The organism is Corynebacterium sp. Marseille-P4321 (genome assembly GCF_903645305.1).
Classification (GTDB): domain Bacteria; phylum Actinomycetota; class Actinomycetes; order Mycobacteriales; family Mycobacteriaceae; genus Corynebacterium.
The window spans coordinates 339,332-396,403 of the sequence record NZ_CAHJXO010000003.1 but is presented as its reverse complement, the minus strand read 5'-3'; the positions used below and the strand labels follow the sequence as shown (position 1 = coordinate 396,403).

At 65.8% G+C, this 57,072-nt stretch carries 49 protein-coding genes, 1 tRNA gene and 1 pseudogene (1 of these 51 running past the window's edge); 25 read left to right on the top strand and 26 right to left on the bottom strand.

What is annotated here, in order from left to right; all coding sequences use genetic code 11:
• Nucleotides 1–5 precede the first annotated feature (5 nt).
• The 8 genes from HWX32_RS10275 to HWX32_RS10240 all read right to left on the bottom strand — a co-directional run bounded on the left by HWX32_RS10275 (nt 6) and on the right by HWX32_RS10240 (nt 8,587).
• Nucleotides 6–743 carry a type 1 glutamine amidotransferase gene (locus tag HWX32_RS10275; protein WP_175935774.1) on the bottom strand — a complete coding sequence of 246 codons (738 nt, stop codon included), beginning with the start codon at nt 741–743 and terminating at the stop codon, nt 6–8.
• Nucleotides 736–2,076 (bottom strand): MurT ligase domain-containing protein, encoded by a 1,341-nt coding sequence (locus tag HWX32_RS10270; protein WP_175935773.1) that lies wholly within the window; start codon nt 2,074–2,076, stop codon nt 736–738. Before HWX32_RS10270 ends, HWX32_RS10275 begins: the two co-directional genes overlap by 8 nt.
• Before the next feature lie 11 nt (nt 2,077–2,087).
• Nucleotides 2,088–3,086 carry a DNA polymerase III subunit epsilon gene (locus tag HWX32_RS10265; RefSeq protein ID WP_175935772.1) on the bottom strand — a complete coding sequence of 333 codons (999 nt, stop codon included), beginning with the start codon at nt 3,084–3,086 and terminating at the stop codon, nt 2,088–2,090.
• Nucleotides 3,087–3,147: 61 nt separating this feature from the next.
• Entirely contained in the window at nt 3,148–4,521 is a 1,374-nt protein-coding gene (locus tag HWX32_RS11150; protein WP_217702906.1) for a hypothetical protein, read from the bottom strand.
• Between the two features lie 106 nt (nt 4,522–4,627).
• Nucleotides 4,628–6,451: a 2-isopropylmalate synthase gene (gene leuA, locus HWX32_RS10255; protein ID WP_175935771.1), complete on the bottom strand. Its 1,824-nt coding sequence runs from the start codon at nt 6,449–6,451 to the stop codon at nt 4,628–4,630.
• Nucleotides 6,452–6,885: 434 nt separating this feature from the next.
• Nucleotides 6,886–7,737 (bottom strand): DMT family transporter, encoded by an 852-nt coding sequence (locus HWX32_RS10250; RefSeq protein WP_175935770.1) that lies wholly within the window; start codon nt 7,735–7,737, stop codon nt 6,886–6,888.
• Nucleotides 7,738–7,748: 11 nt separating this feature from the next.
• A complete protein-coding gene (locus HWX32_RS10245) occupies nt 7,749–7,907 on the bottom strand; it encodes a hypothetical protein (RefSeq protein WP_175935769.1) in 159 nt (52 codons plus the stop codon).
• The gene (locus tag HWX32_RS10240) at nt 7,904–8,587 is read right to left on the bottom strand and encodes a DMT family transporter (RefSeq protein ID WP_175935768.1); all 684 of its coding nucleotides are present in this window, start codon (nt 8,585–8,587) and stop codon (nt 7,904–7,906) included. Before HWX32_RS10240 ends, HWX32_RS10245 begins: the two co-directional genes overlap by 4 nt.
• Before the next feature lie 91 nt (nt 8,588–8,678).
• Between HWX32_RS10240 and HWX32_RS10235 the strand changes: the two genes are divergently transcribed.
• Nucleotides 8,679–9,944: an aspartate kinase gene (locus HWX32_RS10235; RefSeq protein ID WP_075465930.1), complete on the top strand. Its 1,266-nt coding sequence runs from the start codon at nt 8,679–8,681 to the stop codon at nt 9,942–9,944.
• Between the two features lie 5 nt (nt 9,945–9,949).
• A complete protein-coding gene (locus HWX32_RS10230; protein WP_175935767.1) occupies nt 9,950–10,981 on the top strand; it encodes an aspartate-semialdehyde dehydrogenase in 1,032 nt (343 codons plus the stop codon).
• Nucleotides 10,982–11,072: 91 nt separating this feature from the next.
• On the opposite strand, the gene HWX32_RS10225 is transcribed toward HWX32_RS10230, so the two are convergent.
• The 3 genes from HWX32_RS10225 to HWX32_RS10215 all read right to left on the bottom strand — a co-directional run bounded on the left by HWX32_RS10225 (nt 11,073) and on the right by HWX32_RS10215 (nt 14,028).
• Nucleotides 11,073–12,593 (bottom strand): hypothetical protein, encoded by a 1,521-nt coding sequence (locus tag HWX32_RS10225; RefSeq protein WP_175935766.1) that lies wholly within the window; start codon nt 12,591–12,593, stop codon nt 11,073–11,075.
• A gap of 80 nt (nt 12,594–12,673) precedes the next feature.
• Entirely contained in the window at nt 12,674–13,276 is a 603-nt protein-coding gene (locus tag HWX32_RS10220) for a YdhK family protein (RefSeq protein WP_175935765.1), read from the bottom strand.
• Between the two features lie 209 nt (nt 13,277–13,485).
• Nucleotides 13,486–14,028, bottom strand: coding sequence for an RNA polymerase sigma factor (locus HWX32_RS10215; RefSeq protein ID WP_075465922.1), 543 nt, complete (start codon nt 14,026–14,028; stop codon nt 13,486–13,488).
• A 115-nt stretch (nt 14,029–14,143) separates the two neighbouring features.
• Here HWX32_RS10215 and HWX32_RS10210 point away from each other — a divergent pair, with 115 nt between their 5' ends.
• Nucleotides 14,144–15,766 (top strand): catalase, encoded by a 1,623-nt coding sequence (locus HWX32_RS10210; protein ID WP_175935764.1) that lies wholly within the window; start codon nt 14,144–14,146, stop codon nt 15,764–15,766.
• 157 nt (nt 15,767–15,923) lie between these two features.
• On the opposite strand, the gene HWX32_RS10205 is transcribed toward HWX32_RS10210, so the two are convergent.
• Genes HWX32_RS10205 through HWX32_RS10180 form a run of 6 tightly spaced genes read right to left on the bottom strand, consistent with a single transcriptional unit; the run spans nt 15,924 to nt 21,905 of the window.
• Nucleotides 15,924–16,250: a Na+/H+ antiporter subunit G gene (locus tag HWX32_RS10205; RefSeq protein ID WP_175935763.1), complete on the bottom strand. Its 327-nt coding sequence runs from the start codon at nt 16,248–16,250 to the stop codon at nt 15,924–15,926.
• Nucleotides 16,250–16,516 (bottom strand): cation:proton antiporter, encoded by a 267-nt coding sequence (locus HWX32_RS10200; RefSeq protein ID WP_175935762.1) that lies wholly within the window; start codon nt 16,514–16,516, stop codon nt 16,250–16,252. Before HWX32_RS10200 ends, HWX32_RS10205 begins: the two co-directional genes overlap by 1 nt.
• 3 nt (nt 16,517–16,519) lie before the next feature.
• A complete protein-coding gene (locus tag HWX32_RS10195) occupies nt 16,520–16,957 on the bottom strand; it encodes a monovalent cation/H+ antiporter subunit E (RefSeq protein WP_175935761.1) in 438 nt (145 codons plus the stop codon).
• Nucleotides 16,957–18,528, bottom strand: coding sequence for a monovalent cation/H+ antiporter subunit D family protein (locus HWX32_RS10190; protein ID WP_175935760.1), 1,572 nt, complete (start codon nt 18,526–18,528; stop codon nt 16,957–16,959). Before HWX32_RS10190 ends, HWX32_RS10195 begins: the two co-directional genes overlap by 1 nt.
• Nucleotides 18,528–18,959, bottom strand: coding sequence for a cation:proton antiporter subunit C (locus HWX32_RS10185; RefSeq protein ID WP_075465912.1), 432 nt, complete (start codon nt 18,957–18,959; stop codon nt 18,528–18,530). The genes HWX32_RS10190 and HWX32_RS10185 overlap by 1 nt, the downstream gene beginning before the upstream one ends.
• Before the next feature lie 6 nt (nt 18,960–18,965).
• The gene (locus HWX32_RS10180) at nt 18,966–21,905 is read right to left on the bottom strand and encodes a DUF4040 family protein (RefSeq protein WP_175935759.1); all 2,940 of its coding nucleotides are present in this window, start codon (nt 21,903–21,905) and stop codon (nt 18,966–18,968) included.
• Nucleotides 21,906–22,042: 137 nt separating this feature from the next.
• Between HWX32_RS10180 and HWX32_RS10175 the strand changes: the two genes are divergently transcribed.
• The 4 genes from HWX32_RS10175 to HWX32_RS10160 all read left to right on the top strand — a co-directional run bounded on the left by HWX32_RS10175 (nt 22,043) and on the right by HWX32_RS10160 (nt 34,947).
• Complete coding sequence (locus HWX32_RS10175) at nt 22,043–23,431, top strand: hypothetical protein (RefSeq protein ID WP_175935758.1); 1,389 nt, start codon at nt 22,043–22,045, stop codon at nt 23,429–23,431.
• Between the two features lie 257 nt (nt 23,432–23,688).
• Complete coding sequence (locus tag HWX32_RS10170) at nt 23,689–29,976, top strand: G5 domain-containing protein (protein ID WP_175935757.1); 6,288 nt, start codon at nt 23,689–23,691, stop codon at nt 29,974–29,976.
• Nucleotides 29,977–30,082: 106 nt separating this feature from the next.
• Nucleotides 30,083–31,465, top strand: a complete 1,383-nt coding sequence (locus HWX32_RS10165; protein ID WP_175935756.1) for a CAP domain-containing protein — start codon at nt 30,083–30,085, stop codon at nt 31,463–31,465.
• Nucleotides 31,466–31,698: 233 nt separating this feature from the next.
• Nucleotides 31,699–34,947, top strand: coding sequence for an alkaline phosphatase (locus HWX32_RS10160; protein WP_175935755.1), 3,249 nt, complete (start codon nt 31,699–31,701; stop codon nt 34,945–34,947).
• 489 nt (nt 34,948–35,436) lie between these two features.
• Here the strand turns inward: HWX32_RS10160 and HWX32_RS10155 are convergent, their stop codons facing one another.
• The 3 genes from HWX32_RS10155 to HWX32_RS10145 form a co-directional block, all read right to left on the bottom strand.
• The gene (locus HWX32_RS10155; protein ID WP_175935754.1) at nt 35,437–36,144 is read right to left on the bottom strand and encodes a DUF3800 domain-containing protein; all 708 of its coding nucleotides are present in this window, start codon (nt 36,142–36,144) and stop codon (nt 35,437–35,439) included.
• A gap of 129 nt (nt 36,145–36,273) precedes the next feature.
• Nucleotides 36,274–36,350 (bottom strand) — tRNA-Pro (locus HWX32_RS10150).
• A 103-nt stretch (nt 36,351–36,453) separates the two neighbouring features.
• Complete coding sequence (locus HWX32_RS10145) at nt 36,454–37,350, bottom strand: metallophosphoesterase (RefSeq protein WP_175935753.1); 897 nt, start codon at nt 37,348–37,350, stop codon at nt 36,454–36,456.
• Between the two features lie 25 nt (nt 37,351–37,375).
• On the opposite strand from HWX32_RS10145, the gene HWX32_RS10140 reads away from it, so the two are divergent.
• A complete protein-coding gene (locus HWX32_RS10140) occupies nt 37,376–37,825 on the top strand; it encodes a GatB/YqeY domain-containing protein (RefSeq protein ID WP_175935752.1) in 450 nt (149 codons plus the stop codon).
• Here the strand turns inward: HWX32_RS10140 and HWX32_RS10135 are convergent.
• The gene (locus tag HWX32_RS10135) at nt 37,822–40,251 is read right to left on the bottom strand and encodes a transglycosylase domain-containing protein (protein ID WP_175935751.1); all 2,430 of its coding nucleotides are present in this window, start codon (nt 40,249–40,251) and stop codon (nt 37,822–37,824) included. The two genes, HWX32_RS10140 and HWX32_RS10135, sit on opposite strands and share 4 nt — an antisense overlap.
• 156 nt (nt 40,252–40,407) lie before the next feature.
• Between HWX32_RS10135 and HWX32_RS10130 the strand changes: the two genes are divergently transcribed.
• Genes HWX32_RS10130 through HWX32_RS10115 form a run of 4 tightly spaced genes read left to right on the top strand, consistent with a single transcriptional unit; the run spans nt 40,408 to nt 42,301 of the window.
• Nucleotides 40,408–40,770, top strand: coding sequence for a WhiB family transcriptional regulator (locus tag HWX32_RS10130; RefSeq protein ID WP_175935750.1), 363 nt, complete (start codon nt 40,408–40,410; stop codon nt 40,768–40,770).
• 28 nt (nt 40,771–40,798) lie between these two features.
• Complete coding sequence (locus HWX32_RS10125) at nt 40,799–40,954, top strand: DUF4177 domain-containing protein (RefSeq protein ID WP_121509112.1); 156 nt, start codon at nt 40,799–40,801, stop codon at nt 40,952–40,954.
• Complete coding sequence (locus tag HWX32_RS10120; protein WP_175935749.1) at nt 40,955–41,428, top strand: RidA family protein; 474 nt, start codon at nt 40,955–40,957, stop codon at nt 41,426–41,428.
• Nucleotides 41,429–41,488: 60 nt separating this feature from the next.
• Nucleotides 41,489–42,301, top strand: coding sequence for an MBL fold metallo-hydrolase (locus HWX32_RS10115; RefSeq protein WP_175935748.1), 813 nt, complete (start codon nt 41,489–41,491; stop codon nt 42,299–42,301).
• A 108-nt stretch (nt 42,302–42,409) separates the two neighbouring features.
• On the opposite strand, the gene glxR is transcribed toward HWX32_RS10115, so the two are convergent.
• Entirely contained in the window at nt 42,410–43,093 is a 684-nt protein-coding gene (gene glxR / locus HWX32_RS10110) for a CRP-like cAMP-activated global transcriptional regulator GlxR (protein WP_075469084.1), read from the bottom strand.
• Between the two features lie 280 nt (nt 43,094–43,373).
• Between glxR and nth the strand changes: the two genes are divergently transcribed.
• The 4 genes from nth to HWX32_RS10090 are packed head-to-tail and all read left to right on the top strand — an operon-like array spanning nt 43,374 to nt 46,669.
• On the top strand, nt 43,374–44,156 hold the full coding sequence (nth, locus tag HWX32_RS10105; RefSeq protein WP_175935747.1) for an endonuclease III: 783 nt from the start codon (nt 43,374–43,376) through the stop codon (nt 44,154–44,156).
• Nucleotides 44,153–44,761 carry a TlpA disulfide reductase family protein gene (locus tag HWX32_RS10100; RefSeq protein WP_175935746.1) on the top strand — a complete coding sequence of 203 codons (609 nt, stop codon included), beginning with the start codon at nt 44,153–44,155 and terminating at the stop codon, nt 44,759–44,761. The genes nth and HWX32_RS10100 overlap by 4 nt, the downstream gene beginning before the upstream one ends.
• Complete coding sequence (locus HWX32_RS10095) at nt 44,762–45,451, top strand: CoA pyrophosphatase (protein WP_175935745.1); 690 nt, start codon at nt 44,762–44,764, stop codon at nt 45,449–45,451.
• 24 nt (nt 45,452–45,475) lie between these two features.
• A complete protein-coding gene (locus HWX32_RS10090; protein WP_175935873.1) occupies nt 45,476–46,669 on the top strand; it encodes a MarP family serine protease in 1,194 nt (397 codons plus the stop codon).
• Nucleotides 46,670–46,838: 169 nt separating this feature from the next.
• Here HWX32_RS10090 and HWX32_RS10085 read toward each other — a convergent pair.
• Nucleotides 46,839–47,339, bottom strand: a pseudogene (locus HWX32_RS10085) (phage holin family protein); the annotation flags it as partial.
• 146 nt (nt 47,340–47,485) lie between these two features.
• Between HWX32_RS10085 and HWX32_RS10080 the strand changes: the two are divergent.
• Nucleotides 47,486–48,496, top strand: coding sequence for an acyl-CoA thioester hydrolase/BAAT C-terminal domain-containing protein (locus tag HWX32_RS10080; protein WP_175935744.1), 1,011 nt, complete (start codon nt 47,486–47,488; stop codon nt 48,494–48,496).
• On the opposite strand, the gene HWX32_RS10075 is transcribed toward HWX32_RS10080, so the two are convergent.
• Complete coding sequence (locus tag HWX32_RS10075; protein ID WP_175935743.1) at nt 48,497–49,309, bottom strand: HAD family phosphatase; 813 nt, start codon at nt 49,307–49,309, stop codon at nt 48,497–48,499.
• Between the two features lie 163 nt (nt 49,310–49,472).
• Here HWX32_RS10075 and ssd point away from each other — a divergent pair, with 163 nt between their 5' ends.
• From ssd to HWX32_RS10040, 7 genes are all read left to right on the top strand, one after another.
• Entirely contained in the window at nt 49,473–50,495 is a 1,023-nt protein-coding gene (ssd, locus tag HWX32_RS10070) for a septum site-determining protein Ssd (RefSeq protein WP_175935742.1), read from the top strand.
• Nucleotides 50,496–51,623, top strand: coding sequence for a TadA family conjugal transfer-associated ATPase (locus tag HWX32_RS10065; protein ID WP_175935741.1), 1,128 nt, complete (start codon nt 50,496–50,498; stop codon nt 51,621–51,623).
• On the top strand, nt 51,620–52,384 hold the full coding sequence (locus HWX32_RS10060) for a type II secretion system F family protein (protein WP_175935740.1): 765 nt from the start codon (nt 51,620–51,622) through the stop codon (nt 52,382–52,384). Before HWX32_RS10065 ends, HWX32_RS10060 begins: the two co-directional genes overlap by 4 nt.
• The gene (locus tag HWX32_RS10055; RefSeq protein WP_175935739.1) at nt 52,381–52,962 is read left to right on the top strand and encodes a type II secretion system F family protein; all 582 of its coding nucleotides are present in this window, start codon (nt 52,381–52,383) and stop codon (nt 52,960–52,962) included. Before HWX32_RS10060 ends, HWX32_RS10055 begins: the two co-directional genes overlap by 4 nt.
• Before the next feature lie 102 nt (nt 52,963–53,064).
• Complete coding sequence (locus HWX32_RS10050) at nt 53,065–53,235, top strand: DUF4244 domain-containing protein (RefSeq protein WP_121509116.1); 171 nt, start codon at nt 53,065–53,067, stop codon at nt 53,233–53,235.
• The gene (locus tag HWX32_RS10045; protein ID WP_075469096.1) at nt 53,235–53,507 is read left to right on the top strand and encodes a hypothetical protein; all 273 of its coding nucleotides are present in this window, start codon (nt 53,235–53,237) and stop codon (nt 53,505–53,507) included. Before HWX32_RS10050 ends, HWX32_RS10045 begins: the two co-directional genes overlap by 1 nt.
• Nucleotides 53,504–53,833, top strand: a complete 330-nt coding sequence (locus HWX32_RS10040; protein WP_075469097.1) for an Rv3654c family TadE-like protein — start codon at nt 53,504–53,506, stop codon at nt 53,831–53,833. Before HWX32_RS10045 ends, HWX32_RS10040 begins: the two co-directional genes overlap by 4 nt.
• Here the strand turns inward: HWX32_RS10040 and HWX32_RS10035 are convergent.
• The gene (locus tag HWX32_RS10035) at nt 53,830–56,160 is read right to left on the bottom strand and encodes a DEAD/DEAH box helicase (protein ID WP_175935738.1); all 2,331 of its coding nucleotides are present in this window, start codon (nt 56,158–56,160) and stop codon (nt 53,830–53,832) included. The two genes, HWX32_RS10040 and HWX32_RS10035, sit on opposite strands and share 4 nt — an antisense overlap.
• Before the next feature lie 128 nt (nt 56,161–56,288).
• Between HWX32_RS10035 and HWX32_RS10030 the strand changes: the two genes are divergently transcribed.
• A complete protein-coding gene (locus HWX32_RS10030) occupies nt 56,289–56,492 on the top strand; it encodes a cold-shock protein (protein ID WP_075469125.1) in 204 nt (67 codons plus the stop codon).
• A gap of 97 nt (nt 56,493–56,589) precedes the next feature.
• On the opposite strand, the gene HWX32_RS10025 is transcribed toward HWX32_RS10030, so the two are convergent.
• On the bottom strand, nt 56,590–57,072 hold the 3' portion of the coding sequence (locus tag HWX32_RS10025) for a DedA family protein (RefSeq protein ID WP_075469099.1). It continues 144 nt past the right edge of the window; 483 of the gene's 627 nt are visible here — the last part of the coding sequence; the start codon falls outside the window, past its right edge; it ends in the stop codon at nt 56,590–56,592.

Here is a 57,072-nt window from a genome sequence, read left to right as displayed (position 1 = left end):
ACTGCCTAGCGTAGGCGCTCGCGGCGCAGCTGCTCCACGTCCGGCAGGTCGAGCGGCTCCAGCTCAGCAAGGCTCACGTCTAAGGCACGCGCGATGAGCAAGTCGGCGAGCTGGGGGTTACGCGCCAGCGCCGGGCCGTGCATGTACGTGGCCACGACGCTGCCCTGGACGACGCCCTCCACCTTGTCTCCGCCGGCGGAGCCTGCGGTGCTGGCGCCGTTGCCCACGCCGCACGTCACCGCGCCCAAAGGCGAAGCGTCCGGGCCAAGGGCTGTGGCGCCCATGTGGTTTTCGAAGCCGGTGAGCGGCTCGGTCAACTCCGCTGTGATGCCCGCGCCGGTGGGTTGCGCGGTGAGTTCCCCGATGGCGCGGGTGGAAAGGGGGGCGGTGGTGACGTCGATAAGCCCAATGCCCTCAACCTCCTTGCCGTGCGCGCGGAATGTGCGGCCGAGGACCTGCAGGCCTGCGCAGACGGCGAAAATGGGGCGGCCGTCCGCGGCCGCTGCCTGCAGGCCGGGGGAGGCGGCGAGGCGGTTCGCTGCGATGAGCTGGGCGGAGTCTTCGCCGCCGCCGAGGGTGTAGATGTCGCAGGTGGCGGGGATGTCGTCGTGAAGCAAGATGCGCTCGATCTTGGCGTCGAAGCCGCGCATGCGGGCGCGCTCGCGCAAGACGAGGGCGTTGCCGTCGTCGCCGTAGGTGCCCAACACGTCGGGGAGCACGAGGCCGATGGTGAGTTTAGGCACGGTAATCCTCCTGCTTGGTCAGGTCGCGGCGCAGGTTGAGCAGCGCCGTGTAGTTCGCCAGCACCTCCACGCGGCCGGGCGGGCAGGCGCGGATGGCTTCCACGGGGTCGTGGATGAGGTCGTGCTCGATGCCCGCGTAGGTCAGTCGCACCGCGAGGTCGGTGGCGCGCTCGCCGGCGGCCACCACCTTGGTGTCGCCGAAGTCCTCGAATTTCACGTCCCACAGCCAGGACACGTCCTCGCCGTCGCCCTGGCGGGCGTTGACCGCGATGACCACGCCGTCGGCGTCGCGGTCGGTCATGGTGAGCGCCTCCTGCCAGCCGGCCGGGTTCTTGGCCAGCATGAGGTGCACGTCGCGCTCGCCGAGATGCACGGTGGTGTAGCGCCCGGCGACGTTGTCCACCTCCTCGGCCGCTTTGACCGCGGCGTCGAGGGGCACGTCGAACGCTTCCACGGCGGCCGCGATGGCCTGCGCTGCGTTGCCGCGGTTGGCGCGTCCGGGGAGTTTGAGTTCGAGCTGGGTGGTGCCGTGCGGGGTGGTTAGGCCCTCGTCGGTGACCACGTAGTCGGGGGTGGGGCGGCGGAATTCGGTGCCGTCGGGGAGCGGTTCGACGGCGTACCAGTCGCTTTGGCCCCCGTCGCCATCCTTTTCCTTTCCGTCGCCATCCTTTACTCCGTTGTCCGCGACGAAGGAGCGGACAACGTGCCCGCCCGAGCGCGGGTTGGTCACCGAGTCGCCGAGCCAGCCTGCGCCTGCGGAGACCCACACCACGTTCGGGTGGTCCCACGCCACGGAGGTGATTAGCACGTCGTCGCAGTTCGCGATCACGGTCGCCTCGGGGTGTTCCATCACCGCGGTGCGCAGGGCGCGTTCGATCGAGTTGATTTCGCCTACGCGGTCGAGCTGGTCGCGTGAGAGGTTGAGCAACACGAACGCTGTGGGGGCAAGTCGCTTTGCGACGTCCGGCACGTGCAACTCATCCACCTCCAACACAATCGCTTCCGCGTCTTTGCCCGCGAGCAGCGCAGAGATGATGCCGGCGTCCATGTTGTCGCCGCCGTCGTTCGTGGCCACGGTGTGTGTGGCGCGGACCGCGCCCGCCAGCATGCGGGTGGTGGTGGATTTGCCGTTTGTGCCGGTGACCAGCACCGCCGGGCGGCCGCCGGCGAGGGAGGCCATGATGTTCGGGTCGATCGTGCCTGCCACCAGGCCGCCGATCATGCCGCCGGCGCCGCGGCCGGTGGCGCGGGATGCCGCGGTGGCAAGCGTCGCGGCCGTGGTGGCCAGCTTCGTGCGTGCCCGGGCGAAACGGCTAGGTTGCGTCTCAGTCATGCCCAGAAATTCTAGGCCATCTGCCCAACCAGCCCGAGGAACTCCTCGCCGGAGAGCACCGGAATGTCTTTGCGGTGCGCGTGCATAGCTTTGCCGCGCAGCTCCGCCTGCTTCGAGGGGGCATCGGACACGACGACGGAAGTCTCGCGCGAGACCTTTTCCTTGTAGGTCAGGCCGACGCGCACGCCGGCGTCGATAAGCTCGTCCGGCTCTTGCTCCACATCATCCGCAACGACGAACTCCATGCCTTTCACCAGGCCCTTCTTCGGGTCCAGCACGCCCGGGTTGTCGGCGGCGGGGCCGGCTTTCGCGGCATCGACGCGCACGCGGCTGCGCTGCAGGCCGAACGGGTCGGCGGCCAGGTCGTCGGGCGAAAAGGCCGCGATGGGGCCGGCCTCGCGCAGCTGGAGGTACACGGCGACGAGCTTCAGCGTCTGGGCGCGGGAGAACTCCTCCTCGCTCAACGCGGCGCGCTCCACGGACGCGGCTGGCGGCGGGGAAGCCACGCCAACCTGCGAGGCCAGCGCGTTAATCCGCGGGTCCACCACGATGTGGCCCTGGCGCCGCGCGGTGGCGAGCAGGTCCACCACCTCCACCGGCTTCGGCACGTGGCCCACGCGTTGGCGGCGCCGCTGGCCGCGGCCGCGGCGGGAGCGGTTGGCGCGCGCGGCGGCGTTCATTGCGCGGCGCGCCTCCGACACCATGTAGCCCCAGTCGCGGGGCGAATCGTGGGTGATAAGCGTGCGGGAATCGATCAGCTTGTCCAGCGGGCGCAGGAACCGCGAAAAGCGCGGGGCCTGGGCAAAGTCGCTCGGTTCCAGCCCGTGGGTGTGCTTCGGTCCCGGGTCGGTGCCTGGCCCGATCACGGCGTGGAACTCCTCGCCGACGCGTCCGGATTCGTCGAACGTCACCGCGTCGACAGTAAGCAACCGCCCGCTCGACGGGTGAATCCCCGTCGCTTGGGTGAACACCGCCACGAAGGGGTATTCAATGTCGTCGGTTGCAGTCATTGTTCAGATAGTAGTTCACAAGGGGCAATTGCTTATCGACGCCCCAACCTACCTCTCCACCTCATACAACGGTTGATCCAGCGGCGCGTTGGAACGCACGCGGATACCGCCCACCGTGTATTCGTACGGGTGGCTGTTCTGCTGCGGTGCCGGTGCCTGCGGCGCGGGCGCTGGTGCCGGGGCGGGGGCAGGCGCTGGCGCCGGGGCCGGTGCTTGCTGCGCAGGTTGGCGCGCCGGTGCCTGCTGGCCGGTGCTTGCTGCGCGGCGCCTGGCGCGGGGCCTGCGGGCCTGCTGGCGCGCGGGGCCTGCTGGCGCGCGGGGCCTGCTGCGCTGGTGCCGGGGCGGCGGGTGCGGGTGCGTTTTGCTGCTCGGCTGGCTCGGCAGTGTCGGACGCCTTGGAGGACTCCGGCTTCTCCGGGCTCTCCGACTCGGACGACGCCGCGGTGGTCTCCTCCGGCTCCGTCGTCTCGGTGGGCGCCTGCTCGCTGGTCACCGTCTCGATGAACGCGGAGGCGGAATCTTGGTCGCGGTCCGACGTCGCGTTGATCACCATCGCGCCCGCCGCTGTGAGCGCGAGCGCCGTCGCCGTGGCGCCCAAGGCCACCAGCGGGCCGCGCGAGCCGCGGCGCGGGGAGCCTTCCGTTGTTGCGCTGTGCTCTTCGGTGTCCGCGGCGATGGCGGCGGCCTCCGCGTCCACGGTGGCGAAGAAGCCGGTGTCCAGCTCCTCAAGCTTTGCCGGCGCGGGGCGGTCAGTCTTTTCGGAGGTCGCGCGGAACGCCTCCGCGTCCAGTGGCGGCAGCGGGGAGATCACCGGCACCTCATCGCGCTCCACCAGGTTGTGGAGCGAGCCGGCAGTGACGGTGAGGCTCTCGGTGTTGGCGTTGCCGCGCGCAACGGGGGTGAGGCCGCGCTGCCCCAACGCGTCGAGCGTCGGTATGAGCGCCGCGGCCGCATCGCCGGGAAGCTCGCCGACTACGGCGCCGTCGACGGCCACCGTCACATCGCCAGCGTCAGTGAGCTCGAACGTGCACAGAAGCTGCGCGGGCGCGTCCGGAAGCCCGCGCTCGGCGGTGAGCGCCACCTCCACCGGTTCTGCGTCCTGGTCGAGGAACACCCACGGCTGCTTCGGCGGAGCGTTGTGGGGCAGCATCAAACCAGGGGCAGGGAGCTCGACTACCGCCTCGTCGCCCTGCCTGCGCGCGGTGAGCTGCGGGGCAAGGTCCGAGTCTTCGATCCAGCCCAGCTCCGGGTACTCGGCCAAGTCGGCGGCGTCGATGGTGCCGATTGGCTCGTCGCCCAGGAGAACCTCCGGGTCGCCCTCGAACGGGCAGGTGAGGGTCACGGCAGCGTCGTCAAGCAAATGCTCCGAAACCCCGCGCAACTTCACAGTGCGGGTAGGGCCGAGCCCGTGGCTGGGCACCACGTAGATCGCCATCCGCACCACCTGCTTATATGTATCGTCTTTCGCGCTGGAAGTCTGGTTTCAAAGTATAAACCTCCAGCGCGAAAGAGACCAAGGTTGAAGCGCGGGTTGCCGCGCGCTAGTTCGCGGCGGTGGAGCGGTTCACCGCGGAAACAATCGCATTGAGCGACGCGCGCGTCGTGTTGCCCGCGATGCCCACGCCCCAGGCGGACGTGCCGTCCACATCGGCGTAGATGTAGCAGGCCGCGTCCGCGTCATCGCCAGCCGTGCGTGCCCGCTGCGAGTAATCCTGCACCTCGAAATCGATGCCCACCTGCTCCAGCGCGTTCGCGAACGCCGCAATCGGGCCGTTGCCCGTGCCCTCGACCTGCTGCTCGCGACCCTCGTAGGTCACCGTCGCGGTCACCTTGGTGTCGCGCTCCGCGTCATCCGTGGCCTCGATGGAGTACTGCTCCAGCTCCAGCGGCGTATCCAGGTCCAGGTAGGTGCGCGCGAAGACATCCCACATGTTCTTCGAGTTCACCTCTCCGCCCTCCGAATCGGTGATCTGCTGCACCACCGCGGAAAACTCCGGCTGCATCGCCTTCGGCATATTGATGCCGTGGTCCGTCTTCATGATGTAGGCCACGCCACCCTTGCCGGACTGCGAGTTCACGCGGATCACCGCCTCGTAGGTGCGGCCCACATCCTTCGGGTCGATCGGCAGGTAAGGCACCTCCCACGTGGTCTCGCGCAGCTCCTCCCAGGAGACCTCGGAGCTCGTCGCGTCCGGGCGCACCGTCTGAGCCAGCGCGTCGAGGCCCTTGTTAATCGCGTCCTGGTGGCTGCCGGAGAACGCCGTGAACACCAAGTCGCCGCCGTACGGGTGGCGCTCCGGCACGCGCAGCTGGTTGCAGTACTCGACGACCTCGCGGATCTTGTTGATGTCCGAGAAATCAATCTGCGGGTCCACACCCTGGGTGAACATGTTCAGGCCGAGGGTGACCAGGTCCACGTTGCCGGTGCGCTCGCCGTTGCCGAACAAGCAGCCCTCGATACGGTCCGCGCCCGCCAGGTAGCCCAGCTCCGCCGCCGCCACGCCCGTGCCGCGGTCGTTGTGCGGGTGCAGGGAGATGATGACGCTCTCGCGGTTGTTCAGGTTGCGGTGCATCCACTCGATGGAGTCCGCGTACACGTTCGGGGTGATCATCTCCACCGTGGACGGCAGGTTCAAAATGATCGGGTTGTCCGGCGTCGCCTCCATCGTGTCCACCACGGCGTCGCACACCTCGAGCGCGAAATCCAGCTCGGTGCCGGTGTAGGACTCCGGCGAGTACTCCCAGCGCCAGTTCGTGCCCGGGTAATCCTTCGCAATCGTCTTGATCAGCTCGCCAGCGTCGGTGGCCAGCTTCTTAATCTGCTCGCGGTCCTTGCGGAACACCACACGGCGCTGCAGCTTCGAGGTGGAGTTGTAGAAGTGCACGATGACGTTCTTCGCGCCCTCGCACGCCTCGAACGTGCGGCGGATCAGGTGCTCGCGCGCCTGCACCAGGACCTGGATGGTGACGTCATCCGGGATCATGTCGTTTTCGATGATCTCGCGCACAAAGTCGAAGTCCGTCTGCGATGCGCTGGGGAAGCCGACCTCGATCTCCTTGAAGCCCATCTCCACCAGCAGGTTGAACATGCGGCGCTTGCGCTCGGGGCTCATCGGGTCGATCAGCGCCTGGTTGCCGTCGCGCAGGTCCACCGCACACCACTGCGGTGCGGTGGTGATCTTCTTGTCCGGCCACGTGCGGTCAGGCAGCTGGATATCCTCTACCTCTTCGGCAAACGCCAGGTAGCGGTTGATGGGCATCTGGGAGCCACGCTGCTTGTTCCACGCGGGCTGGTTCTCGTTGCGAGGGCCGTTCGGCGTCTGGATCTCGCGCGGGACGAAAAAGTCGGTTTCTTTCGGGCTCATCGGAGTTCTCCTTGGTTTGTCGGCTGTGTTTGTGATTGTTCCACGGCCGGCAATGAGAACTACCGCGACGGGGTGCCGGCCGTGTTAGAAGGCCTGATTCCCGCCGCGGCGTAGAAGGAGAAGCGCCCTTTGCTGCGACATGTGGCGTAGCTTACACCATCTGGCGGGCTGTGGCGCAAGTTGTGCGGGGATGGTCTCGTTCGCCGCGCGGATCCTCCGGGCAAAACTGAATAGCCGCGGACTTTACGTGCGCATTCCTAGTCATATCGCGTGGGTCTAGGTCATATCGCGTGGGTTTACTCCCTCCTATTCAGGTTTCGTCGTCAAACCTGAATGCAGGGGGGTCTGTGGTGAGATGAGGGAGCCGTCGATCAGGGGTTTTGTCCGCCCCAAGGTGTCCTGAATTCAGGTTTGCTCAGACGATCGGCCGTGCGTCACCGCACGCTCACTCGCGTGAGCATGGCGGCAGACAGGAGCATGATGCTTATCGACGCCCCCACAGCCACCCATCCCACAATCCCACCAGCCTGAATCCTTTCCCCGAGGATGACCATGCCCAGGATGAACGCCACCATCGGCTCGGCGATTCGCGCCGCTGGCAGCGAGGTTGCGAGGTTGCCGGCCGCGAACGCGTACTGCTGCACCATCGTGCCGGCGGTCGCCGTGACAAGCAGTGCCCAGAACTCCCAGGCACCGAGCAGGCCCTCGATCCCGCCGGAGACGTACGCGTCCACCGCCACCTTGGAAAATACCGCCTGGTAGCCGAATAGCGTGCCGCACACCGCGCCGTAGGTGAGCGCCTTGGCGTTGGGGGAGCGTCGGGAGCCGAACAGCACTGCAACAACCGCGACCGCCAGGCCGAACGCGTTTACGGCCGCCCACTCCCACGTGGCGGGTTCGCGCGTGCCGGGCACCGGGCGGCCGAGGAGCACCACCCCGGCGACGCTGACGGTGAGCAGTACCGCCCAGAATGCCTCCGCCGTGTGCATCCGCCTCTGATCAGCGCGTGCGGAGAGCAGCAACGTAAGCATGAGCGAAAGTGCGAGTACCGGCTGCACCACCAGCACCGAACCGAACGCCAGCGCCACCGCCTGGAAGGCGTACGCGAGAAACGACATGCCGAGCGACGCCCACCAGGCGGGCCGCCGCATGGACTGCATGGGCGAAGAGGCCATCTCCCCGCGGGCGGCGCCGGCGCGCATGATGCGGTGGCGCCACACCGTCCCGCCCGCCATGAGCAGGGCGGACAGCAGGCCGAAGCCGACGGCGAGGAGGTTGTTATGCACGGATGGTCATACTAACGCGCTGGGCGGGCGGACAGCACTGCCGCGCCGCCCACCATGCCCACACACGCCAGTGCCACGGCTACCCAGCCGAGGGTGGTGCGTACCGCGAACGTCTCGCCGAGCAAGAAGTAGCCGACGCTCATGGCGACGATGGGCTCGGCGACCGTCATCGCGGGAAGGCTGCGCTCCAAGGGCCAGCGCTGAACGCGTACTGCTGCAGCACCGCCCCGGCCACGATGAGGCCCACCAGCATCCACGGCGCCCACGATCGCAAGCCGGCTGAACCCGCAGCGTTCACGGCGGTCTTCGCCACGGGCGCGACCAGCCCGTACACCACGCCTGTGGCGGTCCCCAGCCACGCCGCACGGCCGCGTCGCACGAATGCCCCGGCCGCCACAAGACCGGCGACAAGCAGCGCGCCGCCGCCGAGCCAGGGCGCCCAGTCGCGCCACAACACGTCGGGGCGCCCCGGCCGCGGGCGCCCCACCAGCACAAGCACGGCCACCGAAGCACCGAGTAGCAACGACCACGCGGACGCACGCCTATCGATGCGCTCGCCCGCCCACACCGACGCGAGCACCAACGTAAACAACAGCGACAGCACAAGGATCGGCTGCACCACCAGCACTGAGCCGAAGCGCAGCGCCACGAGCTGCAAAAGGTAGGCCACCACAGCGGCGACCGCGCCAGCCCACCACAGGCGGCTGCGCACCGCCGACGCGAGCACACCGCCGTCGCCTCGGCTGCGCACCGTGCGGTGGCGAGCCACTGTGCCCCACGCCACAACCAGGGCGGAGGCGAGTGCGAAGAGCACAGCTAGCGCGCTCGCCAGGAAAGTTGGTTCGATCATTGGTGTTTAGGGTAGTGGGGCGGGAGCTCGTCGATAAGCAAAGTGCTCCCTTTCGGCTGAATATGGCTTAAGCCACGCTAAACTGCCAGCTATGGCATTGATAGTGCAGAAATACGGCGGATCCTCCCTGGAAAGCGCCGAGCGCATCCGGGCAGTCGCCCAGCGCGTAGTAGCCACCAAACGCGCCGGAAACGACGTCGTCGTGGTGTGCTCCGCAATGGGAGATACCACCGACGAGCTGCTCGACCTCGCGGGCCAGGTGACCAACAACCCGCCCGCGCGCGAAATGGACATGCTGCTCAGTGCCGGCGAACGCATCTCCAACTCGCTCGTCGCGATGGCCGTTGACGCGCTGGGGGAGAAAGTGCAGTCGTTCACCGGCTCGCAAGCGGGTGTGATCACCACCGAGCGCCACGGCAACGCCCGCATCCTCGAGGTCACCCCGGGGCGCGTGCAGGAGGCGCTGGATAAGGGCCGCATCGCGATCGTCGCCGGGTTCCAGGGCGTGAACCGCGAGTCGCGCGACGTGACAACGCTGGGCCGCGGCGGCTCCGACACCACCGCGGTAGCCCTTGCGGCGGCGCTGGGGGCCGACGAATGCGAAATCTACTCCGACGTCGACGGCGTGTACACCGCCGACCCGCGCATCGTGCCGGACGCCCGCAAGCTGGACAAACTCTGCTTCGAGGAGATGCTCGAACTCGCGGCGAGCGGTTCCAAGATTCTGGTCCTGCGCAGCGTGGAGTACGCCCGCGCGTTCAACGTGCCCATGCGGGTGCGCTCGTCTTACAGCAACGACACCGGCACGCTTGTCGCCGGAGCATTGGAGGATATCCCCGTGGAAGAAGCAGTCCTGACCGGTGTGGCCACCGACGACAGCGAAGCGAAAATCACCATCCTGGGCATCACCGACGAAGTGGGTGAAGCGGCCAAGGTGTTCCGCTCGCTCGCGGACAATGAGGTGAACATCGACATGGTGATCCAGAACATCTCGTCCGCCGAGGACAACAAGACGGACATCACCTTCACGCTGCCGAAGGCGGACGGGGAGCGCACGCTGGCGAAGCTGCGCGAGCTGCAAGCCGCCGAGAAGTGGGACGACCTGACCTACGACGACGAGATCGGCAAGGTCTCCCTCGTCGGCGCCGGCATGAAGTCCCACCCGGGGGTCACCGCGGATTTCTGCGACGCGCTTCGCGACGCGGGCATCAACATCGAAATGATCACCACCAGCGAAATCCGCATCACCGCCGTGGTGCGCCAGGCGGACCTGGCCGAGGCGGCGCGCGCGATCCACACCAAGTTCGACCTGGGCGGCGACGAGCCGGCCGTGGTCTACGCAGGAACAGGAAGGTAACCGCAATGACCACTGTTGCAGTTGTTGGTGCCACCGGCCAGGTCGGCCGCGTGATGCGCGACATTCTGGAAGAGCGCTCGTTCCCCGCAGACAAGGTTCGTTTCTTCGCCTCGCCGCGCTCGGCGGGCAAGGTGCTGGAGTTCCGCGGCTCCGAGATCGAGGTGGAAGACCTCACGCAGGTCACCGAGGAATCGGTCGCCGACGTGGACATCGCGTTGTTCTCCGCGGGTGGTTCTACCTCGCGCGAGTGGGCGCCCGTGTTCGCCGCCGCCGGAGCGAAGGTGGTGGACAACTCCTCCGCATGGCGCAAGGACGACGAGGTGCCGTTGGTGGTTTCTGAGGTCAACCCTTCGGCCGTCGAAAAGCTGCCGAAGGGCATCATCGCGAACCCGAACTGCACAACCATGGCGGTAATGCCGGTTGCAAAGGCGCTTCACGACGCTGCCTCCCTGACCACCATGCGCGTCGCCTCCTACCAGGCCGTATCCGGTTCCGGCCTGGCCGGGGTGCAGGCTCTTTCGGACCAGGTTGAGGAGATCGGGTCTTCCCGCACGGATCTCGCACGCGACGGTTCGCTGCTCGCACCGCAGGATCTGGGGCCGTACGTCGCCCCAATCGCCTTCAACGCGCTGCCCGTGGCGGGCAATCTTGTCGACGACGGCACCTTCGAAACCGACGAAGAACAAAAACTGCGCAACGAGTCCCGCAAGATCCTGGGGCTTCCCGACCTGCGCATTTCCGGCACCTGCGTGCGCGTGCCGGTGTTCACCGGCCACACCATGGTGGTCCACGCCGAGTTCGAGCAGTCGATCACCCCGGAGCAGGCCATCGCCGTGCTGGAGAACGCGCCGGGCGTACGCGTTGTCGACGTCCCGACGCCGCTCGCGGCGACCGGCATCGACGAATCCCTGGTCGGCCGCATCCGCCAGGACCAGGCCGTCGACGGGAACCGTGGCCTGGTGTTCGTGGTCTCCGGCGACAACCTGCGCAAGGGCGCGGCGCTGAACACCATCCAGATCGCCGAGCTGCTGGTGTAGCTCAGCTCCCGGGCCCCGCGAAAGCGACGGGAAACGCCACCGAGGAACCTTCCGTTCCTCGGTGGCGTTCTGTGTGTTCGGGGCGGACCGGCTATTCAGTCACGCGGGTGGAGCCGCCGCCGGAGCCGTCGTTAAGCTCAAGCTCCTCTTCCTCCTCCGCTTGCGCCTGCGCGTACTCGGAGCGCGGCGACTCAGGCCCGGAGACCTCGCCGTTGGCGGCCTCCTCGGCCTCGTCCGCGGCGATCATCTCGTCGACGGAGTGGTCGTTCCACGGCTCATCCGGGTTGCGCTTGTACTCTTCCGCGCTAACCGGGTCGGTGTAGGAGACGTAGACAACCGGATCGAGGTCCTTGTCCTCCGGGTCGAAGTCGACGTCCTCGTCGTCCGCGAGCTCCTGGGCGATCTCTTCTTCGAGGGCCTCCACGAGCTCCTCCTCGTCAACGTTGGACTTGGAGGTGACGTATTCCAGCTCGCGCTCGTCGTTTTTGGTGAAGCGTTCGCGCGGGTCCATCTTCGCACGGGTGAGCTCCATGGCGCGGGCGCGGCGTTGCTGCTCTTTGCGCAGGCCGGGCAGGCCGCGGAGCCACGCGACGGTCATCACGACGATCAGCAGGATGCCCATGTAGCCCAGGATCGGGTAGACGGTGGACACCAGCGTCTGGAAGCCGACGAAGGACAGGGCGAAGCCGATGACGCACGCCGCGATGTAAATGATGCGGAACTTGTCCTCGCGGCCGCGCGAGAGGCGCTTGCCCAGGGCGTAAAACATGCCGAGCGAGGTGGCGAAAATCATGCCGAAGATGACGATGGACATGATCAGGCCCATAGTGGAGTTGATGTCCGTGATCAGCGACAGCAGCGGCATGTCGTCGCCGGAGACCGTGTCGATCTTCAGCAGCAGCGAGAACGCCAGCAGCATGAGCATGATGAGGTAGCCGATGCCGCCGAGCAGACCACCCAGGCCAGCCGCGCGGGTGTTCAGGGTGTTACCGCCAATCACCAGCGCCATGGACACGACGCACATGACGTTCAGGCCGGTGTAGTTCAGCGCGGAGATCCACCAGTTCGGCAGCGTGGAGTCCACCTTCGCTGCGGCGGCGTTCAGTGCGTCCCAGTCCGGCACGGCGTGGATGATGGTCCAGCCGCAGCCGAAGATGACGAAGATGAGCAGGAACGGGGTGAGCGCGCCGATGGCTCCGGTGACTTTGTCCACGTCGAGCATGCCGAACCCGATGGTGAGCGCCAGCATGAGCACCGCGCCGACCCAGACGGGCAGCCCGAACTGCTGGTTCAGGTTGGAGCCGGCACCGGCGAACATGACGAAGCCGATGGAGAACAGGGTGACAATCGTGGCAATGTCCAAGATCCACGACATCGCCTTGCTGGAGATCGCCCCGAGGACCTCCATGTGCTCGTTAGCTTGGAAGTAGGAGCCGAGTTGCAGGATGGTCACGCCAGCGATGACCATGAGCACGGAGCCGAGCACGGCCCCCCACATGCCTTGGGCACCGAAGGCGGAGAAGTACAGCATCGCCTCTTGGCCCGACGCGAAGCCTGCGCCAACGACGGTGCCAATGAAGGCGAATGAGATGAGTAATGCGTTTTTCCACATGGTGTTAGGTGAATCTCCGAAAAGGAATGAATACAAACCGGAGATTCAGCTTATAACAGTTGGGAAGAAACGGCTGGGAGCTACTTGGGCTGGATCTCGCTTTCCACGACCCACTTGTGGCGCTTCATGGTCATGTCGGGGGTGTCGATGTCCACCATGTAGACGGTTTCGTCGGTGGAGGAATCGATGGTGGCTTCGGCACCCTTCATGCCGCTCATGTGCTCGGCTTCGATGGTTGCGGTATCGCCGGGCTGGAGCTTTTGCTTATCGACGTTCGCGAGCTCCTCATGCACCACCCACTTGTGGTTCTCTACCGGTTGGCCACCGTCGGTGGGGGTGTAGCTCACGGCGTAGGTGGTGGTGTTGAACGCGCCGGAGATGGTGGCCTCTGCGCCGTCCATGCCGGGCATGTGGTCGGCGGTGAGGATCACCTCGGTGCCCACGGGGTACGTCGGATCCTCGGCTTCGGCGATGCCGGCAGGGGCCGGGCCGCCGTCTTCGGGGTGGTCGTGGCCGCCGTGCCCGCCGTGGCCCTCATGGTCGCCGTGGTCTGAGGCGGTGTCCTGGGCGGCGTTGCCGGCGGTGGATTCCTCGACGGTCTTGTCTGTGCTCTCAGACGAGCAGGCGCTCACGCCCAAAAGCGCGGTCGCGGCGACGGTGGTCAGTGCAAGTGCATTCTTCATACGCATGCTTCCCAGTCGTACCAAAACGGCAGGACCGCTGCCATCTCCGTTGGGCCTCCCGGGATGCGGATGCGGGCTAAAACCGCGCCGGCACAACCGATCGATCCGTTTATATTCACCGCCGGGTCGCACAAAGACACCCTTGGATCGGTTTTAAAGGCTCGGTTTTACAGGCTCGGTGTGGCTGGACGCCAACCCCTACGCCCCGGCTACTCCTCGGCCCCGGCCACCAGGTCGCGGCGGGCGCGGGCCACCCGGGAGCGGATCGTCCCCACGCGCACGCCCGCGATCTTGGCGGCCTCCTCGTACGTGTAGCCGAGGACTTGGGTCAGTACGAGGGCTTCGCGGCGTTCGGGCGGGAGCTCGTCGAGAAGCGATCGCGCGTCGATGACCTCGCTCCACGTGTTGGGGTTGTCGGGACTGGGGTCCTGCGCTGCGACGTCCTCGTACTCGGCGGCGGACTTGCGGGGGCGGGCCATGTCGTGGCGCACCGAGTCCACCCATGCGCGGCGGGCGAGCGAGAGCAGCCACGTGCGGGCCGACGAGCGGCCGGCGAAGCGGGGCAGGGAACCGAGGACGCGCAGGTACGTCTCCTGAGTGAGGTCGTCGGCGTGCGCGGGGCCGGCGAGGTGGGCGAGTAGGCGCCACACGTCGTCCTGGGTGGCGCGGATGAACTCGGTGAGCGCAGCTTTATCGCCCCGGCCGGCGCGCAACGCCAGGTCGGTGACGTACGCGTCGTCGCTCCTGCTCACAGACCGTTAGGTTACCAGGGAGTTTCCTGTGCTCAGCGACGCTGCCCGGCGGAAGTGGGTAGCGTGGTATGCGTCCCTATATATATGACACCCCCGCAGAAATTGGAGGTCGCACATGACTGACCCGAACCCGAAGAAGCAGTCGAAGGCCGAGGAGATCGTCGGCCGCGGCGAGCGAGTGCCCGGCGACGGTAAAACGACCACCCTTGGCGGCGTGCCGGTCGCGTCCGAGAACCTTTCCGTCACGCAGGGCCGCCAGGGCGCGAACGCGATGACGGACATCCACCTGATTGAGAAGCTGGCGCACTTTAACCGCGAGAACGTGCCGGAGCGCATTCCACACGCGAAGGGCCACGGTGCGTTCGGCGAGCTGCACGTCACCGAGGACGTCTCCCAGTACACGAAGGCGAAGCTGTTCCAGAAGGGCACCGTGACCCCGATGGCGGCTCGCTTCTCCGCCGTGGCCGGCGAGGCCGGCGCGCCGGACACCTGGCGCGACGTGCACGGTTTCGCACTGCGCTTCTACACCGAGGACGGCAACTACGACATCGTGGGCAACAACACCCCGGTGTTCTTCCTGCGCGACGCGATTAAGTTCCCGGACTTCATCCACTCGCAGAAGCGCGACCCGGCATCGGGCCTGCGTAGCGACGAGATGCAGTGGGATTTCTGGTCCCGCACCCCGGAGACCCTGCACCAGGTGACCTACCTGCTGGGCGACCGCGGCACCCCGAAGACCTCGCGCCACCAGGACGGCTTCGGCTCCCACACCTTCCAGTGGATCAACGAGGAAGGTGACGCCGTGTGGGTGAAGTACCACTTCAAGACGCGTCAGGGCTGGGAGTGCTTCACCGACGCCGAGGCCACCGAGAAGGCCGGCACCGACCCGGACTTCCACCGCGAGGACCTGTTCAAGGCCATCGAGCGCGGCGACTACCCGGTCTGGGACGTGAAGGTGCAGATCATGCCGTTCGAGGACGCGGAGACCTACAAGTACAACCCGTTCGACCTGACCAAGGTGTGGAGCCAGAAGGACTACCCGCTGGTGGACGTGGGCTACTTCGTGCTCAACCGCAACCCGAAGAACTTCCACGCCCAGATTGAGCAGATCGCGCTCGACCCGTCCAACCTCGTGCCGGGCGTGGGCCTGTCGCCGGACCGCATGCTGCAGGGCCGCGTCTTCGCGTACGCGGACCAGCACCGCTACCGCATTGGGCCGAACTACAACGATCTGCCGGTGAACCAGCCGATCGTGCCGGTGAACACCTACTCCGAGCGCGGCCCGATGCAGTACTTCTTCAACAACGAGGGCGAGCCGAACTACTCCCCGAACCGCACGGACAAGGGTCAGGGCTACCTAGACAACGGTGAGGATTCTTCCTCGATGCAGGACTACGGCCAGGCGGACAACCTGTACGTGAACCCGGATCCGCACGGCACGGATCTCGTGCGCGCGGGGTATGTGAAGCACGAGCTTGACGACGATACTTCGCAACCGCGCGACCTGTACGAGAACGTGTTCGACGACGCGGCGAAGGAACGCTTCATCGACAACATCACCAACAAGATGCTGGCGATTGAGCACAACGACGTTGAGGAGCGCACCTTCAAGTACTGGGGCATGATCTCCGGCGACCTGGAGCAGAAGCTGCGCACCGAGCTGGCGCGCAAGCGCGAGGAGGCCGCGGAGGGCGACCAGGATAAGGCGAATAAGGAGGCTTCCTCCGCCAACCCCTAAACCGGGTCCCCTGAAAGACGAGTGAACCCCGTACCCGAAACGTTTGAACTAGCCCCCGAAAGTTGGACTGAGAAATCAGTTACCGACTACCGGGGAGCAGTTCATTTTCGGGTACGGGGTTTCGCAGTTGCGCAAGCGCTGGTGCGGGGGTCTGCGCCTACGTGGTCGGTGTGGCCTCCTTGTCAGTGACGGTCACGCCGAAGATGGAGCGGGCCATGATGTAGGAGGCCACCGAGCCGATGATCCACACGCCGAACACGGCGAGGATGGAGCGGATGAGATCCCCGAGCGAAAACCCGTCTGTGGACCAGGAGAAGATGAGTTTGGCCAGGATGAGGATGGGAAACGCGATGCACACCAGGGGGCCGAGCAGGTTGACCCGGGTAAGTGCGTCGGGGGCACGCAGCTGCAGGAGCATCGTGGCCACCATGCAGATGGTGGCCGCGATGACTAGTGCGGCAACGATGATTTCGGCGATAGTCATTAGCGGCGTCCTCTCGAAATGATGCGGGCCATGGCGATGGTGGGGATCACGCCGCACACGATCGCCGCGAGCAGCGGGATTTCAAAGCCGATCATGGTTTCGTGCCAGAGTGTCCACACCATGAAAATGGTGACCATGGCGTAGAAGATGACGTCGGCCATCACGGCCCGCGACAGCTCGTCCTTGGTGCGGATCAAAGCGACCAGGACGACGAGCAGGCATACCGCGATGATGATCAGGCACGCGGAGATGATTGTCTGGAACATGGGCTAGTCCATCCTTTCTGCCGGGGGCACCGCGTAGTCCGGCCTGTCGGGTCCGAGGTCGACGTAGGGTTCCCAGTCGACGGCGGCGGCGTCGATAGGCGTCTGTTTCAGCTCCGGCTTGATGTGCTCCTCCATGTCCGCGAGCGACTCGACGATGGATTGCGGATCCGAGCCGAAGACTGCCTGCACGATGAGGATGTGTGGCTCTCCCGGTGTGGAGGGGTGGCGCAGGCCGGTGGACAGCGTGCCGGGGGTTGCGGTGATTGAGGTGGTGAACCAGAAGATCTCCCAGTCCGCGCGGAGCCGCAGCGGGTAGTACACGATGATCGGCTCGAAGGCCGCCTTCGGGTTGAGCGCTGCGACGACCGCGTCCCAGCCGGCCTTGAAGATCTCTTTGATAATCCAGAACGTGTATCCGATGAGGTGCAAAATGTCGCGCATTACTTCGCCCCTTCCGTAGCGGCGGCGGCCGGTTCGGCGGCCGGGTCAAGATGCCCGTAGGAATCCGGGTCCGGGATGCCCACCGGGTCATCGCCCAACACGGTGCTCGTGTAGGCGTCCACGTCCAGCAGGTCGTCTACAGCCGAGGTGGTGATGTCCCACATCTGCCCAGCGAAGACGAACATAGCTAGCGAGAGCACCATCATCACAGCAGACGGCAGCATGAAGCTCGCGCGCACGTTGAGTGCCTTCGGGTACCTCTGCATCGGGCGGCCCCAGAACACCTTCTTCCACAGCCGCATCATGGAAAGCAGCGCGCCGAAGGAGGCGACGATGATGGCGGTGATTGCCACCCAGGAGCGCCAGTCGCCCGGCGCAGCGGCGGCGAGGACGATGGTCACCTTGCCGAACAGGCCGGAGAACGGCGGGAAGCCGACGATGGAGAATGCCCCGGCGACGAACACCGCGGAGGTCCACGGGTCGCGCCGCGCCAGGCCGGACAGCTTCGACATTGTGCCGGTGCCGTAGGTCTCCTCGATCGCGCCGACGTTAAGCACAAGCGCGCCGATGGTGATCATGTGGTGGAGCGTGTACAGCAGGCCAGCGGCCAGCGCGTAGCGGGCGTTGTCCTGCGTGAACGCGAGCATGATCAGGATGAACGGCATGCCGTTGACCATCTGGTAGGCCAGCACGCGGCGCATGGTGTGCTCCGCCAGGCCGGCGAAGCCGCCGATGAGCATGGAGATGACCATCACCACGATGAGCAGCGTGTTCCACCGCGGGTCCATGTCGAACATGATCACCCAGATGCGGAAGAGCATGTACACCGCAACTTTGGTGTGCAGGCCGGAGAACAGGCCCATCACAGCGGCGCTTGTCGACGGGTACGTGCGCGGCAACCACGTGTGCACCGGGAAGACACCGGCCTTCGCGGCGATCGCGATAACCACGATGCCGGTGGCCACCGTCGCCGGGCCGTTGCCCGCGGCAACACCCTGCAGCGAGGCGAGGTTCACCGCGCCGGTGACGGCGTAGAGGTAACCCACGCCCATCACGAGCGTGGTGGACGCCAAGAGGTTCACCAGCACGAACGCACGCGCCGAGACGAGGCGGTGGCGGGTACCTGTCATGGCGATCAGGCCGTAGGACGGCAGCAGCATGACCTCGATCATGACGAAGAAGTTGAACAGATCCGCCGTGAGCAGCGCGCCGGTGACACCGGTGATGAGCACCAAGGTCAACGGCGTGAAGTAGCGGGCCTGGGTCTCGCCGACCCTGATGGCGAACCAGTTGGAGCTCAGCGCCACGATCATGGTGGTTACCAGCATCACCGCGGCGAAGCGGTCCGCCAAGAACGAGATACCCACGCCGCCCTGGTACAGGCCGATGACGTGGCTGACCGGGCCGTTGTCTGCGGTGTAGCTGTACAGCCAGACACCGGCGGCGAGGTTGACGGCCGGGATGAGGAGCGCCAGCGCGTCGTTAAGCGGCTTGTACGGGTTGAGCGCGGCGACGGCCGCAACGATGAGCGGAACTGCGACTAGGACGGGGAGAATTGCGTCGACTGCCATTACTCTTGCACCTCCCAGTCATTGACTTCCTGGAGTTTCTTCGGGTTGAGGCGGGCGTTGCGGCCCGCGGTGGACAGCGCCGATGGGCTTAAGTGCATCCGGTCGTATCCGAAAGACTCGCTGGTGGGCTGTTCCGCCGTGTCGTCGTTCTTGCCCAGGGAGGCGAGCATGAGCAGGATTGTCGTGGTGGCCATCGCGATCACGATGGCGGTGAGCACGAACGCCTGCGGTAGCGGGTCCGAAATGTCCTCGAACGCGGTACGCGAGGGGAACGCCTCGCCGCGCCACGCGCCCACACCCGCGGCAAGCAGTGTGAGGTTCGCGGCGTGGCCGAACAGCGACATCCCGAACACGATGCGCACCATGCCTCGCTGCAGGACGAGGTAGACCGATCCGGCCATGAGGACTGCGATGGTAAGTGCCATAACCATGGTGGCCTACTGCTCCTTTCCGTTGCCGGGGTGGGTGTCTGCCGAGTAGGTCGAGGTGACCGGTAGCGGCGAGTCGGCGGGGTTGATCGGATCGGGGTGCGCATCCACCGGGTCGTCCGGCGGCTCCGGTGCGGGCACGTCCGGCAGCGGGTTGGCTGCCTCGCCGCGGGTGTACACCAGGTCTGAGACCTCCATGCCCGGGCGTAGGTAGCCGCCGAGCGAGTTGATCGCGGCGGTGACCATGCCCAACACGGCGAGGTAGATGCCGAAGTCGAAGATGAGCGAGGTGGAAAGGTGCTCGCCGGCGATCTCGCCGTGGATGGCGTAGAGGAACCCGCCTTCTACGAAGCCGAGGAAGCCGGAGGCAATCGCGATGATGATGCCCCAGCCGGTGAGCCGGATCGGGGTGAGCTCTTTGACCACGTCCGCGTCCGCCCCGCGTGAGAGGTAGTTCAGCGCGAATGCGGTTGCCAGCACCAGCGCGGCGACGAACCCGCCGCCCGGGGCGTGGTGGCCGCGGTAGAAGATGATGACGGAAAGCACGAGCAGCACCGGCACCACGAGCGCGGAGGCCTTGCGCAGCGGGATGGAGTTTAGCTGCGACTGGCCGAACGGGCGCGGGCGGGTGCCGGCCTCGAACATGTGGCGCGGCATGGAGCCGACCACCGCGGCGATGACCACTGCGGCCATGCCCAGCACGGAAAGCTCGCCCAGGGTATCGAAGCCACGGAACTCCACGATGATCACGGCGACGATGTTGTCCGCGCCGGTCGCCTCGGCGCCTTCGGTGAGGTACCACTCGGCGAGTTCGGAGCGGCCGCGGCGCCCGGTGAGCGTGTACACCCCGGCGAACGTGACAATGCCCGCGAGTACAGCGCACACGGCCGCGAAGATCTTGCGGGAGCGCTTCGTTTCCGGGAACATGCGCGGCTGGAAACGCAGCACCATCATGATCACCACCACGGTGAGTGCCTCCACCAGGAACTGCGTGAGCGCGACATCGGGTGCGCCGAGCATGAGCATCTGCAGGCTCATGCCCACGCCGACGGTGCCCAGCAGCACCGCGGTGGCCAGGCGGGAGCGGGTGAGCACCATCCCCAGCACCGAGATCGCGATGATGGCGAACGGGATGAGGTCCCACCACACGTCCAGGCCCTCCGCGCGCGGGGCGGGCGTGACACCATCCACCCCGTCGGTGAGCAGCATCGTGCTCCCGCCCAGAGCGAGCAGCAGGGCGATGAGAGGGAAGATGTGGCGCGAGGGGTTGAAGCCGTCGGCAATCGCGCCGAGGCCTTCACCGGCTTTCGCCATGCGCTGCACGAGGCCGAAGAGCAAGTCGTTGCCGCTGACCGGAAGCAGTTCGCGGTTCTCCAGGCGCGCCCAGACCGGTTTACGAACGAAGATGAACGCCACGCCGGCCACCAGCACGAGCATGGAGACGATGAACGGGGCGGTTACGCCGTGCCACAGCGCGAGGTGCGAGTGGTACGCGCCGTCGCCGGTGACGGCTTGGACGCCGGCAGTCACGGGGTTGTCCACCCGGGCGAGCATGAACGGCAGCACCGCGGACATGAGACCGGGAAGGGCTGCCGGCAGCCAGAAGTGCACCGGCGCCTCGTGCACGCCGGACATGTCCTTCGGGCCGTCCACAAACGCGCCGAAGATGATCTTCGCGGAGTATACGAAGGTGAGGAACGCCGCGATACCGCCGATAACCAGCAGGAGGACACCGTACGGGGTGGAGTGGAATGCCTCCAGGATGGACTCCTTGGACACGAAGCCGAACAGCGGCGGCACGGCGGCCATCGAGGCGGCCGCGACGCACATGGAGGCGAAGGTGAACGGCATCTTGTCGTAGAGCTTGCCCAGGCGGCGCATGTCGCGGGTGCCGGTTTCGTGGTCCACCACGCCGATCAGCATGAACAAGGAGGACTTGAACAGTGCGTGGGCGAGTGTGTGCACGAGTGCCGCGGCGATGCCCAAGGTGCCGCCCACACCGATCGCCGCGACGATCCAACCCAGGTGGGAGACCGTGGAGTATGCGGTGAGGTGCTTCAGGTCGGTCTTGGTAATAGCGAAGGTGGCGCTCATTAGCGCGGTGAACAGGCCCACCACCAGCAGGGTCGTGTTCCAAGCGGGGACGCCGTCAAAGATCGTCGCAAAGCGGATGAGTAAGTACACGCCCGCCTTCACCACAGCCGCGGCGTGCAGGAACGCGGAGACCGGGGTGGCCGCGGCCATGGCTTCTGGCAGCCAGAAGTGGAAGGGGAACTGCGCGGCCTTGGTAAACGCGGACGCAGCGATGAGCAGGGCCACCACCAAGGTGATGGTGTTATCCCCCCACACGTCCGAGGCGAGGATGTCCTGCAAGCGCGTGCTGCCGGCCTGCACAGAGGCCACCGCCAAGCCGGCCAGGAGGGTCAGCCCGCCGAAGAAGGTAAGAATCAGGGTGCGGTAGGACCCGTCCTCGCCCGAGGAGCCAGAGCGCGCGATGAGCATGAACGACGCGATGGAGACGAGCTCCCAGGCGATGAAGAGCAACACGGCGTCGTCCGCGAGCACCAGCAACAGCACCGACAGGGTGAACGCCGTCATGATGGTGTAGAAGCTGGTGTTGCCGTCTCGCTCGGGCAGGTACGCGGCGGAGTACAAAAAGACCACACCGCCGATCACAAGCGCCAGCAGCGCGAAGAAGATGCCCAGGCCGTCTGCGCGCAACGCGAAGTCCACGGACGCGCCCGTGCCCATCACGTCGTGCGCCCACTCGAAGGACCATTCGAGGTCGGTGCCGCGGGAGACTTCGGCGAACTTGGAGCCCAGCACGGCCGCGGCGGCAAACAGCAGCGCCGCGAGCGGGTACCCGGCCTTCTTGTCTATGGCTCGCACGAGGATTGGTGAGAGCACCACCGTCGCCGCGACGAGCCCGATGACAAGGGGAAGTGTCATGGTGAACCCATTTCGTTCCATGGTTTTGGCAAGAACCCTTACGACAGTATCAAGGCTGTCGACGCGGTTCTAACGATGCGCGTTTCCGGCGGTGCGCCTCCTGCAGCAAGGCCCGGGCGGATGCTAAGAACAGTGCCATGAAATCGGGCAACGCGTGGCGGTTGGTGTGTGCGCTTTTGGCGCTGGTAGTCGGGGCGTTTTTGCCCATGAGCCCGGCCGACACATGGGCGAACGCGGGGCGCGATTCTGAGGTTTCGGGCGCCCCGCAAGTTGGCCCGGACAATCTTGGCGACGCGCGCCGTGCCGCCGGTGAGGCCGGCCAGCAGGCGAAGGTGCTCAAGGAAGGCGCGGGGCAGCTCGCCGCGGGCATCGGCGAGGCGCAGGGGCAAACGCAGCAGCTTATCGACGCCCTCACGGCCGCCCAGTCCGGATCCCAAGAACTCGCCGACGGCATGGTCCAGCTCCAAGCCGGCACCGGCCAGTTGGGCGCGGGCGCGACGCAGCTGGCGGACTCCATCGGGGAGATTGTGGGCCAGGTCGCCGGGTTTGAGGCGGTGCGCGGCCAGGTGGTCGGCGCGATCGACCGCTCCCTGGAGGAACTCAAAGACGCGAAAAGCCCGGAGGCGGTGCAGGCGCGCGAGTCCTTGAAAGGCCTGCGCGAGCAGGCGCAGACCGCCCAGCTGCCGCCGGACGCGGTGGCAAAGATGAACCAGCTTCGCGACGGCTCCCGCGAACTGGCCAACCAGCTGGCTGTGCCCGGATACGGTTTTCACGACGGTATATATACAGCCACGAACGGCTCGGCAGAGTTGGCCGCGGGCCTGCGTGAGCTTCAGGCGCAGACCGGGCAGGCCACCGGCGGTATCGACGAGTTGGTCGCCGGGGTGGAAAAGATCAACCAGATGGCGGGCATGAACGCCGATAAGGTCGCCGCGGTTCGCGCGGCGCTTCCGGTGCCGGCGGTCGCGCCGGGGGCTGACGGTGCTGAGCCAGCCGGCTCGACCCTGGCCCCGGTGGCGGCGATGCTGCTCGCGGCGATGGCCGTACTCGGCGGCACCGCGCTGGCGGGGGCGGCGTGGTTCGCATCCCGCGGGCGCTGGTGGATCCTCGGAGCCGGGTCCGTGGTCGTGGCCGCCGCCGGCACGATTTTGGCCGGGGTGATCGGATCCGGGTTTGGCCTGCAGGAATACGCGTTGGCGTTCGCCGGCGTGCTGGCGGGCGCGCTTTCCTCGGCCGGTCTCGCGTCCGTGTTGGTGCGTGCACTCGGGCCGGGTGCTGGCCTGGGGGCGGCCGGCGTGGTGGCGCTGGCGCAGACCGGTGTTGTGGGGTGGGTGTGGCGCACTGCCACGACCGCGCAGGTGGACACGCTGTGGGTGGCGCTGTCGCAGGCGGCGCCGATGCACTGGGCGACAACGGCGGTTTCTGCCGCGGGCAACGGTGGCGACTACCGGGGCATTGTCTCGGCGCTGCTGCTGAGTGCGCTGCTTGCGGCCGCGGGGCTGACGGGTGCGCACGAGCGCGGCTAACTCAGCTAAACAGCGCTTTTGGGGGTTGCGGGGGGTGTGCGCTCCGTCCTGCCGGTGTGTCTGGGTCCATTGTCTTGAGGGGGTTCGTGCTGACATTCGGTGGACCTTGTCGGACGGGGCAAAAAAATATGTGCTTTTAGGAGAAGGGAATATTTGGTAGGCTGCAGTGGTTTAACCGTGAGATTAATGCGCTCAAAATGCGCGGAGTGTGCCCAGATGGTTGCGAGCGCGCTCTGCAAAACCCATAAGGAGTATCAATGACTAATTCGATCCGGCGAGCGCGCAAGTTCAGCCGCTCGGGCGTTGCTGCGGCGTCCGTCGTTTCTTTGGCGCTTGGCGCTTTCAGCGTTGTGGGCCCGGGGCCGCTCGCCTCTGCTGCGGAGGGGGAAGCCGATGGTGACACCTCCCTGACCGGCGGCATCCGCGGTGCCGACGGTTCCGGGGTGATAAACACAGGCAAGCAGCTGGACTCTGACCTGGATGCGGGGTCGTGTGTGGTCGCGCCGGCACAAGGGTCGGAAACTGGAAGTCAGGCGGGTTTCAGCTGGGACACGGTTGAGCCGTCCAACAATACAACCGACAAACGCACTTGGGGCGTGTCCGTCGCCTTCGATAACTCGCAGGACCGCACGTTTTCTTCCTGGGAGTGGAGTAGCAGCAGCCAGAGAAATGCTCCCGTCACGCTTGGATCCGTGCCGGCAGCGCCTGCCAGGCAGTCCCTGGGGCCGGACATCACCGCGTCCGACCAGACCGACGAGCAACTGATGATTACCAATCCTGGCTTCCGAATTACCTACGGGTTGCAGTCGGATCTCACCGCGGAGAAGGTTGCGCAATTCGCCCAGGCTGGGGCCGACTCTCCTGTGCGTTACGTGTGGAAGGCCGAGTACACTCGAGACAACCCTACAGGGGAGAAAGCCACGGCCAACTCGGAGTTCCTTGCCCTGGTCAACCCGTGGCCGAACGAGGACAACGAATGCAACCCCATCAAAGTAGATTGGGAGGGTATCCAGCAACACGTGATTGTGCCGGGTGAGGAGACCAAGGTCGGCCACATTGACGTCCCTGCACTCTCGAACGGCAGTGTCGACGACTCGCTGTCCCGCATGATCGTGGAGGCCTACGACGGCAACGGCAAGTACATCGCTTCCAGCGACACCAACGCTTCGAACGGCGGCAAGCAGCTGCTGCGTGTCGACGAGAAGGGTGACATCTACTACACCTGGCCCGAATACCGCGGAACTGATCTGGCGGCCCAACAGAACGTGCAGTTCTCCGTCGTGGCGCGGCCGCGCACTACGAAACAGTTGGAAACGGCGAATGCATCGAGTGGGTGGTACGGCCTCTCTGAACCCAAAGTTTTCGACATCTCGAATTCGTTGCCGCGCTACAAGACTCCGAATGAGATCGGCAGAAACACCATCTCGCTCGACGACACGGAGTTCCACGACCCGCAGTACAACACGGACGAGCAAACAATCACGTCCGGCATTGAGACTGACGGCAGTCTGACGAATCAGCCGCAGCAGGTCGTGTTCAAGCAGGTCCCGGACCTGATCGCGGACCTGGTGAAGAAGAAGGGCGACGGTGGCTTCGAAGCCAAGGTTGTCATGGACCAGCGATACGTTTTCGCGGGCTGGAAAGCCGAGATGGATCCGGAGACCTACGACGTCACCGTCACCTCTCCCGCGAAGCCTGAGCCCGGTACCTTCGCGCAGCCCAGGGTCGTTGTGGAGTACTCCAACGGCTCGACTGATGAGCTGAGCCTCCTCGTGATCGTGGACCCGAACCACACCCAGATCACCGATCTGGTGCGCCCGGCTGTGGCTAAGGGTGAGGTCAATAAAGCGATCACCTCTCAGATCACCACCAAGTCCATTATGAATGGCTACGCTCCGGTCGCCCCGGCGACGTTTGAGGTCGATCAGTCCACCGTCCCCGCTGGGTGGACCGTCACCGTCGATGACACCGGCAAGGTCACGGCGAAAGCCGACAGCACTGTTGTGCCGGGTACCGTCATCACCCCGAAGATAACGGCGACCTACCCGGACGGTACGGACGACGTGGTCGAGCCCCAGTTCCAGGCCACCGTGAACATCAAGATTCCCGATTACGACACGGTGACTAACAAGCCGGGCACCAATGTGACACTGACGCCCAAGGTCCCGGATGTTGGTCTGACCGGCAACGCCAGCGATGCGGCGCCGACCCGCTACACTTTTGATGACGGCGAGACCGAGAAAACCGTCAAGGACGCCGCGGGTGACTGGAAGATCACCATCGACGAGAAAACCGGCGAGATCACCACCACCATCCCGCGCACCGCACCCGAGGGGCACGTGCTCAACATCCCGGTGCTTGCGTACTACAGCGACGAAACCGGACAGGCGCCGCAGCAGATCAAGGGCACCGTCGTTGTGCTCAAGAGCGACGTGGCACCGAACTACACGGTGGGGACCACCGGCCCGAACCAGGCTGTGGACCACCAGGTGCAGGATGCGCCGAAGGGGTCGACGTTCTCCTTTGGCAAGAACGGCGACCAGCCGATCCTGACGCAGGAGGTTAACGGCTGGAAGTACACGATCGACCCGGAGACCGGTGTCGTTACTTCTACGCCGCCGGCAGACTCCAAGCCGGGCGACAAGAACACCGCGACCGTCAGGGTTGAAACCGAGGACGGTTCGGTCGCGCATGTTCCCGTTACCACCGTGGTGAAGCTGACCAACAACTGGGAGGCTGAGCCGAACTACCCGGTCGAAACGGTCTACCCCGGTGATACGGCAACGCTGCCAGTCACCCTGCAGAAGCCGGACAACGTCAACGTCGCAAAATACGAGTTGGGTGATGTTCCCCAGGGTTGGACTGTCAGCATCGACAAAGACGGCAAGATCACTGCAACCGCCCCGGCGGATGCCGCGCCGGGCAGCCAGGTCGAGATTCCCGTCACGGTGACCTACGAAGATGGCTCGGAGGACACCGCTAAGGCCGTCGTGAACGTTGTCGACGTTCCGACACGCCCGGTGCCGTTCGGAGTGGAATACGTCTACGATGACACAATTCCTGCTGGCGAGTACAAGACTGTCACCAAGGGTGTGGCAGGTGAAGAGAAGCAGAAGCGCGACGGCACGTGGGAGCAGACCACTGCGCCGACCAACGAGGTCGTGCACGTCGGCACCAAGCCGGCTGAAGCATCCAAGGACGTAACCTGGACCGCGCCGATTCCGTACAGCACCACCACCCGCCCGAACCCGGCGCTCGCTCCGGGCGAGACCAAGGTCGTGCAGCAGGGTGTGAACGGTGAGCGCACTTACACCGCCAAGTTCACCGCTACCGGCGACCAGGCTTCGGTCGTCGAGTCCGAGGACACCAAGCAACCGGTCGAGGAGATCATCGAGTACGGGCCCCGCCTCGCTGACCAGGAGCTGGTCACCGAAACCACCCGCAAGATCCCGTTCGAGACCACCATCGTCTACGACAACACTCTCGAGGCAGGTACTCGGGTCGTCGATACGCAGGGCGTTGTCGGTGAGGAGAAGGTCACAAGCACGCAGAAGCTTGTCGACGGCAAGCCCTCCGGCGATCCGAATGTCGAGACGACCACCGTGACCGAGAAGCAGGATGCTGTCATTCGCGTGGGCACCAAGCCGACTACCACGACGGCGACGACAACTGCGACCACCACTGAGAAGTCGACGACCACCGAGACGACCCGCGTTGAGGTCCCAACGACGATTACGACGGCGGTGCCTACGACGGTGTTCTCGACGACGACCGTTTCTGGTACGCCGACGACGATCACGGAGACCAAGGAAGTTCCTACGACCATCACCACGCAGGTGCCGACGACGGTCCCGACCACGGTGAAGGAGACGTCAACAACGACGCAGCAGGTCCCGACTACCGTGAAGGAAACCGAGACTAAGTCGGTTCCAACGACGATCACGACGGCGGTGCCCACGACGGTGTTCTCGACGACGACCGTTTCTGGTACGCCGACGACGATCACGGAGACCAAGGAAGTTCCGACCACCATCACCACGACGGTCCCGACGACGGTGCCGACTACCGTTCCGACAACGGTTGAGAAGACCACGACGCAGCAGGTCCCGACGACGGTGAAGGAAACCGAGACTAAGTCGGTTCCAACGACGATCACCACGACGCTGACCTCCACCAAGGAGATTCCGACGACGGTCGAGGGCAAACCCACGACTACTACGGTCACCACGGAGGTCCCGACCACGATCACCACGACGGTTCCGACCACGGTAAAGGAAACCGCTACGTCCACGGCCACCACGACCGTGACCAAGGAGCCGGAGCCGGTCAACGCGTCCGAGACCGTGAAGCTCCCGTTCACGACCAAGATCATCTTCGACGACTCGCTTGAGCCGGGCACCGAGGTTGAGGACGTGAAGGGCGTCGACGGCGAGGTGAAGGTCACCTTCACTGACAGCAAGGCCACGGCCGAAACCGTCAAGGAGCCGGTGCAGCGCGTCGTCCGCGTAGGCAGCAAGCCTGCCGAAGGCGTCGAGTGGACCGAGGAGGTGGCGTACGACGTCAAGGTTGAGGAGGACCCGAACCTCGAGGCCGGCAAGTACGTCGTCACTCAGCAGGGCAAGCCTGGCCAGACCGTCCACAAGACTGACGGCACGGTGGAAACCACGGAGCCGACGGATCACATCATCAAGGTCGGCACCAAGAACGCTGACGCTGTGGATAGCGAGTTCAAGTCGCCGATCCCGGCGCCGGTAGTGATTCAGTACGACCCCAACCTGCCTGCTGGCACCGTCCAGGACGATCCGGCTAACCCGGGCGTCGACGGCGAGAAGACGGTGACCGTCACCCGCAAGATGGTCGATGGCCAGCCGGTTGGCGAGCCGGTGGTCACCGAGAAGGTCATCACCGAGCCGCAGCCGCGCATCGTCAAGGTCGGCACCAAGCAGCCAGCCGCCGGTGAGCAGGTCACCTGGACCGAGCCGATTCCGTTCCAGACCACCTTCCGCGAGAACCCGGACCTCGCACCGGGCGAGACCAAGGTTGTCCAGGAGGGCAAGGACGGCGAGGCGACCTACTACGTCGAGTTCAAGGCCAACGGCGAATCTGCCACGGTTGAAAACACGAACCAGCGCGTCGAGCCGGTGGAGCGCATCGTCGAGTACGGCCCGCGCGCCAACGGTGACGAGATCTCCTCGCAGGTGACCCGCCCGGTCGAGTTCAAGACCAGCGTCATTTACGACGACACCCTCGAAGAGGGCAATCAGGTCATCACCCAGGGCGAGCTCGGTGAAGAGGTTGTCACCACGACGCAGAAGCTTGTCGACGGCAAACCGTCCGGCGACCCGGTCACCACCACCGAGGTGACCAAGGCCCCGGTGAACGCGGTCATCCGCATCGGCACCAAGAAGCAGGGCACCCCGGATCCGGAACCTGAGGTCTCTGAGGTTGTGGATCTTCCGTTCACCACCAAGATCGTCTACGACCCGACCCTCGAGCCGGGCCAGGAGATCGAGGACGTGGCTGGTGCCAACGGCCAGGTCAAGGTGACCGTCGTCAATGGCAAGGCCACCGTCGAGACGGTGAAGGAGCCGGTGCAGCGCGTCGTCCGCGTGGGCACCAAGCCTGCCGAAGGCGTCGAGTGGACCGAGGAGACCGCGTACGACGTCAAGGTTGAGGAGGACCCGAACCTCGAGGCCGGCAAGTACGTCGTCGCCCAGCAGGGCAAGCCTGGCCAGACCGTGCACAAGACGGACGGCACGGTGGAAGCCACTGAGCCGACGGACCACATCATCAAGGTCGGCACGAAGGTGACCGTCGAGAAGCCGCAGTACAGCCCGGTGGCGTTGCAGCCTGGACAGACCGCCGACATCCAGCCGGCGAACGCTGTAAAGGGCAACCAGTACCGCAAGCTCGACTGGCCGGAAGGCTGGGAGGGCACGGTCGACCCGGAGACCGGTCAGGTCCACGTGACCACCCCGGCGGATGCGAAGCCTGGCGACAAGGCCAAGCTGCCGATCGAGGTCACCGATGCTGAAGGCAACACCTACACCGTCTACACCGAGGTCGTCGTTTCCGGCAAGGACGTAGTGCCTGCGCCGGACACCGATAAGAGCTCGTCGGATACGGCGAAGCGTTGTGTGGCCAACGCCTTCTCCAAGAACAGCCCGATCCTGTGGATGCTGCCGGTCGCGCTGCTCGGCGCTGTGGGCTACGGCGTGAACGAGGCGTTCGGTCCGCAGATCCAGCAGGCGACTGCGCAGATCAACGAGCAGATCCGCCGCAGCATGCCGGACTTCGGCATCGGCCACGGTGCGCGGCAGCCGGAGTGGGTGCGCGAGATCAATGCTCAGGTGGACGCGATTAACCGCCAGTTCGCCCCGGTGGCGAAGCAGCTGGAGCCGATCGGTATCGCGCTCGGCGCGATCGCGGCGATCTCGCTGACGGGCGTGCTGATTGCTCAGGCGTGTACCGAGGAGGGTTTCGACAACGGCTTGACCATCTTCAAGTCGAAGGATGGCGAAGCGAGGTCCTCGCGTAACCAGTAACGCAAACAGCGTGCTATAACGCGCTCTCGATAGGGGCGGTCCGGAAACGGGCCGCCCCTATCGGTTTTCCAGCGCGACTAACGGCCGTCAGTTAGCATGCCTATTTATGTATCGCTCCCGCATCCCCGCCGTCGCCCTCGCGGTCGCGCTGCCCCTTGCCGCCGTCCAGGTTGTCCCCGCACCCGTCGCAGCCGTAGAACAGTCCGCAACGTCCATCCCGCAACAGACCGAGAAGCGCGCCCGCCTCGCAGCGCAGGCCATCGAGGAACTCATCAACGAGTACCGTGTCGCGAACGGCCTGCACCCCCTCGTGACGCATGAGCTTTACGACGCCCAGGCGCTCGCGTGGTCAAAGCAAATGGTCTCGGACCTGCCGACCCTCGGCTACCCCAGGAATGACTCCCCGTTGGGGGAAGACGGTAGCGCATTCCGCCACTCCGATCCGGCGGAGTGGGGGCACTCCGGCGAGAACATTCTGTTCGACAACGGTGTCGTTAATCCTGATGCCGATGATCCGGCCCCCGGCCTCCGGGAAGAGAAACCTTTCCAGGACACCGAGGAAGATTGGGCCCGCGCGGCAGCGATCCTGTTCGAGGACTGGCGGAACTCGCCAACGCACAACGCCAACATGCTCGCCCCTGAGTTCCAAGGCATGGGGCTGGGCCTCGTGCTCGCCGACAAAGGCGTGGTCTGGGGCACGACCATGTTCTTCATCGACAACACCCCGTTGCAAGGTGCGGGCGGCAAGAGGGGCAGGATGGCCCGCGACCCGCTCACGGCGCGCGCCGTCGCGAGCGGGGAGCCGTTCTACACGCCGTCGGGGGCCCGCGAGCTGCTCGGCATCGGTGCCGTGGCGGACCCCACCGACACGAAGGGGCACGTGGTCTCTCGCGAGGTTGACTTCGGGGAACAGGGCATCTTCGAAGTCATCGCGGAGTCCGAGTTCAGGACTGGCCCCGACACGTGGGAGAAGTTATTCCTCGACAAAACGAAGGACGCCCCTCAGGGGTTGGATCCCGAGGTAACGGGCACCAAGATCCAGGCGGAGCCCGTGAAGCCAACGTCCACCCCGAAGCCGTCCACCCCGAAACCGTCCACCCCGAAACCGACCACCCCGAAACCGTCCACCCCGAAACCGTCCACCCCGAAACCGACCACCCCGAAGCCGACGTCAGCCACGCCAACGAGCACTACCAAGAGCCCTGCGAGCGCGCCGAAAACCAGCGACGTGGTGGTGACGCCGACGGGTGGGCAGGGGAGCGTCGATAAGCAATCGCCCACCCCGACACCGACTGGAACTACGACTTCGACCACCACTTCCAAGGAGCCGAAGCCGGTGGAGCCGAATCCGAAGGATGAGGGCTCGAGCAAGGCAGGCATCGCGATCGGTGTTGTGCTGGGTCTGCTCGCTGTGATCGGGATCGCGGCCGCGGCGCTGCCCATGGTGGCTCCGGATCTCGCGCGGCAGTTGGGAATACCTGGCGCTTAGCGGTGGAGCTGAGAGCGAAGCGAGTTCTTTTAAAAATTCTAGTGCCCGGCCGCCACACCGTATGTGAGTTATTGGTTGCCCTTTTTATTAGAGGAAGCTTATTGCACTGCTCTGACCAGGGTAGACTTGCCGATAACCTAGAATTAACCTGAGGGTCGCTTTCTGGCAAGAATTTGGTCGTAGCTTCACAGCTGGCTGAAAACAGCCCTCCCTTCTTTTGATAAGGACCGTTCATGCGTTTCTCAACGAAGGCAGTTATCGCCGCTGTGAGCGTAACCGCGCTGACGATGACGGCGCTGCCAACCGCCGGCGCACAGACCGCGCCATTCCAGTCCTTCAACGGCAAGGACACCTGCATTTCCATTCTCCCCGACGGCACCGTCCGCGCCCCGCAGCCTGGCGAGTGCGCCCAGTTCGGCAAGGGCGGCCAGGGCAACACCGACGCCAAGGCCCGCAACGTGATTTTCATCCTGGGTGACGGCATGGGCCACCAGGAAATCACGGCCGCTCGTAACTACCTCAAGGGCGCCAACGGCCGTTTCGAGGGCCTGGACAATCTGACGGCTTCCGGCGCGTACACCACCTTCGCCATCGGCAAGGACGGCAAGCGTCAGTACGTCACGGACTCCGCCGCTTCCGCAACCGGCTGGGCCGCGGGTGTGAAGACCTACAACGGCGCGCTTTCGGTGGACATCACTGGCAAGCCGCACGAGAACCTGATCGAGATGGCGAAGAACGCCGGCATGCGCACCGGTAACGTCTCCACCGCCGAGATCCAGGACGCCACCCCGGGTGCCCTTGGTTCGCACATTTCCCAGCGCGGCTTCTACGCGCCGTCCGGCGAGAAGAAGGTTGTGCAGGGTGCAGAAGCCCGCGAAAACGGCGGCCTGGGCTCCATCTCCGAGCAGATCATTGATACGCGAGCCGACGTCACCCTCGGCGGCGGCCGCAGGTACTTCGACACCGCTGTCGTCGAAGGCGGCGAGAACCGCAACCCGTTCCTGAAGGAAAAGGACAACGTGGATTGGGAGGCCGGCAAGACCGTTCGCGAGAACGCTGTTGCCAAGGGCTTCAGGGTCGTCGACGACAAAGCCGGCCTAGACGCCATCACGGTGGCGAATCAGGATCAGCCGGTGCTCGGCCTGTTCAACGACGGAAACATGACCCGTCGTTACGAGCAGACTGTGCCTACCAAGAACGGCGGCACCCTCGACCCGCATGAGTGCAAGGCCCAGGACACCGGCAACGAGCCGACGGCTGCCGAGATGACCCGCAAGGCAATCGAGCTTCTCGACGACAAGAACGCCGAGAAGGGCTTCTTCCTGCAGGTCGAGTCTGCCTCCATTGACAAGGCGGACCACGCCGCTGACGCCTGCGGCATGATCGGCGAGACCGAGCAGATCGATGAAGTGATCAAGGAAGCGCTCGACTTTGCCAAGAAGGACGGCAACACGATGGTCGTGGTCACCGCTGACCACGCCCACACCGCTGAGATCGTGCCGGACGGCCAGCGGTCTGTCGCTCCGGTGACGCGTCTGAAGGTGGCGAAGGACTCCCGCGAGGGCCAGGACAACGCCATGTCCGTCTCCTTCGGCACCGTGGCGTGGAAGGACAAGGACGGCAACGACACCTTCGCTTCCAAGAAGGACGGCGACCCGTTCGACACCCCGAAGTTCTCCATGCAGCACACCGGCTCCCAGGTGCGCATCGCTGGTTTCGGGCCGGGCTCCGAGAACGTGAACGGCCAGATCGACCAGACTGACACGTTCTACGTCATGGCTAACGCGCTCGGCCTCAATGGAGGCACTGAGGGCGGCCAGAAGCCATGGGACATCAACAAGGGCAAGAAGATCCAGTCCCTCGCTACCCGCAACGAGGCCAAGTCCGGTGAGGAGCTGTGCTACCAGATCAAGGCTGGCGAGGCCCCGAAGGTGGGCGACTGCGCCCAGTTCGGCACCACCGGCCAGGGTGTAGACAACTCCAAGGCCAAGAACGTGGTTGTGATGATCGCGGACGGCACCGGTGACCAGGAGATCACCGCAGCCCGCAACTACCTCAAGGGTTCCGCTGGCCGCTTCGAGGGCCTGGACAACCTCGACTACACCGGTTACCAGACCACGTTCTCCTTGCGTAAGGAGACCGGCCTGCCGGATTACGTGACCGATTCCGCCGCTTCCGGCACCGCCTGGAACTCCGGTATCAAGACGTACGACGGCGCAATCGGCGTGGACCTCAACGGCAAGCCGGTCGCCACCATGGGCGAGATCGCGAAGGCTGCTGGCAAGAAGATCGGTAACGTCACCACAGCTGAGGTGCAGGACGCAACCCCGGCTGCCTTTGCAGCACACGCATTGAACCGTGCGGACTACGCTCCGTCCGGCGGTAAGGACCTCAAGCAGGCGCAGGACAAGCAGCTGCGCGAAAACGGCGGACTGGGCTCCATTTCCGAGCAGATCGTGGACCTGCGCGCCGACGTCACCCTCGGTGGCGGTGCAAAGTACTTCAACGCCGAGGTGAAGCAGGGCGGTAAGTGGGGCGAGAACGGCAACACGTGGACCGCTGGCAAGTCTGTGCTGGACAACGCCAAGGACAACGGTTACAAGGTTGTGGAGAACGCCGCTGAGCTCGACGCGCTGAAGAAGTCCGACGAGCCGGTCCTCGGCCTCTTCTCGGAGGGCAACATGCCGCGCCGCCTGGACCGTCTGGTGCCGGTGAAGGACGGCGCGAACGGTGATGCGAACGTGTGCGCAGCGAACCCGAAGTTCACCACCGAGGTCCCGACCTTGGCTGCAATGACCACCAAGGCGCTCGAGCTCCTGCAAAACGACAAGGGCTTCCTGCTCCAGGTCGAGTCCGCATCCCCGGACAAGGCTGCCCACGACGCTGACCCGTGCGGCATGTTCGGTGAGGTTGGCCAGTTCGACGAGGCCATCAAGGCTGTGCAGGACTGGGCAAACAAGACGGGTGAAGAGACCCTGATCATCGCCACCGCGGACCACGCGCACGCCACTCAGATCACCTACAACGACACTGAGACCTCCGGCCTGACCTCCAAGGTCCGTACCGCCGACGGCTCCGACATGACCATCAACTACTCCAACATGGCTGAGCTGGAGTCCACCCGTAAGCCGGGCACCCCGGGTTACAACGAGCACACCGGTACGCAGGTGCGCATCGCAGCATCCGGCCCGGGCGCGGCCAACATCACCGGCCAGATCGATGAGACGGACATCTTCTTCGTGGTGAACAACGCACTCGGACTCGAGTCTGTGAACCACGGCCTGAAGTTCGAGAACCAGATGAAGCCAATCGAGGGCACCAAGCAGGGTGCGCAGTCCTCTCAGGGTGAGGGCAGCTCTGTGAAAAACCCTGCTTTGATTGCTATCTGGGCAATCGCCGGTATCGTCGGTCTGCTTTCCCTGATCGCACTCCTCTTCCCGATCCCGGTGGATAACATCCTCGGCCCGATCGCGAAGCTCTAAGAGCAACATCTGCAGGTGGGAGCGGGGGACTCCCACACACAAACCCTGGGAATGGGCGATTTCGCCTCAGTCTCAGGGTTTACTGCTCAGGGTATGCGCACGCGGCGAGGGCGGCGACCATTCGGCCGGTCCCGGGGCCCGAACTACTTCCAGCTACCTACTTCCAGCTATTTGCCCGTAAATAGCGAATAGCCGGAAGTAGGTAGCTGGTTTTAGGTGCGCCCGCCGTGAATAGGCGTGCCGCCGTGAATGCGCCCACCGTGGATAGGCGTACGTGGTGGACATGTGGGTGACACGACAAAAAAGAGCAGCCCCCACATCCCACTGAAAGGGGCGGGAGACTGCTCAAGTGTGTATTAGCGCGATCTCAAAACGCGCGTCCCGGTACTGGAAAGCTAATTCCAGCCGACCTTCAGGGTGGTGGATCTCTCGATCCAATTCCGTCAGGAACTCAGATTCTACTCTCGATAGCGGGCAAGTCAAGGTTATCTACGCATGTTCAATGGTCACGATGTTTACTTTGCCTTGTTGAATATCGTCGAAGTTGTCTAGCTCGAGAGCGCGTCGCAGTCGCGCAGCTGTACGTGCCTTCGGGCTGTTCTTGCGCTCTGCATCCATGGTCCCGTGCCGTCTCTCGTAAGCGATTGAGCTAGCAACAATGTCCGCGAGTTGGACGAAATCACTTGCTCGTGAGTCGATGTCGTAAGCTTCTACCACGCATCTTGCCCCCAAAGATCGGTTTACTTCAGCTTTAACCTTTTGGGCTGCGCTTTCACCCTTCGGCGTCTGTACAAGGTCGAGGAAAACGTTGACCAACTCGCCACGGTTAATATTTCCCCGAATGAGAAGAGAGGCCATTGTTGCCTGCTGCTCCCAAGTGGGTTTATTCGGGTGGAAGGACTTCGTAGCGTCGTACACGGAGCCGCCGACGCGGACATCCGCCTGAGCGACGGTCTCCACTAAATCAAAGTAAAACTCTAGATTGTTTCGCTTGATGTCAGCGAAATGAATCTCCTGGTGGTAGCCGTACTTCTGCCGGAGATGGCGAACGTCGCGATCAAGCTCCTGTGGGTTTCGAACCTTGATAAAGCCCACTACGAAGAAACCGCCTGAGGAATTTCTAGAACCTGATTCATCTAAGTAGATGGTTGAAACTGGGACGCGGCTCGGTAGTGTAAACAATTTCTGACTCGGCACGCATCAAGATTACAACCTCTAAAGATGCGTTAACTCAGTCCTAGATTGGGGGCAACCCGAAAGGTCCTCCACAGCACCCGAACCCTAGCTTCCAACGCCGAAAACCCCAGCCGAAGCTGGGGTTTCATCTGGTCGGGATAACAGGATTTGAACCTGCGACCTCTTCGTCCCGAACGAAGCGCGCTACCAAGCTGCGCCATATCCCGGTGGTATCTCAGGCGGTTGCCCGCGGTACTCGATACACCATACTCCCGCGCCCCGCCGCCACCAAAACGGCAGGTGAGTGGCCGATTCGGCCGCGGAAACCGGCTAGGAGGAACGCTCCGTCACGCGGATCAGGGCGGCGGACGGCGGGCAGAACAGTCGCACCGGCGCGTACTTCGAGGTGCCCAGGCCGTTCGACACCTCCATCCACATATCGCCGTAGTGGTGCAGGCCGGAGGCGCGCTCGCGGTCAATGTCGGCGTTGGTCACTATGGCGCGTTCGCCGGGCAGGCAGATCTGGCCGCCGTGGGTGTGGCCGGCGAGGGCGAGCTGGTAGCCGTCCGACTCAAACGCATCGAGCACACGCCGGTAGGGGGCATGCAGCAGGCCCACCGAAAGGTCGGCGTCCGCGTTGGGGGCGCCGGCGACCGCCGAGTAGTCGTCCAGGTCGTGGTGCGGGTCGTCCACGCCAGCCAGGGCGAGGCGTACGTCCGAGGCCTTGAACTCCAGGCGCTGGTGGGTGGCGTCGCGCCAGCCGCGTTCGATGAAGGCGGCGCGCATGCCCTCCCACGGCAGGTCCACGTAGGACGGCTCGCGCTTCTCATCGAGCACGTACTTCATGGGGTTTACCGGCCGCGGCGCCCAGTAGTCGTTGGTACCGAAGACGAAGGCGCCGGGGCGGTCCAGCAGCGGCCCGAGCGCGTCGAGCACCCACGGCACCGCGGCTTCGTCGGAGAGGTTGTCGCCGGTGTTCACCACCAAGTCGGGCTCGAGGGAATCCAGGGAGGAGACAAAATCGACCTTTTTTCGCTGCCCCGGGATCATGTGCAGATCTGAGATGTGCAGGATGCGGAACTCGCCGCGGCCGCGCAGCACACCGGGCGCGAGCAGGGGCAGCTCGTACTCTTTGAGGTTGAAGTTGTGGAGTTGGGCGTTGCCCCACGCAAGCGTCGATAAGCTAAATGCCCCAAGGGAGCCGAGCGCAACCTTCCACTTCTTCATCCGCCCAACTGTACGCTGTTGACTCATGAGTGCATTGAAAGACCAGATCCGCGCAGACCTCAAAGAAGCCATGAAGGCGAAGGAAAAGGAGCGCACCGGCACGATCCGCATGCTGCTCGCCGCGATCCAGACGGCGGAGACCGAGGGGTCGAAGCACGAGGTGGACGACGAGGAGATTCAGAAGATCATCGCGCGCGAAGTGAAGAAGCGCCGCGAATCCGCCGAGATTTACCAGACCAACGGGCGCGAGGACCTCGCCCAGGCAGAGTTGGGCGAGGCGGAGATCCTGGCTGGCTACCAGCCGAAGCAGCTCACCGACGAGGAGCTTGCATTACTTATCGACGAAGCCGTCGCCGAAACCGACGCCACCTCCATGGCCGACATGGGCAAAGTGATGAAGGCCGCGACCGCGAAGGCCGCGGGCCGCGCCGACGGCAAGCGCCTCTCCACCGCGGTGAAGGCGAAGCTGGCTTAGCTGAACACGTCCGCCAAGGCGTCGCGTGCCTCGCCCAGCGAGCGCTCGATGCCGCCGACGTCAATCGGGGGGTCCCAGGCGCGCCCGGGGAGCGGGCGGGAGCTCGGGGCTGAGGTGCCCGTGGGTGGCGTGGTGCCCGTGGTCGGTGCTGTGGATGTGCGCGCGCCGGAGCCGTCCGAGATGTTCAGCGTGATTACTGAGCCGGCAGAGAGGTTCGGGTCGCTCGGCACTGCGGAGACCACCGTGCCCGCCGGAGCGCCGTTGCCGAAGACGGTGGACACGGTGACGGTGAATCCCTGGGATTCCAACTGGGATTTCGCCGCGGTCTGGGTCATGCCCACCACCGCGTCGAGGGCCGCGCGCTTCGTGCCCTGTTGGTACACCTTGCTCGATTCCGGCAGGCCCGCGCCCGCCGCTCCCGGCACCCCGTTGGCCGCCTGGAACCAGATGTCGGCCGCCTCGTTGCCGCCGAAGAGGTCGCCGTTGCCGCACTGGCGCACCGGGCCGGTGCACAGCGGGCTGGTCTGCGTGCCGTCGTTGAAGATGTACGTCGCCGCAGCCATGCCCAGGTTGAAGCCTAAGAAGGCGGAGGACTGGTGGGATTCCGTGGTACCCGTCTTCGCGGCCACAGGAGAGGTCCATCCGTGGCGCTTCGCTGCTTCCTCGCCGGTGCCGTCCACCGCGTCCTTCGACATGCCGGCGGCGAGTGCTGCGGCGACCTCCGGGTCCACGGCTTGCTCGCACGCGGGGCGGTCGATGAACACCTGCTGGCCGCGCTCATCGGTGACGCTCTTAATCGGGTTCGGCTCGCACCAGCGCCCGTTGGACACCAGCGTGGCGCCTACGTTAGAAAGCTCCAAGGGGTTTACGGCCGTGGGGCCGAGCGTGAACGCGCCCATGTTCTCCTCCTTCGCCGCCTGCGCGATGGAGCGGCCATCGCCGAAGGAGTTCTCGTCCAGGTAGGAGCGCAGGCCCAAACGCACCGCGGTGTCCACCACGGGCGCCACTCCGGTCTGCTGGATCAGCTCGATGAACGTGGTGTTCGGCGATTGGGCGAGTGCGTCCTGGAGTGTCATGCGCGGGGCGTAGCTGCCGGCGTTTTCCACGCAGTACGCGCCGGGCGGGCAGCCGGCCGCGCCGCCGGTGCCCATGCCGTACACCTCGGAGCGCGCCGGGGTGTCCAGCATGGTGTCCAGGCCGTAGCCCTGGTCCAGCGCCACCGCGGCGGTGAAGATCTTGAACACGGAGCCCGCGCCGTTGCCCACCAGCGATGTCGGCTGCGGCATGATCGTCTGGCTCTGCTCCAGGTCCAGGCCGTAGTAGCGCGAGGACGCCATGGCCTGGATGTCGCGCGAATCCTGGCCCGGCTTGATCACATTCATCACGCCCGCCACGCCGTTGGTGTACGGGCTGACGTTGCCGCGCACCGCATTCACGGCCACCTCCTGCACCTGCGGGTCCAGGGTGGTGGTGATGGTGTAGGAGCCGCGCTCGATCTCCTCCTGCGGCAGACCCTTCGAGGCGAGGTATTCCAGGGCGTAGTCGCACATAAAGCCCGCGTCGCCGGCGGTGATGCAGCCCTCCGGAAGCGTCTTCGGTTTGTCCAAAATACCCAGCGGGGCGCCCGCCCACCGGTCGGCTTCCGTCTGCGGGATGTAGCCCTCTGCCGCCATGTTGTTCAGTACCACGTTGCGGCGGTGCACGGCCCCGTCCGGGTTGGTGTAGGGGTTTAGGCCCTCCACAGACTGTAGTAGCCCGACCAGGAGCGCGGCCTGCGCCGGGTTGAGCTCCTTGGCGCTGGTGTCGAAGTAGGTGCGCGCCGCGGCCTCGATGCCAAAGGCGTGGTTACCGAAGGACACGAGGTTCAAATAACGGGTGAGGATCTCGTCCTTTTCCAGCGTCTTGTTCAGATCGGAGGCCATGCGCATCTCGCGCAGCTTGCGCGGGATGGACTGCTCGGTGGCGGCTTTGGCCTCCTCCTCGTCGTCTGCCTCAATCAGCCAGAGGTAGTTCTTCACGTACTGCTGGTTGATGGTGGACGCGCCCTGTTCCACCCCGCCCGCGAGGATGTTCGTCACCAGCGCGCGGGCAAAGCCCTGCATGTCCACGCCCTCGTGCTCGTAGAAACGGCGGTCCTCCGTGGATACGAGTGCGTCTTTCGCGAACTGAGAGATGTCCTCGCTTTCCACCTCGTAGCGGCGCTGTTTGTAAATCCAGGCCAGGGGTTTGCCGTGAACGTCCGTGACGGTGGTTACCCCCGGCACCTCCCCGTGGGTGAGGTCGGCGAGGTTGGATTGCATGGTTTCGTCTGCGCGCGCAATTGCGGCCCCGCCAAGACCTGCGACGGGGGCGAGACACAGCGCGGTGGCAACTCCCGCCGCGAGCAGTGCAAGCAGCAGGTTTCCAAGGCTTTTCAGTGCGGACACGCTCTTACCTTAATTGACGTATTCGCCGTGGGGGAATAGCGCACTCCCCCCGTTATTGTGATCCATTCGACAAGTTTTGGGGGGTGTGATTACATCTACAGGTGGACGGCTAAGTATGCAGTTCGGTGAATAAAAGTGTCCGGAAGGAGCAGGATGATGACCACCACACTTCGCAACACGGTGCCCGCTACGCATAAGGCGGTAACCACGTCCCGCAAGTGCGATGCTTCCGGAACCCTCGTGTACGACCGTGGCGAGTGGGTCACCCAGGCGCAGTGCCGCGGCGGCGACCCAGACGCGCTCTTCGTGCGCGGTGCAGAGCAGCGTAAAGCGGCGGCCATCTGCCGCGCGTGCCCGGTGCTTATGCAGTGCCGCGCGGATGCGCTGGACAACCGCGTTGAGTTCGGCGTGTGGGGCGGGCTCACCGAGCGTCAGCGCCGCGCCGTACTGCGCAAGAACCCGCACGTCACCGACTGGGCTGCGCACCTCGCTTCGGGCGCTGAAGTGATCGGCCTGTAGGGCGCGGAATTTCGGTACTGTGGCGCCCATGAAGAAATGGGAATACGCCACGGTGCCACTGCTCACCCACGCAACGAAGCAGATTCTGGATTCTTGGGGCGAGGACGGTTGGGAACTCGTCGCCGTCACCCCGGGTCCGAACCCGGACAACGTTGTCGCATACATGAAGCGGGAGGCTGAGTAAATGGCACAGCAAGCACAGACTTGGACGGAGCGCCTCGCGGAGCTGGGCATCGAGCTGCCTGCCGTCGCGGCGCCGGTAGCCGCGTACGTTCCGGCTATCCGCGCAGGAAACCAGGTGTGGACTTCGGGCCAGTTGCCGTTCGCGAACGGTGAGCTTGCGGCCACCGGCAAGGTGGGCGCTGAAGTGCAGGCCGAGGATGCCGCGGGCTACGCGCGCCAGTGCATGCTCAACGCGCTTGCGGCAGTGGATGATCTTGTAGGTATCGACAACGTCGCCCGCGTGCTGAAAATCGTCGGTTTCGTGGCTTCCGATCCTGCGTTTAACGGCCAGCCTGCCGTGGTCAACGGCGCGTCCGAGCTGTTGCAGGAGATTTTCGGCGAGGCTGGGGCGCACGCACGTTCCGCCGTCGGCGTTGCGGCGTTGCCGCTCGACGCGCCGGTTGAGATTGAGCTTGTTGTGGAGCTGAAGGCCTAAGCGCCATTTGGGTGGGCAGTTGCTTATCGACGCTGCCGTGAATCGCGTATCGTTGAACCTATGCAGCATCCCGCTTACAGCCAATTGCGTCCAGTGACAACCTCCGCCGCGGTTGTGCTGGCGCCTAACCCCAGCTACGCGGCGCTCGAGGGGACTAACTCGTGGGTGATCCGCGGGCCGGAAGACGAATACAGCATTGTCGTCGATCCCGGCCCGGCGGATGAGGGGCACCTGAACGTCCTGCAGTCCAAGGCGGACAAGGTGGCGCTCACCCTGCTTACGCACCGCCACCACGACCACGCGGACGGCGCGGTGCGCTTCCGCCAGCTCACCGGCGCGCCGGTGCGTGCGTTCGACGCGCAGTACTCGCATGGCGCTGATGAGCTCGAAGACGGCGAGATTATCAAGGTTGACGGTGTCACCCCGCAGATCAAGGTGGTCTCTACCCCGGGGCACACCAGTGACTCGGTGTGCTTCTTCATCTACTCCGGTGAAGCGGATAACTCGGAGCTGGAGGGCATTATCACCGGCGACACGATCGCTGGCCGCCACACCACGATGATCTCCGAGACGGACGGCGACCTCGGTGCGTACATGGAGACCCTGGAGATGCTCGAGGAGAAGGGCAAGGACGTCAAGCTTCTGCCCGGCCACGGCCCGGAGGGCGATGACCTTTCCGCGTTTGCGCGCAAGTACATCGACCGGCGTAACCAGCGCCTCGACCAGATCCGCGGCGCGCTGAAGGAGCACGGTGAGAACGCGGATGTGAACACCATCGTGGATGCGATCTACGACGACGTGGATCCGGTGCTGCGCGGCGCCGCCGAGCAGTCCACCCGCGTGGCACTGCGCTACCTGCAGCGTTCCAACTAGCGCCACCCCAGTACAACCCCAGTACAACCCCAGTGCGCTCTAGCTCGACAGGACCGAGCGCACGAAAAAGGGCCGTTTTTCGGCGGAAGTCGAGAACAGGGGGTCGAACTAGCGGGCGCGGCGGGCGAGGTGCTCGGTGTCCACGATGAGCACGCTCTTGCCCTCCAGGCGGATCCAGCCACGGTGGGCGAAGGTGGCCAAGGCCTTGTTCACGGTCTCGCGCGACGCGCCCACCAGCTGAGCGATCTCTTCCTGTGTGAGGTCGTGGTTCACGCGCAGCGCGCCGCCCTCGTGGGTGCCGAAGCGGTTGGCCAGCTGAAGCAACGTCTTGGCTACGCGGCCGGGCACGTCGGTAAAGATAAGGTCAGCCAGCGACGCATTGGTGCGGCGCAGGCGGCGGGCCAGCACGCGGAGAAGCTGCTGGGAGATCTCCGGATGATTGTCGATCCAGGTGCGCAGCATGGTGGAGTCCATCGTCGCCGCGGTGACGTCGGTGACGCAGATGGCTGAGGAGGTGCGCGGGCCCGGGTCGAAGATGGACAGCTCGCCGAACATGTCGGACGGGCCCATCACGGAAAGCAGGTTCTCGCGGCCGTCGGGGGCGTGGCGGGCGAGCTTCACTTTGCCGTCGATGATGATGTAGAGGCGGTCGCCGGGCTCGCCCTCGTCGAAAATAGTGCTGCCCTTGGGGAACTTCACGGTCTCCATTTCGCCGATCAGCGCGGAGACCGCGTCCGAGTCGACCCCCTGAAAGATGCCGGCGCGGGCGAGGGTGTCCTGTACGCCTTCCATTCGTCCTCCTCTAACGGGTGCCGTGGCTTTGGTCACCAAAAGTAATTTTCGGTGTGACCGTCACACTGGTGACCACACTGGCCACGAACTTTACCATCATGGCGACCCGGCGGGCAGGAATTGCCCAATCCTTAAGTGACGTTTAGCGGGTGCCCTCCACCACGCGTGTTTCCATCCGCTCCATCAGGAGGGGAAACGCGCCGAGCACGAGCGGGATGAGCGCCACGAGAACCACAGTCATGAATGCCATTCTAGGCCCCGCCCCGATACCATGGCTTTTATGCCCGAATCCCTCACACCCGTAAAGCGACGCCGCCCAGGATCCCACCCGGCGGCGAAAGGGCGCGAGACGGAGCTGGGGCGCACCCGCCGGGCCCGTCGCATCAACCGCACGCTCGCCGCGGCGTTCCCCGACGCGCACGCGGAGCTGGATTTCACCAACCCGCTCGAGCTGCTCGTGGCCACCGTGCTCTCCGCGCAGACCACCGACGCGCGGGTGAACCAAGTCACCCCAGAACTGTTCGCCCGCTACACCACCGCGGAGGCCTACGCCACGGCGGAGCAGGCGGATGTGGAGGAGATTATCCGCTCCGCCGGGTTCTACCGCTCGAAGGCGAAGAACCTGATCGGGCTGGGGCAGAAGTTGGTGGCGGAGTACGGCGGCGAGGTGCCGGAGAAACTGGAGGACCTAGTCACGCTGCCGGGGGTGGGGCGCAAGACGGCGCACGTGGTGCGCGGCAACGCGTTCGGCATGCCGGGGCTGACGGTAGACACGCACTTCCAGCGCCTGGTGGGCCGCCTCATGCTCACTGAGGAGACGGACCCGGTGAAAATCGAGCACGCCATCGCGGAGTTGATTCAGCGCAGCGAGTGGACGATGTTTTCGCACCGCATCATCTTCCACGGCCGCCGCGTGTGCCACGCACGCAAGCCGGCTTGCGGCGCGTGCCCGATCGCGTTCGATTGCCCCAGCTTCGGCGCGGGCCCGACGGAGCCGGGTGAGGCGGCGGCGTTGGTCACGGGCGAGGAACGCGAACACATTCTGGAGATGGTTGAGGGATGAAGAAGTCGATCTGGGTAAGCGTCGTCGCGCTCGTTGCGGTGACGGTGTTGGTGATCGTGGGGGCAATCACATTGCTTAGCGACGGCTCCGCGGAGCCATCCGCATCTCCCGAGACGACGAGTGCCTCTGGGGTGGCGGGGAAGGCACCGGGAGGCGTCGATAAGCAATTGCCCCGATTCGATGTCGCCGCACGACCCGACTGCCCGGCCGGCGGCGTGGGCGGGTTCGATCTGCCGTGCCTCGGCGGGGAAACCACCGAGCAGGAGCGGGCGGATGTGACCGTGGCGGTGGTGTGGGCGTACTGGTGCCCGCCGTGCCGCGAGGAGCTGGGCATGATCGACGAGTTTGCCGCGGCGCACCCGGAATGGGAGGTGCTCGGCGTGCATTCCGACCCGAACGCTGCGGCGGGCGCAGACCTACTCAACGAGCTGGGGGTTAAGATGCGCAGCTACCAGGACGACGCGGGCAAATTCGCCGGGCTGCTGGGCCTGCCGCCGGTGGTGCCGGTGACGGTGGTGTTTGCCCAGGGGGCTCCTGTGGGCATCTTCCCGGACACGTTCACCAGCCCGGAAGACCTCGAAGCCGCGGTGGAAAGCGTGATCTAGATGGCCGACGTGCAGCTGCGGCCCGAGGCGGCGCCCGATTGGCTCGCGCCGCTGGTGCGCGCGCTTGAGCGGGGCGAAGAGGCGAGTATCACCCGCCAGCTGCTGGCCACCCGCGTGCGCCAGAAGGAAGGCAAAGACCAGGCGGCGGTGCTGATCTGCTTCACCGGCGAGCGGCTCGAGGATGCAGCGGTGCTGATTACGCACCGCACCCCGACAATGCGCAGCCACTCCGGGCAGATGGCGTTTCCCGGCGGGCACATTGACGCCACCGACGCCGGGCCGGTCGACGCAGCACTTCGCGAGGCGGAGGAGGAGACCGGCCTGGCGCGCGAGCGTGTCGTGCCGCTTACGCTCATGCAGGCCGCCACCACGGGCGGGTCGAACAGGCGGGTGCGCCCCGTGGTGGCGTACGCGCCGCGCCCGGGTGAGGTGTATTCGGCGAGCCCGAACGAGAACGACGACGTGTTTTTCGTGCCGCTGGCGGAGCTCGTGAACCCGGAAAACCGTGAGAACGTCTCCTGGCACGGCTGGGTGGGGCCGGCGTTTTGGGCGGGTTGCTACTTGGTGTGGGGCTTTACTGGCGTGCTCGTGGCGGTGGTGCTGGAGCTCGGCGGGTGGGCCAAGCCGTGGGACGAGCGCCCGCGCGACCTTGCGGAGGCGCTCGAGCGTTCCTGCAACAACGAGCAGTAGCGCGGCTGTAACATCTCCCCGGTGATGTGGATGCCCATTGTGATTGACGTGCTCATTGTCGCCATCGTCGTCGGCGCGTTCGTCGGCGGCTGGCGCCAGGGCGCGTTTTCGTCCGTGGTGTCTGCGGTGGGCATCATCGCCGGGCTGATCGTGGGCTTGGCGTTCGCCCCGCCGCTGCTGCAGCTGGCCGACACGCAGCTCGCCCGCGTTGTGCTGCTGTTCGGCGTGGTGGTGGCGTTCGTGGGCTTGGGCAACGTGGTGGGGGTGACCATCGGCGCGAACTTCCGCGATTCGGTGCGCGGCCGCGGCGCGCGCCGGGTGGACTCGGTGCTTGGTGCGCTGTTCCAGTCGGTGGCTGTGGGGTTGGTGGTGTGGTTTATCTCCATCCCGCTCGCAGCGTCGATGCCAGGCATGCTTGGCGACGGGGTGCGCCACTCCCGGGTGCTCGGCGGCATCGACGCCGCCACACCGGACGCGGCCGCCCAGCTGCCGGCGAAGTTCGCCGCGCTTCTCGACGAATCCGGCCTGCCCCCACTCGTCTCGCCCTTCCAGTCCCCGCGCGGCGCTGAGGTGGCCGCGCCCGACGAGGCTGCGTTGGACCCGGCGGTGGTGGAGAAGTTCCGCCCCAGCGTGGTGCACGTGATGGGCGATGCGGAGTCCTGCCGGCGCCGCCTGATGGGCTCCGGCTTCGTGGTGGCCGAAGACTACGTGCTGACCAACGCGCACGTGGTGGCGGGCACCGAGCGGGTGGCGCTGGATACCGCGGTGGGCGTCAAACCGGCGGAGGTGGTGCTCTACGACCCGGATACCGACATCGCGGTGTTGCACTCCGACCAGCTGGGCCTCCCGGAGATCCCGTGGGCCAACGAGCGGCTGCGCCAGGGCGACGACGCGGTGGTGATGGGCTACCCCGAGTCCGGCCCGTTCGAGGCGGCTCCGGCGCGCATCCGCGGCGTGATGCACATCGCGGGCCCGGACATTTACACCACGGGGCGCGTGGAGCGGGAGGCCTACACCATCCGCGGCGATATCCGCCAGGGCAACTCCGGCGGCCCGCTGCTCACCCCGGCCGGTGAGGTAGCCGGGGTGATCTTCGGGGCTTCGATGGACACCCTAGAAACGGGTTACGCGCTGACTGCACGTCAGGTGCAGCAGCGCGTAGGGGATGTAACGCAGCTAGCGCGGCCCGTGGATACGGGCGCGTGCGTTACCGGGTAACAGCGGTGGAGCCGCCGGTGGTGCGGTTGGTGCCGTTGGTGCGGACCTCGGTGACGCGGGAGTTGCGCTCCGGCTGAGTACGGGTCTCGGTACGGGTCGGCACGGTGCGGGTTTCGGTACGGGTCTCAGTGCGGGTGGTCTGAGCGCGCGGCGCGGCGGTGCCCGGGCCGGTGTACAGGCCGGACTCGTTCTTGTTCAGGTTGCGCTGCGCTTCGCCCGGCTTGAGGTTCTTCAGCTCGCCGACGCTGTCGATGGTGCGCTTCGGGCCCTTGATCTTCTTCATCTTCTTAAAGCCCATGAACGCGGTCAGGCCGGACAGGGCGAGCATGATGAGGAACACGATGAGGAACGCCCAGCCGCGGTGCATCCAGCTCGCCAGCATCTCAGCAAGGGCGAAGAAGAGGAAGAAGGTGGAGTACAGGGCGATCACGCCTGCCACGGCGAACATGCCGCCGCCGATGGCGCCCTTCTTCGCCTCGCCGATCATCTCGGTCTTGGCCAGCTCGATCTCGCTGCGCACGAGGGTGGAAACCTGCTCCGTAGCGTTCGAGATCAGCGTGCCGATGGAGTCCTGCCCGGGGCGGGTGGTGTCGCTGTCGCGGAGGGGGATGGAGTCTACCTTCGCGGAAACTGCGGTCGTTCCGCTGGTGTACAGACCGTCTTTACTCACTTTGTCTCACCTTCCTGGGTGTCGTTTATCCCAAATAACACTAGCTACAACTTTACTGTTATGCCCAACACATGCCCGGAGAGCGCAAAAAACGATGTGAAAAAGATGCGAAAAAACGCGTGTTTTTCTCCGTAGTATGCGGGGGCATGAAGGTGTTGCGGAAGATCGGGCAGTACGTGGCGGAGTTCGCGCTTACGGTGGCGATCTTCGTGGTGCTGGTGATGTTCATGCGCGATGTCAACGAGCACCGTTTCCCCGCGATAGCGTCCGGCGGCGTGTCGCCAGCGGACAAATCTGCCTACGCCACCGGCGAGGGGGTGCGCGCCATCGAGGGCGATTACCTCAACGGCTTCCACTTCAGGCCGGAGGTAAAGAGGCACGAGGGGGTGGTTGTGGTCTTCGGCGGTTCGGAGGGTAGTCCCAACTTCGACACGGCGCAGATGCTTTACGACGATGGCCACGAAGTGTTGAGCCTGTTCTTCTTCGGCCAGCCGAACCAGGCGCCGGCGCTATCCCGCGTGCCGCTCGAGCAGTTTGATGAGGTGCGCGCTTATATCGACGAGCACGTGCCCGGCGGCCCGGTGACCGTGCTGGGGGCGTCGAAGGGCGCGGAGCTCGCGCTCTTGCTCGCGGCCCACGGGTTCGAAGTGGACAACGTGGTGGCGTACGCGCCGGCGCACTACTCCTACTCGGGCCTGGATTTCTCCAGCTGGGAGGACGCGCCCTCGTTCACGCTGCGCGGCGAGGACGTCCCGTACGCCTCCATTCGGGACGCGTCCTGGCTCACCGGCATGCGGGTCGGCTGGCAAACGATAACGAAGTACCCCGTGTCCTACCGCGCAACCTATGAGCAGGCGGTCGAGGCCGCGGACGATGCCGCGCGCATCGACCTTTCCGGCTTCGGCGGCAACGTGCTGCTCTTCGCGGGCCAAGACGATCGCATGTGGCAGTCGGAGGTGGCGGCGGACACTTTAGCGTCGATAAGCAACCGCTTCGAAGCGCGCGTTTTCCCCGACGCCGGGCACGCGTTCATCCCTGATGGCGAGGAGCGCGGCGCGGGGTGGGAACGCCAGCTCGGCGGCACGGCCGAGGGGAACCGGGCGGCGCTGCGCGAGTCTGACGAGCTGCTGCTTCAGCGCTTGCGCGAGTGGCACTAGCTAGGCTGAGCGCTTGTCGCGCATGGAACGCGCGATGGCCACCCCCACCGCGGCGACTGCGGTCACGCCCGCGAGCACACCCGCGCCGATGGTCACCTCGCGCGCATTCGGTACCTGCACCAGCGGCTCCGGGTTTTTAAAGCTTCGGACCTGCCAGTCGTTGGCGACGGCGTGCTTCTTCAACGCACGGTCCGGGTTCACCGCCACCGGGTGGCCCACCAGCTCGAGCATCGGGATGTCTGTGGCGGAATCAGAGTAGGCGTAGGAAGCCTCTAAGTCGTAGCCCGCCTCTGCGACGCACTCGCGCACCGCGTCGGCCTTCGCGTCGCCCTTGAGGTAGCGGGTCACACGCCCGGTAAGCGCGCCGTTTTCCACCTCCAGCTCCGTGGCCACCACGTTGTCGATGCCCAGCTCGCGCGCGATCGGCTCCACCAGGATGCGCGCGGAGGCGGAGATGATGGTCACCTCGTGGCCCTGCTTGCGGTGCCAGTCGATGAGCTCGCGCGCCTCGGCGTAGATGGCGGGGGTGACCACGGTGCGCATCGCGTCCGCGGTGATGCGCTCGACGTCTTCGACGTCCCAGCCTTCGATCATGCGCGCGAGTGTGTCGCGCGTGGTGTCCATCTTCTCGCTGGATTGGCCCACCAGCATGTAGGCGGCCTTGGTGCGGTAGATCTCGAAGGCTTCCTGGCGGCTGATCAGGCCGTTGGAGAGGAACTCTCGGCCGTACGCGAACGCGGACGACGTGGCAATGATCGTCTTGTCCAAGTCGAAAAACGCCGCGACTGGGCGTTCGCGTGTGGGCCGGTTCATGGGTGTGAAGTGTAGTCAATGCTGGGCTGGCGTGTTACCTGTGTGACGGGAGTGGCAAGTTATCCACAGAAGTTTGTTAGAGCGTCAACAAAAACGGGGGTTTATCCACAGAAAATTTGAGGGGGTCTTGTTTCGTTCGTTTCGGCCCGCCACGCTTACGGCCATGGAACTGAAACCACCACCCACACTCGCCGGCGGGCCCATCGTTGTCGCAGTTGAGGACGCCGCGCTGCACCCCGAGGCGGTGCACCTCGCCGCCGCCACCGGCCGCCAAGTCATCGACGCCGCCGATAGCGCCCAGCTCGCCCGCTACGCGCCGCAGGCATTCGCAGTGCTTATCGACGCCTCCCGGGCCCTGACCATCCCACCAGCCCCCAACGTGTTCACCGTGGGCCACGGCGTGGACGCGCTCGCGCCCGGCACCTTCGTCCTGCCCGAGCAGGCGGCCGACCTGCTGGGTGCGATAGGAAAGCTAGCGCTCTCCGGGGGCGTGCCCACACGCGCCGGGCGCGTCGTTGCCGTGGTGGGCGCTTCCGGGGGCGCGGGCGCATCCGTCACTGCGGCGGCGATCAGCAGGGCCGCGGCGCAGCACGACACGGTGACGCTCATCGACGCGAACCGGCTCTCCGGCGGGCTCGACCTGTTGCTGGGCATCGAGCACGAACCCGGCGCCCGGTGGGGCGAGATCGCGGTGGGGGAGGGTGCCATCGCCCGCGAAGACATCCGCCGCGCACTACCCTCCACCGGCGACCGGATTGCGGTGCTCACGTTCTCCCGTGCGGCGGTGGGCGAGCAGCATCGCCTCGGCGCGGAGGAACTTGGGCGCGTGGTGGAGGCTGTCTCCACCGAGGGCGTGACCGTGGTGGACACCTCACCTGCGCTCATACCGCCGCGCTGCGACCTCGCCGTGATTGTGCTGCGCCCCGAGCTGCGCGCGGCGGCCGCGGCGAGCAGGCTGGTCGCCGAGTGCAACGCCGCGGGGTTGCCGAGCGCGCTCATCGTGCGGGAGAACAACTGGTCGGCGCTTACCGACGCCGAAATCGAGCACACTACCCGCTCCCGCGTACTCACCCGGGTGCGCGACGTGCGCGCGCTCACGCAGACAGTGGAACGCTCCGGGTTGCCCGCGCGCTTGCCGCGCCACCTCGCCCGTGCGGCCGAAACCGTGCTGGGGGAGGTGGCGTAAATGGATACCGCAGACCTCATCGCGCGCGTGCAGCGCCGCCTAGCGGACGAGCCCGCCTCCCCGGACCCGGCCCGCGTCGCCGCCATCATTAGAGAGGAAGCGGTGGTGATCAGCGACATCGGGGTGCTCGACGTGATGCGCAAGCTTCGCGACGACACCACCGGCGCCGGACCCCTCGAGCAACTGCTCGCCGACCCGGCCGTCACCGATATCTGCGTCAACGGTGCCGACGCCGTCTTCGTGGACACCGGCAGCGGCCTCGAGCGCAGCCCGCTCACCTTTGAATCGGAGGCTGCTGTGCGCCGACTGGCCACCCGGCTGGCGGCCGGCTGCGGGCGCAGGCTTGACGACGCCCGCCCGTACTGTGACGGCCACATCACCCGCGCCGACGGCACCCTGCTGCGCTTCCACGCCCTGCTCGCACCCACTGCGCAGGCCGGCACGTGCATCTCGCTTCGCGTGCTGCGCACCGCTTCCGCCACCCTGGAGGACCTGGTGGAGCGCGGCAGCTTGGGGGAGGAAACGGCTGCGGTGCTGCGCGGAGTCGTCGATAAGCGCAAAGCGTTCGTGGTGGCGGGCGGTACCGGCTCCGGTAAAACCACGCTGCTCTCCGCGCTGCTTGCGCAGGTGGCGCCCACCGAGCGAATCATCGCGATTGAGGACACGCTCGAGCTCACTCCAGCGCACCCGCACGTGGTGAACCTCACCTCGCGCGGCGCGAACGCCGAGGGTACGGGCGAGATCACCATCGCAGACCTCGTGCGCCAATCACTGCGCATGCGCCCGGACCGGATCGTGGTCGGAGAGATCCGCGGGGCCGAGGTGGTCGACCTCCTCGCCGCGCTGAACACCGGCCACGACGGCGGCGCAGGCACGCTGCACGCCAATTCCATCGATGAGGTACCGGCTCGCTTCGAGGCGCTCGCCGCCCTCGGAGGCATGGATCGCGCGGCGCTGCACGCGCAGCTCGCCGCCGCCATCGACGTGGTTGTGGTGGTGAAACGCCGCCGCGACGGCACCCGGTTCGTGCACCAGATCGGGGTGCTCGAGGGCGAGCCCGTGCGCGCACGGGTGCTTTGGGACGCCGAGCGCGGCGCCCTCGACGGGTTCGAGGAGCTTGCGTCATGAGCCCGCTGTTTGCTGTCGCCGCCGCCCTATCCGCGGCCGTCACCGCCCCGCCGCCCGCTAGGCGCGCCACCGTGGCCGAGGTGCGCCCCCCGAATGCCGGTGTCATTCCACTGCTCGTGGGCCCGGTGGTGCTGGCTGCCTTGGTGTTCGACCGGGCCAGCCTGGTGCTCGCATTCGCCTCCGCGGCGGCCACCGCGCTGCACCAGTTCGAGCTGAGGCGCCGGGAGAAAGCCGACGCCCGGCGCGGGGAGGCGGCAGCTGCGCTGCTCGGGCACCTCGCCGCCGGAATGGAGGCCGGGCTCACCCTGCCGCAGGCGCTTGAGCGCTGCGCCCAGCAGCTGCCGGAAGATGCGCCGCGGGAGCTGGCCCGCGATGCCGCGCACATGGCGCATCAGGCCCGCGGCGGCGAATCGTTCGACGCGGCCACGCCTGAGCTGTCGCGGGTGGCCACTCTCATTGGCGTTTCCTCACGCTACGGGGTGCCCGCCGCCAGCCTGGTCGCCGCCGCACGCGACGAGCTGGACCACGCCCGGCGCCACCGCGCTGCCACCACTGCCTCGCTTGCGGGTCCGCGCACCACCGCGCTCGTTCTGGCGGCGCTGCCGCTTGCCGGCATCGCCATGGGTGTCGCGATGGGCGCAAATCCCGTGGGGTTCCTTACCGGCGGGGGAGTAGGCGGGGTGCTGCTCGTCGTGGGCACCGCGCTGGTGTGCGCCGGGGTGGAAGTCTCCGGCCAGATCATCCGGAGGGCAACGCGATGAGCATTTGGGTCCCCGCAGCACTCGCGGCCGCAGCGTTCGCCGTAGCGCCGACCGCCCCGCACCACCGGGTCCGCGCCCAGCCCGTCACGCCGTCGATCACCCCTCGCGACGGCCCCCGGGATGGCCCCCGGGATGGCCCGGCCTGGGCCGATCCGCAGCGTGCCGCCAGCGATATCACCCTGTTCGCCGCGTGCTTCCGCGCCGGCCTGCCTCTCCCCTCGGCGGCTGGGGCGGTGGCCGACACGCACGGGGTGGCGCGCAGCCCCTGGCGCACCGTAACGGCGCTGTCGGCGCTCGGCGCCCCACCGGAGCGGGCATGGACCGAGCTGCATACCGTCCCAGGCGGGGAAGCGCTGGCCAGCCTGGTCACCATGTCTGATGCATCCGGCACCGCAATTGTCGACGGCTGCCGCCGCATCGCTGCGGAACTCCAGGCAGACGCCGCCGACCGCGCCAAAGCGAAGGCGGAACGCGCCGGGGTGCTTATCGCGATCCCGCTTACCGCGTTCTTCCTTCCGGCGTTTTTCGTCCTGGGTCTCGCGCCGGTGGTAATCAGCCTCGGCGCGAACCTCATCTAAGTAATCGCACTTGAACTCAGAAACCACACTCACTCGCAAAGGAGAATTCCCATGCACACCTTCACCAACGCCTACCTCACCGCCCGCTTCCGCGCCGCCGCCATGCTGGCGAAACTGCGCGAGGAAAAAGGGATGAGTACTATCGAATATGCGTTCGGCTCGCTGGCGGCAGCCGCTCTCGCTGGCGTGCTTTATCTCGTGGTCAATGGTAACGGGGTAACCACCGCTATCGAAAGCGTGATCACCGACGCGCTGAACGACCGCCCGAACTAATGCAGACCATCGAGGCCGCGCTGTCGCTCTCCGTACTGGTGGTGGTCGCCGCGGCGATCGTGTCCGGTATCGCCACCATGGGCGCCTACATCACCGCAGTGGATGTGGCGGGCGCGGCGGCGCGGGCCCACGCCCTCGGGGTGGAGTACTCCGCCCCACGCGGGGAGGTGGACATCACGGTGGCGGGAGGTCTGGCCACAGCCACGGCGCAGATCCCAGCGCCGGTGGGCACCATGAGCGCTACCGCAATCTTCCCCGTGGAGTTCGAATGAGCCGGATCAAGAGGGCATTGCTTGACGACGCAGGCTCCGCCACCGTCACCGCCACCGGCATCATCACCGCGGTGGTGTCCCTGGCACTCGTCGTCGCGGCTGCGGGCGCGCACACTGCGCACTCCCACCGTGTCCGGGTGGCGGCCGACCTCGCCGCGGTGGCGGGAGCCCAGGCGCTCTACAGCGGCGCGGACGCCTGCCTCTGGGCCGAAACAACCGCCTCGCACAATGGGGCGCAGCTGCGCTCGTGCGAGCTCCGCGACGGCGACATCATCGTCGAGGTGCGCCGCGGCACCACCGACGCCGCGGCCCGCGCCGGGCCCTAAGCAGTCATGGACACCAGCGCGCCGAGCAGCTTCAACGCGGCGTGCTTGTCCAGTGGCTGGTTGCCGTTGCCGCACTTCGGCGACTGCACGCACGACGGGCAGCCGTGCTCGCAGGCACAGGAACGCACCGCCTCGTAGGTTGCCTCGATCCACTCGTGGAAGCGGGCGAAGCCCTCGTCCGCAAAACCGGCTCCGCCTGGGTGGCCGTCGTAGACGAACACCGTGGGAAGCATCGTGTCTGGGTGCAGCGCGGTGGACACCCCGCCGATGTCCCAGCGGTCGCAGGTGGCCAAAAGCGGCAGCAGACCGATCGCAGCGTGCTCAGCGGCGTGCAGGGCCCCCGGGGTCTCCCCGGCGGTAATGCCCAGCTTGTCCAGCACCAACGGGTCGATCGTGTAGGCACAGGCGCGGGTGATCAGGCGCTGCTCCGGCAGATCCAGCGGGATATGCTCGCTCACCGTGCCGTCGGCAAGACGCACCACGTACCCGGTGACCCGGTCCACCACCTCAACGTCCACGTTTGCCACCCACAGCCCCGGCGACGGGTTCACCAGCGCGGACGCCTCACCCAGGATGGTGATGTCCGTGGTGGAGCGCGCCTGCGTGGAGTAGTCGGGCTGCTCCGGCGCCACCAGCGCGACGTAGTCGTCCAGGTCCAGCGACTGCACCACGTAGTACTCGCCCTGGTGGATGTACACCGCTCCGTCGTGCACCTGGCTCATTGCGCGCACGGCATCCACGGTGCCCAGCAGGCGCCCGTCGGTGACGTCCACGATCATCACCTGCTCGCCGGTCCCTCCGCGGATAGACACCGTGGCGTGCGCCGACTCCGGGGTGACGGCCCCCTCGAGCTGCGGCACCGCGAACCAGCCGCGCGGGCGACGCCGCAACAGGCCAGCGTCCTCGAGTTCCGCCACCACACCGCGGGCACCGAACGCATCCACGTCTGCTTCGCTCAGCGGTCGCTCTACCGCGGCGCAGTACACGTGGCCGCGCAGGATGTGCGGGTTCTCCGGGTTGAACACGCTCGCCTCCACCGGTCGGCCCAGCAGCGCTTCCGGGTGGTGCACCAGAAAGGTGTCCATCGGCTCGTCGCGGGCCACCAGCACCACCACCGAGTCCTGGCCACGCCTGCCCGCGCGGCCCGCCTGCTGACGAAACGACGCCACGGTGCCCGGAAAGCCCGCCATCACCACCGCGTCTAGGCCCCCGACATCGATGCCCAGCTCAAGTGCGTTCGTGGTGGACACACCAAGCAGATCCCCGGCGTCGAGGGCGCGCTCGAGGCGGCGGCGGTCCTCGGCTAGGTACCCGGCCCGGTAGGGCGCCACGCGCTGCGCGAAATCCGCGCGCCCGGCGGAAACCAGCTGCTCCTGTGCGCGCATGGCCACAGTCTCCGCGGCGCGCCTGGAACGCACGAACGTCAGCGTGCGTGCGCCCTGCAACAACAGCTCCGTCATCACGGCGGCCGCTTCGGTGGTGGCGGGGTAGCGTACCGGCGCCCCGTTTTCTCCCTCGGCGCCTTCGATGAACCCGGGCTCCCACAGTACGATCGTGCGCTCGCCGTGAGGTGCGGTGTCCTCCGTCACGGCCCGTACCTTGCGTCCGCACAGTCGCTCCGCGTGCGCCGCCGGGTCCGACGCGGTGGCGGAGGCGAACACCAACGTGGGGTGCGAGCCGTATACCGCGGCCAGACGCAGAAGACGCCGCAGCACCAGCGCCACGTTCGCGCCGAACACGCCGCGGTAGGTGTGGCACTCGTCCACCACCACGTACTTCAGGTGGCGTAACAGCCGCGCCCAGCGGGCGTGCCCGCTCAGAATCCCCGCGTGCAGCATGTCCGGGTTGGTGAACACGAAGCGGGTCTGCTCGCGGATACCCGAGCGGGCCTCAGCCGGGGTGTCGCCGTCGTACGGGGCGGGGTGCACGGAAGATAAGGCATCCACCCCGCGAGTGAACCGGGAGACCGCCTGCAACTGGTCGGAGCCCAACGCCTTGGTGGGGGTGAGGTACAACGCGCACGCCGTCTGGTCCTCGGCCAGGGTGGTGAGCACCGGCAGCAGGTAGCCCAGGGACTTGCCGGAAGAGGTGCCGGTAGAAATCACCACGTCCTGGCCCGCGTACGCATAATCGGCGCATGCAACTTGGTGGGTGTAGGGAAGTGCTACGCCATCGTCGATAAGCAATTGCTTCAACTCGGGCTGCACCCAGGCGGGCCAATCGCCGAAACGGGCGGGGCGGGCCGGCTCGTGCTCGATGTGCGTGACCGTCGATGACGGCAGGCGACGAGTGAGCGCCGCGAGGAGTTCATCACCGAGCGAGACCATAGTGGGGAAAGTATGCCACTTTACCGTGCCAACGCTTACTTTTCGTGGCACACTAGTGGTCGGTCACAGATAGTGTGCAAGCCGTGTGTGATCGATATCCAGTTTGAACATTGAAAGGCATCATCACCATGGCAACCGGCACTGTGAAGTGGTTCAACGCAGAGAAGGGCTTCGGCTTCATCGCGCCCGACGACGGGTCCGCGGACGTGTTCGTCCACTACTCCGAAATCCAGGGCTCCGGCTTCCGCACCCTGGAAGAAAACCAGCAGGTTGAGTTCGAGGTCGGCGAGGGCGCGAAGGGCCCGCAGGCGCAGCAGGTCCGCGCGATCTAACCCCGCAAAAACCGCCGCCGAAAAAACAGCCATTTTTCAAAGCCCCGAAAAAACGGGGCTTTTTTGCTGTGCCGCCCTTGCTGCGTATCGGCCCCGGTTAGACCGCGCTGATGCCGCGGCGCACGTCATGCCACTCAAACAGACGGTTCTGCAGTCGCTGGATGATGAATCCCACGGTGGCGCCCAGGAGCACACCGACCACCATGGCCAAGAGGGGGTAATCCGAAAACAGCGAGCCGCCGAGGTAGCCCACGCCGACGGAGAGGAACGCCCACACGACCACGCCGATGGTGTCGTAGAAGAAGAACGCGAACCAGTTGTAGCGCACGCTGCTCAGCACGATCGTGGCCACCCAGCGGGCCCACGGGATAAACCGTGCCACGATGATCGTGGCACCCGCGCCGCGGTTCATGTTGCGCCGCACCCAGGAAATCGCCTGGCCCGCTTTCGACTCCGGGTCGAGCGCGTCCACCCTGTTGATCAGCTTGCTGCCGAGGGCGAAACAGATGTTGTCGCCAATCACGCCGCCGATGATCGCCGCGAGGATCACGGCGCCGACATTCGGCACCCCCTGCGAGGC

Excerpts from the sequence above, each read along its gene's own strand:
- HWX32_RS10165 (WP_175935756.1), top strand. The coding sequence starts at position 30,083 with ATGTATCGCTCCCGCATCCCCGCCGTCGCCCTCGCGGTCGCGCTGCCC.
- HWX32_RS10145 (WP_175935753.1), bottom strand. The coding sequence starts at position 37,350 with ATGAAGAAGTGGAAGGTTGCGCTCGGCTCCCTTGGGGCATTTAGCTTA.
- HWX32_RS10205 (WP_175935763.1), bottom strand. The coding sequence starts at position 16,250 with ATGACTATCGCCGAAATCATCGTTGCCGCACTAGTCATCGCGGCCACC.
- HWX32_RS10175 (WP_175935758.1), top strand. The coding sequence starts at position 22,043 with ATGAAATCGGGCAACGCGTGGCGGTTGGTGTGTGCGCTTTTGGCGCTG.
- HWX32_RS10100 (WP_175935746.1), top strand. The coding sequence starts at position 44,153 with ATGAAGAAGTCGATCTGGGTAAGCGTCGTCGCGCTCGTTGCGGTGACG.
- HWX32_RS10245 (WP_175935769.1), bottom strand. The coding sequence starts at position 7,907 with ATGACGGTCGCCGAGCCCATCGTCGCCATGAGCGTCGGCTACTTCTTG.
- HWX32_RS10160 (WP_175935755.1), top strand. The coding sequence starts at position 31,699 with ATGCGTTTCTCAACGAAGGCAGTTATCGCCGCTGTGAGCGTAACCGCG.
- HWX32_RS10270 (WP_175935773.1), bottom strand. The coding sequence starts at position 2,076 with ATGACTGAGACGCAACCTAGCCGTTTCGCCCGGGCACGCACGAAGCTG.
- HWX32_RS10265 (WP_175935772.1), bottom strand. The coding sequence starts at position 3,086 with ATGACTGCAACCGACGACATTGAATACCCCTTCGTGGCGGTGTTCACC.
- HWX32_RS10115 (WP_175935748.1), top strand. The coding sequence starts at position 41,489 with ATGCAGCATCCCGCTTACAGCCAATTGCGTCCAGTGACAACCTCCGCC.
- HWX32_RS10170 (WP_175935757.1), top strand. The coding sequence starts at position 23,689 with ATGACTAATTCGATCCGGCGAGCGCGCAAGTTCAGCCGCTCGGGCGTT.
- HWX32_RS10075 (WP_175935743.1), bottom strand. The coding sequence starts at position 49,309 with ATGAACCGGCCCACACGCGAACGCCCAGTCGCGGCGTTTTTCGACTTG.
- HWX32_RS10065 (WP_175935741.1), top strand. The coding sequence starts at position 50,496 with ATGGATACCGCAGACCTCATCGCGCGCGTGCAGCGCCGCCTAGCGGAC.
- HWX32_RS10195 (WP_175935761.1), bottom strand. The coding sequence starts at position 16,957 with ATGCGCGACATTTTGCACCTCATCGGATACACGTTCTGGATTATCAAA.
- HWX32_RS10035 (WP_175935738.1), bottom strand. The coding sequence starts at position 56,160 with ATGGTCTCGCTCGGTGATGAACTCCTCGCGGCGCTCACTCGTCGCCTG.
- HWX32_RS10095 (WP_175935745.1), top strand. The coding sequence starts at position 44,762 with ATGGCCGACGTGCAGCTGCGGCCCGAGGCGGCGCCCGATTGGCTCGCG.
- HWX32_RS10045 (WP_075469096.1), top strand. The coding sequence starts at position 53,235 with ATGCAGACCATCGAGGCCGCGCTGTCGCTCTCCGTACTGGTGGTGGTC.
- HWX32_RS10220 (WP_175935765.1), bottom strand. The coding sequence starts at position 13,276 with ATGAAGAATGCACTTGCACTGACCACCGTCGCCGCGACCGCGCTTTTG.
- ssd (WP_175935742.1), top strand. The coding sequence starts at position 49,473 with ATGGAACTGAAACCACCACCCACACTCGCCGGCGGGCCCATCGTTGTC.
- HWX32_RS10040 (WP_075469097.1), top strand. The coding sequence starts at position 53,504 with ATGAGCCGGATCAAGAGGGCATTGCTTGACGACGCAGGCTCCGCCACC.
- glxR (WP_075469084.1), bottom strand. The coding sequence starts at position 43,093 with ATGGAAGGCGTACAGGACACCCTCGCCCGCGCCGGCATCTTTCAGGGG.
- HWX32_RS10235 (WP_075465930.1), top strand. The coding sequence starts at position 8,679 with ATGGCATTGATAGTGCAGAAATACGGCGGATCCTCCCTGGAAAGCGCC.
- HWX32_RS10140 (WP_175935752.1), top strand. The coding sequence starts at position 37,376 with ATGAGTGCATTGAAAGACCAGATCCGCGCAGACCTCAAAGAAGCCATG.
- HWX32_RS10190 (WP_175935760.1), bottom strand. The coding sequence starts at position 18,528 with ATGGCAGTCGACGCAATTCTCCCCGTCCTAGTCGCAGTTCCGCTCATC.
- leuA (WP_175935771.1), bottom strand. The coding sequence starts at position 6,451 with ATGAGCCCGAAAGAAACCGACTTTTTCGTCCCGCGCGAGATCCAGACG.
- HWX32_RS10030 (WP_075469125.1), top strand. The coding sequence starts at position 56,289 with ATGGCAACCGGCACTGTGAAGTGGTTCAACGCAGAGAAGGGCTTCGGC.
- HWX32_RS10055 (WP_175935739.1), top strand. The coding sequence starts at position 52,381 with ATGAGCATTTGGGTCCCCGCAGCACTCGCGGCCGCAGCGTTCGCCGTA.
- HWX32_RS10130 (WP_175935750.1), top strand. The coding sequence starts at position 40,408 with ATGACCACCACACTTCGCAACACGGTGCCCGCTACGCATAAGGCGGTA.
- HWX32_RS10185 (WP_075465912.1), bottom strand. The coding sequence starts at position 18,959 with ATGGTTATGGCACTTACCATCGCAGTCCTCATGGCCGGATCGGTCTAC.
- HWX32_RS10060 (WP_175935740.1), top strand. The coding sequence starts at position 51,620 with ATGAGCCCGCTGTTTGCTGTCGCCGCCGCCCTATCCGCGGCCGTCACC.
- HWX32_RS11150 (WP_217702906.1), bottom strand. The coding sequence starts at position 4,521 with ATGGCGATCTACGTGGTGCCCAGCCACGGGCTCGGCCCTACCCGCACT.
- HWX32_RS10090 (WP_175935873.1), top strand. The coding sequence starts at position 45,476 with ATGTGGATGCCCATTGTGATTGACGTGCTCATTGTCGCCATCGTCGTC.
- nth (WP_175935747.1), top strand. The coding sequence starts at position 43,374 with ATGCCCGAATCCCTCACACCCGTAAAGCGACGCCGCCCAGGATCCCAC.
- HWX32_RS10230 (WP_175935767.1), top strand. The coding sequence starts at position 9,950 with ATGACCACTGTTGCAGTTGTTGGTGCCACCGGCCAGGTCGGCCGCGTG.
- HWX32_RS10125 (WP_121509112.1), top strand. The coding sequence starts at position 40,799 with ATGAAGAAATGGGAATACGCCACGGTGCCACTGCTCACCCACGCAACG.
- HWX32_RS10080 (WP_175935744.1), top strand. The coding sequence starts at position 47,486 with ATGAAGGTGTTGCGGAAGATCGGGCAGTACGTGGCGGAGTTCGCGCTT.
- HWX32_RS10200 (WP_175935762.1), bottom strand. The coding sequence starts at position 16,516 with ATGTTCCAGACAATCATCTCCGCGTGCCTGATCATCATCGCGGTATGC.
- HWX32_RS10240 (WP_175935768.1), bottom strand. The coding sequence starts at position 8,587 with ATGATCGAACCAACTTTCCTGGCGAGCGCGCTAGCTGTGCTCTTCGCA.
- HWX32_RS10120 (WP_175935749.1), top strand. The coding sequence starts at position 40,955 with ATGGCACAGCAAGCACAGACTTGGACGGAGCGCCTCGCGGAGCTGGGC.
- HWX32_RS10180 (WP_175935759.1), bottom strand. The coding sequence starts at position 21,905 with ATGACACTTCCCCTTGTCATCGGGCTCGTCGCGGCGACGGTGGTGCTC.
- HWX32_RS10050 (WP_121509116.1), top strand. The coding sequence starts at position 53,065 with ATGCTGGCGAAACTGCGCGAGGAAAAAGGGATGAGTACTATCGAATAT.
- HWX32_RS10225 (WP_175935766.1), bottom strand. The coding sequence starts at position 12,593 with ATGTGGAAAAACGCATTACTCATCTCATTCGCCTTCATTGGCACCGTC.
- HWX32_RS10210 (WP_175935764.1), top strand. The coding sequence starts at position 14,144 with ATGACTGACCCGAACCCGAAGAAGCAGTCGAAGGCCGAGGAGATCGTC.